A 57174-nucleotide genomic window follows, 5' to 3' on the forward strand; every position below is an offset into this window, starting at 1 on the left:
GGCGGGGAGTTGGCCTACCTTGGGTTGCACGCGGCACTGGGCTGCGCCGCCTCGGCAGCGGAGGGAGCCGGGTGCGAAGGCGGGGCCATTGGCGGGGCGGTGTCGGCATTCAGCGCCAACTCGATTGCCGCAGCGGTGACGGGTGGCCAGGGTGTTTCCGATGCAGGGCAACTGGCCATGATCACGGCCGCCACGACGCTGTTGGGCGGGGGTGTCGCAGCGGCGTTGGGGCAGAACGCAATCGGGGCGATGAATGCGGCGGCGAACGAGACGTTGAACAATGCTTGTAGCCATGATTGCGGCGATAAAACTGGACATTTACCTTCGGGCGAAAAAGACACCGCATCGATTCTGCCGAAAGAAGGGACGAGCGACGCAGGGCAGGCAGGCGCTGCAACAGGCGCGGAACCAGAGAAAACTACGGTAGGCGCAGGAGCGTTGGTATCGGCGCTTGCCGGAGCGAATCACGGTTCGGCCGCAAACGGCGCGGGCAATGCAATACAAACGTATTGGCCGACGAACGGCGGATTCCTTCTTTCCCCGACGATCGGACCGCTCGATCCTGGTTACCAATTCAGTAGGTACGGTGGCTTCTTCAACGAAGCAGGTCAGTTTCAAGACTTCGGTAACTAGGTAGCGCCAGTCGACGTTCCATTTGGGATGCGATCACTTCCTGCTGGCACAGCGAGCAGACCTCTAACAACATACGAGGTGGTGCAGCAAATACCTGGTGTTATGAGCGGTCCGGCTGCTCCAGCGTTCAATCAGTTTGGCCTGGGCATGCAGCATCAGTTGCCAATGACTATTCAGGACTATATTGAGCAGGGCTTCATTAAGATCATCAATCAGGTGATCCCGTCGAAGCCATGATCCGGTTGGTGGAAGGAGGATAAGAGGTGGTTGACGAGAAAAGGTACTTGAACATGGACTCAAGTAAGGGGTTTCCAGCAGGAGATAGCATTCGATACGAATGCCTTGCATGTGGCGATACGCTGTTGTCCATTCCACCCCACGCGGTTGCCTGCAAGTGTCGGAATGTAATCGTGGATGTTGACGCGGGTCGGGTTACGGTAAAGGACGCGACAAAGTTCAGGGCGTATATAGCTTCGTAGACGGAGCGTCAGGCACGTAGACGTGAGCGCTGCAATGTGAGAGATGTGCCATGAACCCGGCCTTCGGCCGGTTCGCTGCCTGCGAGGCCATTCAAGCGGGCGTGATAACAAGCCGCTTGTGTTGGACTTCGATCTTGAGGCGTTGGCGGGGCTTGACGCCGGCGTGCTCGAGCCAACGGCCGGAGACTTTGAACCAAGGGAAGAGGGGCGGGTCGGTGCGGTAGTGGCGGCCGGACTCCCATTGACGGTAGCGCCATGATTCCTGAATGGTGACATGTCGCTCGAGATGAGCGGGACGTGCGTTAAGATCAGCGTCAGCCATGGTTGACTCCTGTACTGAGTTGGCTATGGTCAGCGGGTCGTTTGGGTTGCAGCCCATGCGGCCCGCGCTTCGTTTACGGCGATGAAGGGGTAACGGCTCTCCTGTAGCTGTACGGTCTGAGCGACCGTGAATGACTGTAACGTGAGGAAGCGTAGCTAACCATTAGCCGATCGGCAGAGGAAACGTCAGTAAGATCCAGCGGCGCTGCGCGCCGAGGCATACGAAGGGCCGGGGGTAAATGGTCCGCTGGCGCGGCCCATTTAACATAACGCTGGGTTATCCACGGGAGGACAAGGCGCCCGGCTGTGGATAACGCAGCGTTACGTCTGGCGCCCCCGGCTCTGATGCTGGTGCTGCGCACAGGCGATTCCAGGGGTCGCGTTGTGGCCGGATAAAGAGATGCGCCCCGACCGAAGGTGGAAAACGCACGCCGAAGCACGTGCTGACGATCGAGGAGGTCAAGGGTGCGATCTTCCGGCACATAGGAGCCAATCGACTTCCGGCGTATAGGAGCCAGCAGGTTTTCGGCATATAGGAGCCAGGGAAGGAATCGAGCACTGAGGCCGGAGGATCAGGCGCGGGCGAGGGTGGCCGACTTGTTGGCCACGCTCGACGATGAGCCGGGCTCGAAATAGTGAGGCGGGGTACAACGCGCTATAGACGTTTAGCAAACTTTGCCGGAGGCTGCCATGCTAGCCATTCGTTTATCGGAAGAACTTCAATCCCGCCTGGAGGCGCTGGCCACGCGCACGGGGCGCACTAAGACGTTCTATGTGCGTGAGGCCATCGAGCAGCACGTGGAGGACTTGGAAGATATGTACCTGGCCGAGCGTGTGGCGAAGCGCATCCGATCGGGTAAGGAACAGACCTCGTCGCTAGACGAGGTGGAGGCGCGGCTTGGCTTGGCGGATTGAGATCTCGAAGACCGCGGAAAAGCAGCTCGAAAAGATGGACCGCGAAGTTGCCCGCTGCATCGCGACATGCCTTCGACGCCTGAAGACGCTGGCGATCCGCGCGCAACTGGCGCGGCTCTCAAAGGCAGCGAACTAGGCGAATTCTGGAAGCATCGAGTCGGCGATGGGCGGCTGATCTGTGAGATCCACGACAAGGGCATCACGATCCGGGTTCTGCGCTTGGGCAACCGGCGCGAGGTGTATCGCTGACGAGCTCATTGCAGGCCGTCGCGATTCCTTCTTAGCCGCGCTCCTGTGACGCTCTCCCCCCTTCTTTCCATCCTGCGCGCCGATACCATCGGCCCGTCGGCGCATATGCTCCATCGTTTTTTGACTTCCCTCGCTGACGCGTCGGTGGGCTGAAAACCGAATCTCGGCGATGACGGCCGGCAAAGCGAAGCCGTGTCTATGGTCGCGCCCCGTCGGAGCGATCGTACCGACGACTTGCGGCGCGATCAACGCACTCGCCGCGCCGAATCGCCCCATATCCGGCATCGGACAAACTTTGCCTGCAACGGCCTGCAACGGCCTGTGTCACCTTCCGGCGCAAAGGAGCCGGGCATCCGGCGCTTACACGTGCGACGCTGAGGCCAGAAGATGAGCCCGCGACAGTGGCCGGCTTGCTGGATGCGCTGGATGCCGAGCGCAACCCGAGGATGAAACGGAGGATAGGTGAGTGAACTTACGGGAGTGGTTAAAATGGCGCCATGCGTGACTGAGCTTAGGGGCCGAAAAATGGGAACGAGCTACGAGAAGGACGTGGTGGCCTGGGCCAACGAACAGGCTGCATTGTTGCGCGCGGGCAAGTTCTCGGCGCTGGACATCGAGCACATCGCGGAGGAGATCGAGGACGTGGGCAAGAGCGAACAGCGTGAGCTGGCGAGCCGCATGGCGGTGCTGTTGGCGCACTTGTTAAAGTGGCAATGCCAGCCGGAGCGGCGTGGTGCGAGTTGGCAGACGACGCTTCGGATTCAGCGAGCAGCGATTGTGCGACGGCTGAACAAGACACCGAGTCTGCAGCCCATGCTGGGCGATGCCGAGTGGATTAGCGATATGTGGGGCGATGCCCGTCAACAGGCGGCCGCCGAGATGCAGATCGGCGTGGCGTTGCTGCCAGAGTCGTGCCCGTGGTCGATGACGCAGGTGTTGGACGAGGGGTTCCTGCCGGACTGAGCGGTAGTGTCCGGGTGGGTCGTTTCATCGGTGACCTGCCGCAGTCGATGAGCCAGCCTTGGAGCTGGCTTTTTTACATCCGCGTTCAGTGAGCGGCGCATCCCTATCCAGGTAGATAGGGTTGCAAACCGGCTCTCGCTTTGGCTTTTGGCGCAGCGGTGCGGAGTTAAACGAAATTTGTCATCCACATATGACTGTCAACAATGCTTGTCACGATACCGTATGGTGGCAATCGCCCGAGCTATTCGACGCAGGTAGGGTGCAATCCGGTGTGCCGAGCATTCCCTGGGGCAATGGCGGGCCACGGCGTGTTCTGAGATAACTACACTTGCGGTGTACAAGCAAAGGTTGGGATTGAAAACATGGGGACGAACTACGAGAAGGACGTGGTGGCCTGGGCCAACGAACAGGCCGCGTTATTGCGAGCGCAAAAGTTCTCGGCGCTGGACATCGAACATATAGCGGAGGAGATCGAGAGCGTGGGCAGGAGCGAGCAGCGTGACTTCGCAAATCACCTGGCCCTGCTGGTGGCCAACCTTCTAAAGTGGCAATACCAATGTGGCCGTCGTTCGTCAGCTCGACGGCGTGTGATCGAGGAGCTGCGACGCCTCCTTAGCATACAGTTGCAGATGACGCCCACTCTGAAAAACTCGCTCACTGACCCGCACTGGGAGACAAGAGTGTGGGCGGACGCGATTGTTCAATCCGTTGAGGAAATCGGTTTGGCGTTGCCAGAGACTTGTCCATGGACGATGCAGCACGTGATCGACGAGACTTTCCTACCGGAATAAAGCGAATGCGCGGTCGCCGAAGTCCAGGGGCAGTTTCCTGTTGGCGCCTGCCACCAGGGTCTTCTCTTATCGCCGATCGGCCGATGCAATCGGCCTGCGGCGGGCGCCTGCCCGCCGCTCGCTCAATCGTCTTTGTCCCCGCTGTCCTGGGCCGTCGTCGCGGAAGCAGCTGCACCAGTCGCAGAGCCGGCCTCCGGCGCCGAAGCTTCGTCGGGCCCATCCTCATCCTTGATTTCATAACGCGCATTGTGAACCCAGCGCCGCAAGTCTTTAGCGATGGCCACGCTGGTGCGAGCTCGCGCCCACTCCTTGGCTATTACGGCCTCGCTTTGTGGATCTTTAACGCGCTACCTGCGGAGCCGGCGAGAGGCTGCTTGTCATATCTCGGCGCTGACGATCATCTCATCCGTTGCCGCCTTTGTGGCGTCACGTCGGCGAGATTAAGACTTGCCTTCCCAGTCACAATATCCTCAGCGAGTTGAAACGCTGAACGCTGGCTTTCGAGATCAGCTTCGGCCATGTCGCAGCCATCGACATACAACGAGCGCCACGATTCGTGAACCGTGCTCGCCATCATCCGCAGCGTTTCCCACGCTTCTTGTTTCGTGTAGGAAAACAGATCAGCGCTATAGACGAGCGATTCGGGCGTCGCGATGCGTTGCCCGACCCGGCCGGTTTCTAGCCGCTTTCGGTTGATGGCCATGCCTTGCCCGCCGCGGCTGTTTGGCATCGCGACAATGTCATAGGCTGGCGAAAGTCCCCAGTGGCCGTCACGAAAGAGCAGCCCGTGATTGCGCGGGTGATCGTCGATGTTGCCGACGAGCGCGTTGAACGCCATGCGACGCCATAGCTCACGTTGCTCAGCGGCGTATCGCTCGCCTTCGACGGCGCACCAGCGTCGTATTTCATCGGAAAAGGCAACGTAAGATCGCGCATCGTCTTCCCGGGTAGTAACGCTGCGCAGTCGCAGGACCGTTGCCGCACTTGCGAAAAGCGATCGCTCGACTCCGGCTGGACTGACCTTGCGGTCGAAGCGCCGGATAAGGACGATCCCGTGTGGTCCGATTCGCCGATAGTTGACGGTGGCGGCGTCGATATCGCATTTTCTGGCGAGTGTCATAGCCACGTATTCGCGGGTCGGCAAAAAGGGGCTGCCGCCACGCTCCGGCAACTTCGCGATCCACCACTCATGCGCATTCCCGACGGCTCGAGAAACGGTCAGCTTGGGTTTCTCTCCACCGAGACTCGTGCCGTCATCCGCACCGGATAGACGTTGTACGATGGGGCGGAGTGATCCAGGCAGGTCAGCTTTCCCCAGTTCGGCCAGCAGGTTTTCCTCGGGGGGAGGAGCGAAGGCCAGCTTATGTTCCAACTGCTCCTCGGAGCACACTTCGATCGCGCCGACGCCGTCGCCAGCCGACAGCTCAAGTCGGTCGATCTCATCAAGTGACTCACGCGAGTATTTGGAAAGCAGCAGATCCAGCCCAAAGCCTTCCGGTGCGGCGTCACGCAGGACGCCAAACAGTCCATTCCATTGGTCGGTCGAATAGGGTTTGCTGGACCGCGTAAAAGGCAAGTTGATGGGATCGATGGGTACCGCACCCGCAACCTTCCTGTATTCCTCTCCATAACGGAAGCGGCCCAGCCCAGGCGACCACCAAAATGTGCCGCATCGAACGGGTTCGGTTTGGCCAGGAAGCCACACCCATACCGGCCGCTCCTTTTCAGCCATGACGGTCTCCGCGAGCTCGTCGCGGAATGCGGCGCAGCCCCTCGGCCTGGACCACCGGATCGAGCTCGGGACGTAGCGAATCCTGAAGCACATTCAAGCGGTCCAGAGTCCATAGTGCCTTGAGCAACTGCGCCAACGAGACCGACGGCCGGCCCTTTTCGAGATTGACCACCGTGTTGACACTGACGCCCATCTTCGCGGCGAGATCGCCTTGCGTCCAAAAGCGTGCTCGGCGTGCCAGGGAAATGGTCTCGCCCAGCGCGCGAGCCACATTCTCGGCCTCATATGGCAGAAGTTCTGCAAGCTGGCGAGTTTTCACGATATATTCAAAGCAAAAGCTGTTTTCTTTGAGTATAAGCAAAATTCTCTGGCAGCTCAATGACGTCGGGACGACTTCGACGTTCCGTATGCGCATCACCGCAGCGGCGCTAGGGGTTAGGCGAGATTCCGCGCGTATTTGCGTTCTAATGCCGTCTCGAACAAAAGAGCCAGGAGCCAACGTCCGATGTCGGCGCAATTTCCTCAACGCCTTACCGCAAGCACCGCTGTACTCCTCACCGTCCCGCCGATGATGTGGGCGGGCAATGCCGTAGTCGGACGGATGGTGAGCGGTTTGGTGCCGCCCGTCACGCTGAATTTTCTGCGTTGGGCGCTGGCCTTCCTCATTCTTCTGCCGCTTGCGGGACGGGTACTCAGTCCGGCAAGCGGACTCTGGGCGCATTGGCGTCGATTTGCAGTGCTCGGCCTGCTGGGCGTCGGCTGTTACAACGCCTTGCAGTATCTGGCGCTGAAGAGTTCGAGTCCCCTCAACGTCACGTTGATGGCATCGAGCATCCCGGTCTGGATGCTGCTCGTCGGCTGGCTATGGTTCGGACAACGAATCAGTTATCGGCAGCTCGTCGGAATCATCTTGTCCGTCGCCGGCGTCATGCTCGTGCTGTGCCGTGGGCAGTTAGCACTACTAACGCATTTCCGGCTGGTCCCCGGCGACTTGTTGATGCTCGTCGCGGCCTTTGCCTGGGCCATCTATAGTTGGCTGCTGGCGCGCTCTCGCGAGCCCGCCCGCTGGCGCAACGACTGGTCGGCATTCCTGCTCGCACAAATCACTTTCGGCCTGTTCTGGTCCGGCATCTTCGCCGCTGGAGAATGGGCTTCGACCGACGCGCGTATTGTCTGGGGCTGGCCGCTCGCGGCCGCGCTGCTCTACGTCGGCATCGGCCCCGCAGTGCTCGCCTACTGTTGTTGGGGGCTCGGCGTGCAGCGCGTCGGCCCCAACATCGCCGGCTTCTTTGCGAATCTCGCTCCGTTGTTTGCGGCGCTGATGTCGGCCGCGTTTCTCGGGGAGCCCCCGCAGCCCTACCACGCTGTGGCTTTTTTGCTGATCGTCGGTGGCATCGTGGTCGCTTCGCGTCGATGATCTCACGCCGAGCCAAGGCTGGCGCGGGACGCAAGCAGGCAGCCGCTCCTGGCCGACCGAAGGGGCGGGCCGTGGGCCATTAAGCGGCCGTTTCCGTCGCCAATATCGCAGTACAATCGCCGGAAGTCGTCGTAATATACCAAGCTCTATAACGCTACCGGGGATAACATGCTTCGCAAGCTGTTCGTTTGCTGCACGGTACTGGCTGCCGCGCTTGGAACACAGGCACACGCCGCCGACGACGACACGGTGAAAGTGCTCTACGCCGGCTCTCTCGTCAATTTGATGGAGCGCGGCGTCGGTCCCGCCTTCGAAAGGGAGACGGGGCTGCACTTTCAGGGCTACGCGGCCGGGTCCAACAAGATCGCGAACGAAATCAAAGGCAAGCTGCGGCGCGGCGACGTGTTCATCAGCGCGAGCCCCAAGGTCAACACGAGCCTAATGGGAACGGCGAACGGCAATCACGTCACGTGGTACATCAATTTCGCGGAATCCCCGCTCATGATCGGCTACAGCCCGCAAAGCCGCTTTGCGAACGACTTCAAGACGAAGCGCTGGGACGAAGTGCTGCAAGAGCCCGGTATTCGCATCGGTCGTACGGATCCCGCACTCGATCCAAAGGGTGCGTTTACGGTGGAGATGATGAAAAAGGCCGCCGAGCTTTATCACCAGCCCGACCTCGTGGAGAAGACACTCGGTGCTCCCGAGAACCCCGCTCAGGTATTGCCTGAGGAAACGCTTGTCGGCCGCCTTCAGTCGGGGCAGCTCGATGCCGGATTCTTTTATTCAACCGAAACGTCCGACCTGAAGATAGCCGCTGTGAGCCCTGCACCCGAGCTCGGCGTCAAGGCGAGCTACACGCTGACGATTCTCGCCGATGCAGCCAATCCGACTGGCGCGGCGCGGTTCGTCAATTTTCTGTTGAGTGCGGAGGGTCGCACGCTGCTGCGGGAGCACGGCGTCGATGTCGTGAAGCCGGCCGTGACGGGCGACGCTCAGGCGATCCCGGCATCACTGCAGGCGGTCGTCGAAGCGGGGCCGTGAATCGATGAAGACAACCGTGGCGCGGCCGCTCGCCGCGCTTGCCGTCCTCCTAGCCGTCTATCTCTGCGCGCCGTTCATCGCGAGCCTGCCTGAAATCGGCCACGCCGATTGGGCGAGTGTCGATTGGCGAACGATGGGGGCGGCGGTCGGCACGTCGGTTGCCAGTGCCAGCGTCGCGGCGCTCCTCATTCTTATCGGCGGCGTGCCGCTCGGCTATTGGCTTGCACGTTCGTCGTCGCGAGCGATGTCGCTGCTCGGCTTCGTCGTTCAACTGCCGCTTGCACTGCCGCCGCTGACGAGCGGCGTACTGCTGCTTTTTCTTTTCGGCCCTTACAGCTTGATCGGGCGCGCGGCGAGCGGCCTGCTGACCGACTCGTTCGCGGGCATCGTGCTCGCCGAGACGTTCGTTGCCGCGCCGTTTCTGATCGTGGCGGCGCGATCGGCATTTGCGTCGGTGGACCCGGTGCTCGAAGACGTCGCCGCAACGCTCGGGCATCACGCGGCCAGCCGCTTCTTTCGTGTGGCGCTGCCGGCCGCGTGGCCCGGGATTCGCGCAGGGCTTGCCCTGGCATGGCTGCGCGCGTTCGGCGAATTCGGCGCGACGGTGATGGTCGCCTACCACCCGTACTCGTTGCCCGTTTATACCTATGTCGTCTTCGGCGGGCAGGGCTTGCCGGCGATGATGCCGTTGCTGTTGCCGACGCTCGCCATCGCCGTCGTGTGCGCTGCGTTGTCGGTCTATCGCCGCGGCAACCGATATGAAACAGCGGTATCGCACATCGAGAATGGCGACGAACCGTTCGTCCCGGTGCCGAATTCCATCGCAACCGCGCCGAGCCGGGATCTGCGGCTCGCCATGCACGTGAGTCGCCGGCTGGGGCCATTCAGCCTGGATATCGCGTGGGCGCCTTCAACGCGGCGGCTCGCCATCGTCGGGCCTTCCGGTTCCGGGAAATCGCTGACGTTGCGTCTCATCGCAGGCCTCGAGGACAACGAGGGCGGCACGGTCATGCTTGGCGCGGCGGATCTCTCGAAGTTGCCGCCCGAGCGGCGGCAAATCGGCTATATGCCGCAGGATTACGGGCTTTTTCCGCACATGACGGTCGGCGAGCAGTTGGCGTTTCCTGTCGACGGGGATCCGGCCGCCGCGCGTTACTGGACCGGCCATCTGGGGTTGACGGGATTGCTGGGCCGTTTTCCGCGCCAGCTGTCGCTCGGGCAGCGTCAGCGTGTTGCGCTCGCGCGAGCGCTCACGCGTCACAGCCATCTGTTGTTGTTCGACGAACCGTTTGCCGCGCTCGACACGCCGCGGCGGCGCCGTCTGCAGCGATCGCTGCGTGATCTGCAGCGCGAAATCGCGGCCGTCACGATCGTCGTCACTCATGACCCGGACGAGGCGGCGCTGCTCGCAGACGAGATTCTCGTGATCGATCAGGGTCGCGCGCTACAGGCTGGAACGATCGAAAGCGTATTCGGGCAACCGGCGAACATGCGCGTGGCGGAATTGCTCGGCTTGCGCAATATGGGCACAGGCGTGGTCTCTGAACCGGGATCGATCAGGATCAACGATCGATTGGTGTTGGAAACGGCCGACCGTTCAACCGAGGTCGGGACGCGGGTGATGTGGCGCGTTGCATCGCGGGCGATTCGGCTGTCGGCGCGGGGGCCTCTCGAGGCCGTCGTCGATTCGGTCGAACTGCGCGACGGAGAACGCTTCGCACGCCTGAATATCGGCGGCGTTCTGCTCGATGTCACGGTCGACGACACTTTGCTGCGCGAGCGCGAGGTCTGCCGATTCTTTATCGATCCGGCCGGCGTGTCGGCGTGGACGAGCGGCGCAGGGGCCCGCCACGAAGCGCTTCACGACGCCGCGCAATGCTGTCCTTAGCCTCGACGATTCCCGTTGCCGGAAGCCTCCGGCGATTGGCGTTAGACTTGTTGCTATGGAAAAGTGTCGCTACTGCGGAAGAATTCGTGACGAATGGGATTGTCACGGGGACGAGTGTCGCAAGGCGATAGCCAGGGCTTTGCGGCGGCAACGCTCGGGCTTGCCGATGATTCCAAATGTGATCCGAAACGAGATTCCGCCAGATGCAACGGCGGATCAGGTCATTAATGTGCTCTCGCGACAACGGCTGCGTGCACGCCGTGGCAATGAAGAACGCCGGGAACGCAAGGCGGTGGAAGACGGCGAGGAAGATTGACGGGCGCGTTGCTCTCCAAATGGACTCACCTTCCCACGTGAAGCGCTGGGCCAGGCCAGGCGTGCCGCTCAACGTTGTGACCGGCACTATTCGTTGTCTTATCAACTAAGCTCCGCACCAGGATCATACGGCTCCACCCGGTCATTTTCCTCGGCCATGTTGCGCGCGACGATGGCGCGAGCGGGCACTGTGTCGCTGAGGTTAAACGGTTGATGCGGTACGCCGGGTGGCACGAACAGAAAATCTCCGGCCTCGGTGACGACTGATTCCCGCAAGCCCGGACCATAGCGCGTCTCGACACGGCCTTCGAGCACGTAGATTCCCGTTTCGTAACCGACGTGGACATGCGGTTCCGCGTGCCCGCCGGGCGGCACGACAACGAGATGCATCGACAAATTCTTCGAACCCACGGTACCGGCGGAGATACCCACGAAATAAGGCAAGCGCTGAGTCGTGGCGATTTCGCGATCGGGATGCACCACCACCAGTGATGCTTGCGTGCCGGACGAGCCGTTTTCCATCGCGCACCTCCGAATGACGAACTTACTGCGTAACCTCGGTTTGGCGTTTGCGGCGCCACTCGGCATATTGCCAAGCGAAGAGTCCCGGCAAAAAGATGATCAGGTCGCGTATCCGTCGGGCGCCCGCGAGTGCCAGGCTGGTCTGCGCATCGAGGCCGAGTGCGCTGCCGATCAGCAGGAACCCGCCCTCCTGAATGCCGAGCGCGCCTGGAACAAAGAACGCGGCGCTGCTCAACGCCTGAACGAGCGACTCGAGGGCGACCGCCTTCAGAAAACTGACTTTCGCGCCGAGGAAGTAAAGGGCGAGCCAGATCTCGAGCGCCGTCGCGAGCCACTGCAGAGACTGCCAGACGAACAGGTAGCGGGTCACGATGCCTGGCTGGCGCCAGATCCTCTTGATCGATTGATCGATGCGCGCTGATTCGCCGACGAGCGTCGCCAGCTTGCCGCTCGTGACGTGATTGAAGAAGTGCGTAAGGCGTTGGAACGGCCTTGCATGTTGCACGACCGAAAACAACACAAGCACTGGCGTCAGCAATGCGAGGCCCCACGCGAAGTTCGCTGCCAGCTCGACTGAGCCTGACACGGTATGCCCGAGCAGATAGCCGATGCCGGCTATGGCGAAAATCACCTGGCTGATGAGCGTGAGTTGAATATCGACGATCAGGCTCGCCATCGCGGCAGCGGGGCGCATGCCCCATTGCCGCATCATGCGAAACGTGACGATCTCGCCGCCTATTCGCGCAACGGGCAACATGCCGTTCACGGACTCGCGAATCCATACGAGGCCCAGGACGGCCGACAGCTTCGGCTTGATTGCACCGCGCATCAGCAATTGCCAATCCTTAGCATTGGCGAGCATCGGCAAAACGTGCGCGATGCCGGCGAGCAGCAGCCCCGCGCCCGCGGCGCGCATCAACGTGAGCACGGCGTGGGCGTCCTCGCGCCAGAACAGCCAAACGGCGACGGCCAGTCCGACGACTGCTGCAATCGGGCCTAGATGTTTCATGGTGCCGTCAATATCAAACGAAGGTCGTGCAGCGCCGCCGGCCCGCTGGTGCCGAGCCCGCGCATAACTTGGTGAGCCCGGGCGATGCGGACATCAAAACACGTGCGGGCCATGGCTATTTGTCCTGGACGGGGCGCAGCAGCCCGTTGCGATCGACTTCGAAGCTGGCGCCTCGCCAGATCACGCGCGTCGAGAAGAAACTGACGATTAGGACTGCGAACGATGCGACGTCTCTGAGCGGCAGCAGCCACAAGTCGCGACCGGGTTCTCGAACCGCCGAATCCGAAAGGCATTTCAACGTGATGCGGGCGAGGAGCGCGGCGAGCACGAGCAGACATGCCCACGCGGCCCCCTCGGACAGCAGGGCGGCCAGCAGAGCGAGCGGCACGGGATGGGTCAGCACGGAGCCGAGGTGCCCGAGCGGATCGACTGCGCGAATCGTTCGGCTCCAGCGCAGCTCATGCGCGGCGAGCGCCCGCGCGCTCGGCTCCTCACACGTATGCGAGACGACGAGTGGAGGAATCGCGACTTTCTGGCCAGTTTTGCGGACAGCCTCGCCTATCGCATTGTCTTCAGCCAACAGGTGCGCGAACTGGCCGAATCCGCCGATCCGCTCCAGCGTGGTGCGCCGCGTGGCGATGGTCTGGCCGAAGCACGGGCGCGCGAGACCGAGCGCCAGCCCGGTCATCACGCTGGGCATGAAGTGATAGTTGATCCATTGCGCCGACAATCTTGGCCACAATCCGGGGCCGGGCCTGCCGCGATAGACGCAGGTCACGAGTCCGACGTTGGGCTTTTGCAGCTCCCCAATGACATGGCGAAGGTAGTCCGGAGGGGCGCTGACATCGCTATCCGCGAATACCAGCAAGTCGTGTAATGCGTGCGGCATCATGTTGAGAATGTTGCTGATCTTCCGATTCGGCCCGTGCATGCGCGTATCGGTCACCACGGTGACATGTGCGTCCGGATAGAGACGCTGAAGCGTTTCGACCGCCTTCAAAGCGGGGTCCGCGCTGTCTTGCACGCCGAACAGAAACTGTATTGGACCCGGATACTCCTGCTCGCAGAAGCTCTTCAGATTGCTCAGCAATTCCCACTCGTCGCCATGGAGCGGTTTGACGATCGTGACCGGCGGGAAACTCGTGGGCTCCGACGTGGGCTGCGCGAAGAACCGGCAAACGAGCACTGTGGCCAACAACGTGTACAAAATTCCGAACAAAGCGGCCACGCTGAAGATGAACGCGGGCAGCTGTGTCAGAAGATGTGCCGCATCGGATGTGCCGGCCCGAACCAATAGTTCGAGCGCGGCAACCACGCCGACCAAGCAGGCAAGCCACGTCAATTGCCTCATATTCCGGAGCTCTGGAGAGGGTGGAGAAACGAGGCGAGTGCGCCTCGTTCCGAGGTGGGACTTCGCAGGCAAGGCTTCGCGTATCCTACAACAGTCCGGACCTCATTTGCTCCGATAAGAGAACCTGAAAGTCAGATGAAAGAGCGATGCGACTCCTCATATTGTGTGATGACGTCGCTCAAAGCAGGTTCTTTGCAACGGTTGAGGGTGTGACAGTCGGCGGTCTCTGCCCTCCGGTGCCCAGGGGATTCGGAGGAAGCGCTAGCGCTCAGCGTCTTGTCGGTCGATTCCCGCCACACCATCGAGCTCGCGTACCGCTTCTTCGGGCAAGTCGATAGCGGCTGCCGCGAGGTTTTCGCGCAGATGCGCGAGCGACGACGTGCCGGGAATCAAGAGGATATTGGGCGCTCGGCGGAGCAACCACGCGAGCGCGACCTGCATCGGCGTCGCATCGAGCCGAGCAGCCACATCGCTGAGGATCGACGATTGCAACGGGCTGAAGCCGCCTAGCGGAAAGTACGGCACGTAGGCGATCCCGTCCTGAGCGAGTGCGTCGATGAAGTTGTCATCGGCCCGCTGCGCGAGATTGAAGTGGTTTTGCACGCAGGCGATGTCACAAAGCCGGCGAGCTTCCGCGACCTGCGCGGGCGTGACGTTGCTCAAACCGATGTGGCGGACGAGGCCTTGCCGCTGAAGCTCGGCCAGTACGGTGAGCGGGGCCTCGATCGAGCCTTCGGCGGGCTGGTGCGCATCGAACATAATCCGCAAGTTCACGACGTCGAGTACGTCGAGGCCAAGGTTGTGAAGGTTGTCGTGCACCGCTTGCGTCAGTGCGTCAGCCGAGAATGCGGGCTGCCACGACGCGTCGTCGCCGCGTCGAGCACCGATCTTCGTTACGATGACGAGATCGTCGCGATACGGGTGCAACGCCTCGCGAATCAATTGGTTCGTGACGTGAGGGCCATAGAAATCGCTAGTGTCAATGTGATTGACCCCGGATGCGACGGCTTCGCGCAGCACCGCCAGTGCCGTATTGTGATCTTTGGGCGGCCCGAACACGCCGGGCCCCGCGAGCTGCATCGCACCGTAGCCGAGGCGGTAAACGGTGCGGTCGCCGAGGACGAAAGTGCCGGATTGGCGGACGCTGGACATGGTTGCTCTCCTTTCTCGAATGATCCGCAAAGATTAAGCGCTGCGTTATCGAACGGGAATAGGCCATAATCGGCACAGGCCGTTCGGGGAAGCGAACAATGCAAGTGGACCTTGGTGATCTGAGCGCATTCGTCGCGGTAGCGCGTGCGAAGGGCTTCCGTGAGGGCGCGCGCGTCAGCGGCGCCAGCGCATCCGGGCTGAGCGAGGCGATACGCCGGCTCGAAACGCAGCTCGGCGTCCGATTGCTTCATCGCACGACACGCAGTGTCGTGCCGACGGAAGCCGGCGAGCGGCTGCTGGCACGACTCGGGCCCGCACTGACGGAAGTCGAGGCGGCGCTCGACATCGTCAACCATTTCCGTGACCGGCCCGCGGGGACGCTCAAACTCAACGTCCCGGTCAGCGCGGCGCGGCTCGTCCTGCCTTCGATCGTCCCTGCATTCCTCGACGCCTATCCCGAGATACGGCTGGAAGTGATCGCGGAGGAAAGCTTCGTCGACATCCTGGCCGCGGGCTGCGACGCAGGCATCCGCTATGAGGAGCGCCTGGAGCAGGACATGATCGCCGTGCCGATCGGGCCTCGAGAGCAACGCTTCGCAACTGCCGCGGCGCCTGCATACCTCGATCGCCGTGGCCGGCCGGCGCACCCGCGAGAATTGCTCGATCACGCCTGCCTGCGCGGACGTTTCGCGAGTGGCGCGATGCCGCTCTGGGAATTCGAGCGCGACGGGGAGATCGTACGTCTCGATCCGTCGGGGCCGCTCCTGGTCCAAATCGGCGGTGGGGCCGATCTGCTCGTCGACGCGGCGCTCGCCGGAACCGGCATCGTGCATCTCTTCGAGGCTTGGCTGCGCCCGTACTTCGAGAGCGGAGCGCTCGAACCCGTTCTCGAGCCCTGGTGGCGGCCCTTCTCGGGGCCGTACCTGTATTACCCGGGCCGGCGTCTCGTGCCCGCGCCACTGCGCGCGTTCATCGATTTCATCAAGGGGCGGTAAGGCTTCGTTCTGATCGGGCTCGAAGAAAGCAAGGCGCCTTTCGCCGTGGAATCGGCTTTCTGTTCTTCCGGGCGCAGCCTAATATTCCTCTACGCATGTCTTGTCCGAACGTAATCTATCGGGTTCGACCCAATGGGGAGAGAGCGATGGCGGATCAAGTCCCATGGCACCTTTCCGGTGACTATTTCGAGAATTGCAGTTGCAGCATCGTGTGTCCGTGCCTCGTGTCGGCGGCCGCCCCGCTGAGTTCGCGACCGACCGAGGGCTTTTGCGACGTCCCGCTGGTCTTCCATGTCGCAAGTGGCCGCTATGGGGACATCGAGCTCGATGGTCTCAATGTGCTGGTTGTCTTCCACGCACCTGGGGTCATGGCGGACGGGGAATGGTCGATGGCCACCTACGTCGATGAGCGCGCCGACGACGCACAGACCGAGGCGCTAGCTGCGATTTTCAGCGGCACCGCCGGAGGGCCTATGGCCGCGTTCGCACCGCTCGTCAGCCAGAACTTGGGGGTGAACAAGGCCCCGATCACCTTCCACATCGAGGGCAAGACGCGCTCCGCGGAAATCCCGGGCATTCTGCACATGTCCGTCGATCCACTGCCGACGATGCATCCGGGCGAGGAGATGTGGGCGAATCTCGGCCATCCGATCAGCCCCGACAAGATGGCATTGGCGGTCGGGGCCCCCGGCAATACGTTCAGCGATCACGGCATGCACTGGGACAATTCCGGCAAGAACGGTTTCTATGCGTCCATCAGTTGGTCGAACCACGCTTGATCGATGTAGGTGACGAGGCGGTCCGTCGGCTGGCCCGATGAGATCGTAAGTTCATGGGCGAGGGGACACTGGAAGCGGTGCTGCGGCGCGATCGCGTCGTCGTTGCGGGCGCTCTCGGCGTAGTCGCTGCGCTGGCGTGGGCCTATGTGCTCTGGCTCGCCGCCGATATGAGCATGGGTGGTATGAGCATGCGCGGGTACCGCATGGTACCTGCGGGCCTCGGCTGGATGGCGCCGGCCGCCGCGCCGTGGAGCGCTATCGAATTCGCCCTCGTGTTCGCGATGTGGGCGGTCATGATGGTCGGCATGATGGCGCCCTCGGCGGCGCCAATGCTGCTCATGTATGCCCGGGTGGGTCGCAACAAAAAAAGCGCAGGCAAGCCGCTCGCGGCGACCGGTTGGTTTGCCGCAGGCTATTTCCTGGCGTGGACCGGATTTTCGCTGGCCGCAACGGTTGTCCAATGGGCGTTGGAGCGGGAAGCCCTCATCGATGCTCGCATGGCGAGCGGCAATGTCGTGCTCGGATCGATCGTGCTGATCGCGGCCGGTATCTACCAGTGGACACCCATCAAGAACGCCTGTCTCGCCCAGTGCCGGACGCCGTTCGGGTTCCTGATGAGACACGGCGGCTTTCGCGGCAATGTCCTCGGCTGTTTGCAGCTGGGGCTTCTCCACGGAGCTTATTGCGTGGGCTGCTGCTGGGTCCTGATGGCGCTCTTGTTCGTAGTCGGCGTGATGAACGTACTCTGGATCGCGCTTCTGGCACTGCTCGTCCTCCTGGAAAAGCTCACCCCGTGGGGACGGTGGGTCGCACGCATTGCCGGCGCCGGTTGTATTGTCGCGGGCGCCTGGATGGCGTTTTCGTGACACTATCGGCCCTCGGGGCCGAGCGGTTCGGCGACCGTCGAACCGATGTTTCCCTCGCGATATTTTCGGCGCTGATGTCCATCGGCGTCCGGCCCGCGCGTCATTGTCATGGCGGCCCGGTGTAGTTACCGCCCCAACTCTACGACGGAGGCTCAAATGCAATACCTGTTGATGATCTATTCGGAGGAAAACCGCTGGAATGAGATGAGCGACAGCGAGCGGCAGCAAGGTGTCGCCGCGTATCAGGCGTATACGGAATCGCTGAAGAAGGCGGAGGTGCTGGTGGGTGCGAACCGGCTGCAGCACACGAATACGGCCACCACGGTGCGGCTCGTCGACGGCAAGGCGCGGGTACTCGACGGCCCGTACTCCGATTCCAAGGAGCAGCTTGCCGGCTACTACCTGATCGATGTGCCCGATCTGGACGCCGCGATCGCCTGGGCATCGCGTTGCCCTGGCGCGGCGCACGGACTCATGGAAGTGCGCCCGGTCTGGAACGCTCCCGACTATGCGCGATCCGCGGCATGAGTCTTTCCGGCGGCGGGCGCGACGCTGAGGACGCTGCGCGCTCGATCGCGGAGGCGGTCGCTCGGCGCAGCTACGGCAAGCTCGTAGCGCTTCTGGCGATGCGAACGCGCGACGTCGCCGCGGCCGAGGACGCGCTGGCCGACGCGTTCGCGGCCGCGCTGGCGAACTGGCCGGAGCGCGGCTGCCCCGCGAATCCCGAAGCATGGCTGATGACGGTGGCGCGCCGCCGAGCGATCGATGGCGTGCGCCATCGTCAGCTTGGCGATGAGGTGACGAACCAGCTCGCGATCCTCGCGGATGAAATCGACGAGCGGGAAGGCGGTGCATTGCCCGATCGGCGGCTTGCCTTGCTGTTCGCATGCACCCACCCTGCGCTCGAGGCCGCGATTCGCACGCCGCTTATGCTGCAAGTCGTACTGGGACTGGAAGCTAAGACGATTGCGTCTGCCTTTCTGATGTCTCCCTCGGCGATGAGCAAGCGGCTCGTGCGGGCGAAGACCAAAATCCGTGAAGTCGGCATTCCGTTCACCGTGCCCGAGCGCGAGGAGTTGCCGGGCCGGCTCGATGCGGTGCTGGAAGCCGTCTATGCAGCGTATGCGGAAGGATGGACCGATCCGGTCGGAGGCGATGTCGTGCGGCGCGAGCTCACTGACGAGGCGCTCTATCTTGCGCATGTGCTCGTCGAGCTACTGCCCGGGGAGCCCGAGACGCTCGGGTTGCTGGCGCTGATGCTGTATGCGCAGGCACGGCGCGACGCGCGACGCGATGTGGCCGGCAACTACGTGCCGCTGTCGGCTCAGGATCCAGCGATGTGGAACGCGCCGATGCTCGACGCAGCCGATGCACTGCTGCGGCGCGCGAGCACGTTCAACGCGATCGGCCGCTTCCAACTCGAGGCCGCGCTGCAGTCTGCCCATGTTTACCGCTGCCGGACGCGTTGCCCGAATTGGGACGAAGTGGTGCAGCTTTACGATGCGCTGCTCGCGATTGCCGCCTCTCCGGTAGTCGCGGTGAACCGTGCAATCGCGCTGGCGGAAAGGGACGGCCCCGAGGCGGCGCTGGACGCCCTCGCGCCGTATGCGGATGATCCGCGGCTCTCCGACTACCAACCATACTGGGCCGCGCGCGCCGATTTGCTGTCACGCGTGGGTGCAATGACAGAAGCCCTGGGCGCGTACGATGTCGCGATCGGGCTGGAGCGCGATCCTGCCGTGCGCCGGTTTTTGCAAGGCAAGCGCGCGGGATTGTCGCCGGCGAGCGGATAAAGGGAAGCCCTGCCGCCGCGCTGCTCGGCATCACCCTAGCCTTTGTCCATTCCCCGTATCGAAGAGATGCACGTGCTCGGCCGGCAGGCGCAACGTCACGCGCTGCCCGGGCTCGATCGACGCGCGTTGGCGCGTCGTGGCGCACCACGTGCTGCCGCCGATCTTGCCGTACACGTGGGTTTCGGCGCCGGTCGGCTCGATCACTTCCACTTCCATTACCACGCCCTCGGACGCGCGCGTTTCGATGTGCTCGGGTCGGACGCCGAGCGTAATCTTCGCGCCCGGAGCCGCGGAAACATTCGTCTGCGGTAGCGCAATCGAACCGCCATCGGCGAGCAAAAGCCGCGCTCCCTGAGCGTCGCGCTGCCATTCGCCTTCGACGAAATTCATCGACGGCGAGCCGAGAAAGCTCGCGACGAACAGGTTCGCAGGCCGGTCGTACAGTTCGAGCGGCCGGCCGATCTGTTCGATGCGCCCCGCGTTCATCACGACGATGCGGTCGGCCATCGTCATCGCCTCGATCTGATCGTGGGTGACATAGATCACCGTGTTCTTCAAGCGCTGATGCAGCGCCTTGATTTCGGTGCGCATCTGCACGCGCAGTTTCGCGTCGAGGTTCGACAGCGGTTCGTCGAACAGGAACAGCTCCGGCTCGCGCACCACCGCGCGCCCCATCGCCACGCGCTGCCGCTGGCCGCCCGACAGCGCGCGCGGCAAACGGTCCAGATAGCCGGAAAGGTTCAGCATCTTCGCGGCGGCCTCAATGCGCGGCTTGAAGCGCGTTGCCGGCTCTTTGCGGATGCGCGGACCGAACGCGATGTTCTCGAAGACGGACAGATGCGGGTAGAGCGCATAGCTCTGGAATACCATCGACACATTGCGCTGCTGCGGCGAAAGCCCATTCGCGCGCTTGCCGCCGATGGTCAGCTCGCCGCCGGAGATCTCTTCGAGCCCGGCGACCATTCGCATCAGCGTGCTCTTGCCACAACCCGACGGGCCGACCAGCACGACGAACTCGCCGTCGTCGATCGAAAGATCGATGCCGTGCACGACCTGGGTGTCGCCATAGCGTTTGAAAATGCCGCTCATCTGCACTGCTGCCATGCTGTCCTCGTTGCGGTTGGATGCGTCGTTCTCGTTACAGGATGGAAGCGAGGATCAAAACGATTCGAGCGTCAGCTCCTCGGCCATTAGCCGGTTGCCCGCCATGAGCCCGCCGTCGACCGGCAGCGCGACCCCGGTGATCACGCGCGCCATCGGCGAGGCGAGGAACATCACGGCGTCTGCGACATCGTCGGGCGTCGCGAAGTCCCCGAGCGGGTACCACTTCTTCAATGCTTCGAACACTTGCGGATTCTTGTCGACGCGCGCCTGCCAGGCCGGGGTTTTCACGGTGCCCGGGCAGACAATGTTCGCGCGGATGCCGTGGCGGCCCAGTTCCATCGCAAGCGCCTTGGTATAGCTGATCAAGCCCGCCTTCGCGGCGCTATATGCCGGGTGACCTAACGCGGTCATGCCGTTCACGGAGCCAATCAGCACGATCGCGCCGCGCCTGCGCTCGATCATCGAAGCGCGCACGGCTTCCACAGTGTGATAGGTGCCGTTCAGGTTGAGATGCACGTCGCGCTGCCAGCTTGCCGGGTCGGTGGAGGCGAGCGAGCCGCTTATCGCCCCGCCCGCATTCGCGACGAGCACGTCAACGGGGCCTGTGGCGGCAACGGCCTGCGCGACGGCCGATTTGACGGCGGCTGCCTCGCCCAGGTCCACTGCGACAGGGCTCATGCGATCGGCGCCGAGCTCACCAGCGAGTGCGCTTAGGGTTCCCGCGTCGATATCGAGCGCGAGCACGTGGTCCCCTGCCTCTACGAAACGCCTGCAAAGCGCACTGCCGATCCCGCCGCATGCGCCAGTCACCAGCACGACACGATTCATCCTGTCCTCGTCTGTTGGGCCGTTTTCAAAAGACCACCACGGAAGCCCGCCTCCGACTGGTTCGCCGCGCTGAGACAGCCATGCCGACACCCAGTCCGCACTGCACCAATTTCGCTTTGCTAACAAGATATTAGGCAAACGATAGGCGCACGGGAATGTCGCAGATCCTACGTGACAAGCGCATTTTCGTAACGTAGGATTTTTGCAAATCGAATAATCAACAACCCGGCGGCCTGTCAGGCGGCGGATTCATTCAGGAGAGTCAACATGTCGTTGCAATCCCGTGCTTCCCTCGCGCTTGGCAAATTTGCCGCGGCCCTGGCGTTTGCTGGACTCGCCGTGTCGGCCTCGGCCGACACCGTCCGGGTCACCGTCGCCCACTACAGCGATGCGACCGCGCCGTACTTCGAGAAGATGGCCCGCAACTTCGAAAAGGCCAACCCTGGCACGACGATCAAGATCGAGGACGTGAACTGGGACACGCTGCAACAAAAGCTGCAGACGGACATTTCCGGCGGTGCCAACGCGGACCTCGCGATCATCGGGACGCGTTGGCTCCTCGACTTCGTGAAGGACGACGTGGCCGAGCCGCTCGACAGCTACATGGGCCCGGACTTCAAGAACCGCTTCATCGCCCCGTTCCTGGCCCCGGGGCAGATCAACGGCAAGACCTATGGCCTGCCCATCGCGGCTTCCGCGCGTGCGCTCTACTACAACAAGGACATGCTCGCGTCGGTGGGTTATCCGGATGGTCCCAAAACGTGGAACGACGTAATCGATGCATCGAAGAAGCTGAAGGCGAAGGGCATCGCGGGCTTCGGGCTGCAAGGCAAGGAGATCGAAACGGACGTCTATTTTTACTACGCGCTGTGGACCGACGGCGGCGAGGTCGTCAACAAGGCGGACAAGGCGGCATTCAATTCGCCGGCCGGCGTCAAGGCCGCGACGATGTACAAGATGATGATCGATGAAGGGCTTACGCAGCCGGGCGTCACGGGCTATAGCCGCGAGGACGTGCAGAACCTTTTCAAGCAGGGCCGCGTCGCGATGATGATTTCGGCGCCGTTCCTCGCGAAGCAGATCAAGAAGGAAGCGCCGAACCTCAAATATGGGATCGATCCGATTCCGATGGGTACGACGCACGCGACTTACGCGGTCACCGATTCGATCATGATGTTCAAGAACTCGAAGGTGAAGCAGACCGCGTGGAAATTCCTCGACTATCTGTTCACGAAGGAACCGCGCGTCGAGTTCACGAGCACCGAGGGTTTCCTGCCGACCACGAAGGCCGAGGCCGACGATCCGGCCTTCAAGGATCCGGACACCAAGGCGTTTGTCGCGCTCCTGCCGACGGCCCGCTTCGCCCCGACCGTCACGGGCTGGGAAGACACGGCGAAGGCCGTGACGGACGCGATGCAGTCGATCTATCTCGGCAAGGCGAAACCGGCCGATGCGCTGAACGCGGCGGCCGCCAAGGCCGACAAGTCGCTCGGTCATTGACGTAACGATGTCACGGCGGGTGGCCTGGCGCGAGCCTGCGCCGCCTGTCCACGCACGCAATTTATGGCCCATCTCTCCTATGACCAAACCGGTGTCGGCCGCCCGGCAGCGTCGCGCTTCAATCAGCCATGGCTGCTGATCGTGCCGAGCCTCGTCCTCGCGCTTTTCATCATCAGCTACCCGATCTTCAACATTGTGTACCAGTCGGTGCATGATGTGTCGCGCTTCGGGGCGATACGCGGCTTCAACGGCCTGCAGAACTTCTACGACGTATTCAGCGATCCGGTCTTTATCGGCTCGGTCAGGCGCACGCTTGTGTGGACAGCGTGCGTGGTCGGTGGCACGGTGCTGCTTTCCGTACCGGTCGCGCTCGTGCTCAACCAGGATTTTTACGGGCGCGGCGTGGCGCGCACGATCGTGATGCTGCCTTGGTCCGTGTCGTTGACGATGACGGCCGTCGTCTGGCGCTGGGCGTTCAACGACGATTACGGGATGGTCAACGTCACGCTGCAACGGCTCGGGCTGATCAACGGGGCGATCCACTGGCTCGCGAGGCCCGAGATCGCTTTTCCAGTGGAGATCGGCATTGGCATTCTCGTATCGATTCCCTTCACGGTGACAATCCTCCTGGGCGGTCTCTCTTCGGTGCCGGCCGATATCTATGAAGCCGCGCGCATCGAAGGCGCGAGTGCATGGCAGCAGTTCCGCAAGCTGACGCTGCCCTTGCTGCGGCCTTTCGTGAACATGGCGATCCTGCTGAACGTGATCTACGTCTTCAATTCGTTTCCCATTATCTGGGTCATGACGCAAGGCGGACCGGATGAGGGCACACATATCCTCGTCACGTACCTCTACGAGCTCGGCTTCAGACTTGGGCGTCCCGGTCAGGCGGCGGCGGTATCGCTGATCATGCTTGTCATGCTCTTTGTCTTCACGGTGATCTACTTACGGCTGCAGCCTAAGCAGGGAGGGGAATAATGGACGCCCCCCACACTCACTTTCGTTCGCTGCCCCCTCCCACACGGGGACTTCCTCAGGGGGCCCCCGAGAGGGTGCCCCCTTCGGGGCGCGAGGGGGCGGATGCCTCCCTTAGGGCGGCCCGGCGGGAGGCATCGTGAATGCCAAGCTGAAACGCACCATATGGTGCTGGCTCGCGCTATCCCCGCTGATCGTGATCGTGCTCTTCCCGTTCGCGGTCATGCTGTGCACCGCGTTCAAGCCGGCCGATGAGATCTTCGTCTATCCGGCTCGTTGGCTGCCCGTGCATTGGCGCTGGGAGAACTTCGTCGAGATGTGGGATGCGGCCAACTTCGGCGTCGCGTTGAAGAACAGTTGCGTCATCAGTTTTCTATCGACGTCGCTCGCGCTCGCCGTCAGTGTGCCCGCCGCTTACGCACTCGCGCGCTTTCCGTTCACAGGGCGCGGCGTGTATCGGCAGTTCCTGCTCGTCACGCAAATGCTTTCGCCGATTCTGCTCGTGGTTGGCCTCTTCAGGCTCGCTGCGATGATTCCGTATGGCAACGGCAACCTCGTCGATTCGAAGCTCGGTGTAATCGTCTCCTACGCTGCATTCAATATCGCGTTCGCGGTATGGATGCTGTCGTCCTACTTTCAGACCGTGCCGCGCGATCTCGAAGAGTCGGCGTGGCTCGAAGGGTGCGGACGGACGAAGGCCGTCTTCAAGGTGTTCTTGCCGCTTGCCGTGCCTGCGATCGTCGTGACCGCGATCTTCACGTTCATCAGCGCCTGGAACGAGTTCGCGGTGGTCTATACGCTGATCCGCTCGCCCGAGAACAAGACGCTGACCGTGCAGGTGACCGACATGGTCGCCGGCAAGTACACGGTCGAATGGCATCTGGTGATGGCAGCGACGCTTTGCGCGACGCTGCCGGTTTCAGTCGTCTTCGCGTGGCTGCAGCGGTATCTCGTGAAGGGGCTGGCGCTGGGAGCGGTGAAGTAGGGTAGCGTCACATCGAGTTGCTTTAGCTGCGGTACTCCCACCGCCTCGATGGCGTGAGGCCCAGCGCCGCGCAAAACGAGTTGTTCCGGGGCGACTACTATAGGGAAACCGCCCCCGCTCGAGATAGATTCGCCATGCGCGCCAATGATGCTTTGCCTCAGCAAGCCAGCATACCCGTGTTCCAAATGAGGGGCGATGCGTACTCATTCGGTAACGACATCATTGCATTGCGCTGGGCGGTCAAGGATGCACGTCTCGCCGAGTTTTCGTTGATCGATTGCGCACGGGACCGCACGCTGCCCATCGTCGCGCCGTTCGCGCTGTTGCTCGCTGACGGAAGCCGCGTAGGCCTGGATGAGCTAAGGGTCGTTGCGCCGGTGAGCGAAGCTGCGCTTGTACCCAACCCTCACTCATCCCGATTGGCCGAACGCATCGCTGGTCGAAGCGTGAATGCGACGCTTATCGACACTGAAGGGCGTCTACGGGTGGAATGGAGCGTGGAGCAGCGCGACGGTTCGCGGTATCTGCGTGAGCGCTTAGCGGTTACGGCGCTTCTTGGGGACGAACAGATCGCTGTCGTTTCATTGCTGACGACGCGTGCTGCCGATGCGCAGGCCAGTCGCGAACTAAAGGGCACCCCTGTCATTGCGGGAAACTTCTATCTCAGCTTTGAGCTGCCGATGGCAGTAAGTCATGTGGATGGCGACAGCGTCAGCTTCACCCTGCAATGCTCGTCGCCGCTGAGAAAGGACAGAACGCTGGTCTGCTCGGCGGTGGCAGGCGTAGCGCCCGACGGTCAGTTGCGGCGCGAGTTCGCCACCTATCTCGAACGGGAGCGGGCTCGCGAGTATCGTCCCTTTCTGCACTACAACAGCTGGGGCGACATCGGTTACCTGACGCCATACACACAGGCACAAGCGCTGGAGCGCATCGAAACGATCGGCCGCAAGTTGCATAGCGCGCGCGGGGTGCGGATCGATTCGTTTCTGTTCGACGATGGCTGGGACGATCTTGGCGGCGGATGGCATTTCAGTAAGGAATTTCCGAATGGCTTCCTTCCGCTGCGCGACGCTGCGGCACGATACGGCGCTGCGCCCGGCGTATGGTTGTCCCCTTGGGGTGGCTACGGACCGCCGAAGCAAGAACGCGTGACGCGCGGCCGTGCCGCCGGGTATGAGGTCATCGATGACGGCTTTGCATTATCGGGCCCGACTTACTATCGACGCTTTCATGAAATGGTGATGGCCTTGCTGGACAAGCACGGCGTAAGCCAGTTCAAGTTCGACGGCACAGGCAACGCCGACAAGGCGTTTCCAGGTAGCCTTTTCGATAGTGATTGGCAAGCGGCGATTCACCTCATCGAGGACGTCCGCGCGGCTAAACCCGAAACCTTCATCAGTCTCACGACAGGAACGCATCCGTCGCCGTTCTGGCTACGCTATGTGGACGCTATCTGGCGCGGTGGCGAGGACGACGGTTTCGCGGGAACCGGCAATGACCGCGAACGCTGGATCACGTACCGGGACGCCCAGACCTATCACAACGTCGTCGTGCGCAGTCCGCACTTTCCGCTCAATTCGCTAATGCTGCATGGCATCGTCTATGCGCAGCGCAATCCGCGCCTCAATTCGGCGGTAGGCAATGGTTTCGCCAACGAGGTACGGTCCTACTTCGGTAGCGGCACGCAATTGCAGGAGCTGTACATTACGCCGTCGCTGCTGAGCGAGCACGATTGGGATGTACTCGCGGACGCCGCCAGATGGGCGCGCGCGAACGCAGATGTTCTGCGCGACAGCCATTGGATCGGCGGGGCGCCGGACCTACAGGGGGTATACGGTTGGGCGGGGTGGACGTCGCACAAGGCGATCGTCACGCTGCGCAATCCAGATAGCCGTGCGCGACGTTTCGCGCTCGATTTGCGACGACAACTGGAGCTGCCGGCGGCCGCGGCGGGACGATTCGTTTCGCGTCGGGTCTGGTATGCAGGGGATCTCGGAATTCCTGCGTTACTCGATGCAGATATGCCACAGGAAGTTCAGCTCGCGCCGTTTGAAGTGCTCACGCTGGAACTGTTGCCGGTCGATCGAGCGGAGCTCTGACGTGGATGAGGCGTATGCTCTGCATCGGCGCACTGCGGTTCCGCTAACACGGTGTATCCGCCAGTTGCACCGGCTTCGCCTGAATCTGGTGCAGGTCGAAAATGAGCACCTCATTATCACCTTGCGCAAGCCACGGCGCGGGGCAATATAAACGCCTTTGCGGACCGATATTCCAGTAGCGTCCGAGATTGTGCCCGTTGACCCAGACGACGCCCTTGGTCCAGTTGCTCATGTCGAGCCAGGTGTCGCCAACTGCATTCAGCCGCAAGCTTGCCTTAAAGAAAAGGCCGGGCTTCAGCGGGTTCACACACCTTTTTTCGATGTTGGCGATAAACGCTTCATCCATCGGCAACAGGCAAACTTCCCAGCCCTTGAGCAAGGAGAGCGACCCGTCTGCGTTTTTTATCGTGACCGGTCCGAGCAGGCCTTTGCGGTCGACGATCGCGGGGCCGAAATTGACACGCCCCATCCCCTCGACGAGGATTTCCAACGATACCGGGTCGCCACGGTTTGACTCGTCCTCGGGCAATGACGATGGAAGGGCAAGCGGTGCGCGGTGCATCAGGCGGAGTGGCTCAGCATAGCTCCGCGGCGTCTGCGCCCTCGACACGCCGCCCACATAGTGTTCGCCCACAAAAACGGTCGCGTAGTCATGAACACTGCTGATATCCATCACACCGCCCGCGTACTCGTGCAGGCGCGTGCGGTAAAGCACGAAGCCAAATGCCTGACCGTAGCGCTCGAAGGACTGCGGATCGACGCTCTGTTCGCGCAGCAGTGCCGGGGACAGGTTGTCCCAGATCGACGCGTAGAGCGTTGGCCACAAGGCATCGGCGGCGCCCGAGCATTCAAGCGTCGCGATCGCGTCGGGGATATCCGGTAACGGCTCAAGCAAGTAGCTGGCGATGATGTTGCGGTACTTTACGTACTTCGGCGTCGCCACGCCCTGCTCACTGATCGGCGCCGAATAGTCGTAGCTGGTGATGTCGGGTTGATAGTTGCCCGAACCGTCCACGTTCGCGCCGGCATAAAAACCAAAGCTCGTGCCGCCGTGAATGACATACAGGTTGAACGAAAGTTTCGACTGCATGAACGCGCGTAAAACGTCGGAGAGGTCATAGTCCACCCCTGCAAAGTCTGATTCGCCCCAATGGGTGAGCCACCCTGGGTACACCTCACCCGCCATCGCGGGCACCGCGGGGAATTCGCGGCGGACAGTGGCGATTTGTGCCGCGTCTCCATTGCTCAACGCAATCGCACCGCCGGTCACCGTGGTGCGATTGCGTTGGAGCTGCGCGAGACCGTCATCCGTATAGAACGGCCCCGTTACGCCGCCTTTGAGCCAGAGCTGCCTGAGCTCTTCGAGGTAAGCCGAATTGCTCGCGTACGAACCGAATTCATTCTCGATCTGGATCATCAGGATCGGTCCGCCGTGCCGGATCAGCAATGGCTTGATGCGAGGTATCAGTTCGTCGATGTAGCGAGCCACCGCCGCCATGTAGCGGGAATCGGTGGCCGAGTCGGTCCTTAACTGGATGTCCGGATCGTCCAGCAGGTATGACGGGAGGCCTCCCAGATCCCATTCTGCGCACACATACGGCCCCGGGCGCAGCAGGACCCACATCCCTTCGGATTGGCATAGCCGGATGAAGGCCTCGATATCGCGGTTACCGCTCTCGAAATCGAACACGCCTCTACGCGTCTCGTGGTAGTTCCACATGACGTACATGGCGATGCAGTTCATCGCCATTGCCTTGGCCATGCGGATCCGGTGTTGCCAATACTCGCGCGGGATGCGGGCGGGATGCATCTCGCCGCTGCGAATCTGGAGAGGCTCGCCGTCGAGCAGGAAGTGCTCGCCGTCAGGGGCGAAAGAGAAAGTGTGCTTGCGTTCGAGGTTCACGACGCACTCACATTTGGCGCCTGAGGCGCGATGTAAGCCAGGGAAGGGTAAGGCCAGTATAGTTGGAAATTTCCCGGTTAGGCGTGGGCTGAAATCTTGCACCGCGGAAGGCGCTTTCTTCGCTTTTCCTGCAGCCACAGCCATCAGACCGCGCAACGGTTCACATGGCGAAACGCCCGTGACGGATTTTGAATCGACACACCGCATCGCTATCGCTATCGCTCATGAAAGGCGTCTTTCGTTCGCTGAACAATCGCAACTACCGGATCTGGGCAGCCGGCGCGCTGGTTTCGAACGTGGGTACCTGGATGCAGCGCACGGCGCAGGACTGGCTCGTGCTAACGGGGCTCACGCATCGTAACGCGACGGCGGTCGGCATCGTCATGGCGTTGCAATACGGGCCGCAGTTGCTGTTCCTGCCGTGGACCGGATTCGCGGCCGACTATTTCGATCGGCGGAAGTTGTTGCTGGTGACGCAGGCGGCAAAGGGCGTGCTCGCCTTGATGCTCGGTCTGCTGACCGTCTTCGGAGCGGTGGTGCTCTGGCATGTCTATGTGCTCGCATTCCTGCTCGGCACGGTCAGCGCGTTCGATCAGCCGGCGCGGCAGACGTTCGTCTATGACCTCGTCGGCGATACAGACCTGTCGAACGCAATAGCGCTGAACTCGACATCGTTCAATGCGGCCCGGTTGATTGGGCCGGCCGTTGCGGGCGTCGTCGTGGCGGCGGTAGGGTCCGGCTGGGCGTTTCTCGTGAATGCGGCGTCGTTCGTCGCCGTAGTGTGGTCACTCACGCTGTTGCGGCGAGACGAGCTTCATGCGCGCGTAAGAATCGCGCGCACACGTGGCCATTTCGGGGAGGGTCTTCGCTACGTCTGGGAGCACCGCGAGCTGCGCGTCACCGCGATCATGCTCTTCCTCATCGGCACCTTCGGGCTCAATTTTCCCATCTACATTTCGACGATGTCCGCATCCGTATTCCACGTCGGCGCGGACCGGTTCGGTCTGCTGATGTCGATGATGGCGGTTGGTTCGCTGATCGGTGCGCTTTTGGCCGCGCGACGGGAACGGCCGACGTTCGGCCTGCTGCTCGCCGGCGCCGCCGTCTTTGGCGGCGGGCTGCTGATGGCCGCGCTGATGCCCGATTATGTGTTGTTCGGCTTGGCGCTGATCGTCGTCGGCGTCGCGGCCCTGACTTTTACGAATTCATCCAACAGCCTGATGCAACTGTCGGCTGAACCGAGCATGAGAGGCCGCGTGATCGCGATCCGTGCATCGATTGCGCTGGGCGGCACGCCAATTGGCGCGCCGATTGTGGGGTGGGTTGCCGATCGGCTCGGGCCGCGCTGCGGTGTCGGTGTGGGGGCGGCGGCGGGTTTAGCTGCGGCGATGGTGGCGGCACATTACTTGTGGAAGCACCGGCGATCGCAATCGAGCTTCGGCAAAAGCTGGTGAGCGGCGGCGAACGATTTTCCGCCCACGCATACCGCTCGCTATGCGGCAAATGCCGCGTCGCGAGCCGGTCTGTTTGGGGCAGGGCGATGCGGCGAACGTCGCTGGCTCGGGCGAGGCTTCGCATCGCGTTGTCCCGCTTTTTCACCAAGACAAACCCTGCCGATTATTATAGGTCTCATCGTAGCGACGTCCCCACCACGGCAGGTAGGCGTCGCCTTCGCCTCGCGCCCTGAACCAGTCCGCGTCGGGATCGATCGGGCTGAGCTTTTCCGGTGGAGCGATCACGACAGCGACTGGTTCATCGGGGTTCGTCGTGCCCGCGACCAGCACGCGTTCTCCGAAATGATTTGCGCGGCCGATCGCGAGAACGACGTTGGTGAGTGCGCTGCCGGCACCCATGTCGCCGAGCAAGCGAGGGGTATTGAACGTCTGTTTCTGGAATTCGAATTCCAGCAGCGTTTCCGTCAGCGTACGGCCAAGCGTGCCGATACGGCTCGACGCTTCGTCGGTTCCCATGCCGGCATCGTGAATGACGTAATCGATGTTGTCCGTTGAACTGTTTGCATTGCGCGCCGCGGCGGCGATTGCCGCCTTCCATGCTTGGACCGCTCGAGTGGTGCCGGCCTTCTTTTCGTAGTCGCCGACGTTGGCTGTCGCCGCTTTCCCGATCCAGGCCAGCGGCGCCCGCTCGGTCTTCATCTCCGGACCGGCCAGGATCAGCAGCACCATGTTTTCGTTGAGCTGGGCGTCGTTCGGTGGGAAGCTCGGCGCGTCCCAGTTCATTACCCAGACGCTTTTTTGGGGGTGCGTTTGCAGATAGTCGAGTGCGGCGTTCAGTGAAGTGAAGCCGGCGTTGGCGCCGCCTTGTATGATCCGGACGTCAGGCGGTGTGTTCTTGCTCCAAAGGTCGGGGAACCCCTTGCTGCCTATATTGAAGTAATCCACCATTTCATCGCGCAAGAACGCTGCGGCCTCGGTCGCGTCTAGGCGATCAGAAGGAATCGCCAATTCGACGTGTATGCCGGCGAGTTCCCGCCATTGCCTACGGTCCTCCGGGCCGACCGTGTAGAAGTACTTCGGATTCATCGCGTATCTGTCTGCAAAGAGCAGGAGAAGCTTGTCGATGTACTTGTGGTAGAAACCCTTGAATGTTTCCGAACCCTCATTGCCATAGACGAGGGCACCTATTGGCCGAAGTGTCGAGAATTTTTGTGGCTTGGTACGTACCATGTCGTCGTCCTTGTTCGGCTTCATGAGACCAAGCGTCCATAGGATTTGCCACTCTGTTGGGTAGTCACGACGCTGTAGCGGGTTCAGCCACTCGAGCCCCACCACCTGAGCTACGAACGGCTTGGGCGCGTCCGTTGGCGCGGGCTTGGTAGCAACAGTTTGAGCTGTCGCGGTATTGGAGATGAAAAGGACAAAATATGTGCTCAGCAGAAGAACACAAACGCCTACCATGAAAGGAAAATGCACCAAACGCTTCATGAGGTCCTCATCGCTTACGGATTGTGGGTCAACGTTCGTAAAGATCATCCAGGTCAACGTCGCCGCGCTCGTCAGCAACATCGCAACGATCGCTAATACGAGCCGCCGTTGCCACGTTCCAATCAACGATTTCATAGAAAGTCTCCGGCGTTGAGGAAGAGCTCGCCCTCTCGCTGGTCCTGAATCTTTGTCGGCCTAACGACCTCAGGATCGCTACAGGCCCAGTCGTGCAGATGCTGATCGTTGAATTTGCCTGTCTCGAAGTACTTCGAGTACTTTTTGACGGGATTGCTGTCGCTCAATCCATTACAGAATCGCCAGTCAGCCTCGATGCGCAGAGTCTTCCAGTCGCGCTCCGACAGGTAGCAAAGGCCAATCGCAATGTCGTAAGCGAGCGCCTTTTCCGCATGCGTCGGATTGGTAAGGATCGTCGAGTGGTTTGTTGGATTATTTTTGTTGCCGTCTTTCAGGATCTTGCCGATCTGCCCGTTGCGCCATCTCTTGTATTCGAGCGTCGCCTTGGCCAGATCGTCTTCGCCAAGTACCTTGCCGTCTCGGCTGACCCAGCCCTTCGTGGCGCCGAAGTTCTCATTTCGGCGAGCCTCCTGACGCATCAGCGCGTGGTCCTCGTAGCGTTGCGCCGCCTCGGATTCCAGCGTTCCTTGTCTTTGCAGCGCCGGGTCGCTTGAATGAAAGGTGTCATAAGGGTCATCCGCGTTCTTCTCACCCTCACTCTTTTGCGCATTGCGCGCGGCAGAAGGCGGGTCGTAGGTTTCGTTGAACCGACTCTTCAACCCATCAACGACGATCTCGGACACCCGCCCATAGCGCATCGCTTCGGGTTCGAACGGCTCATCGAGCTTCGGCGCATCAACCGGGATAGTCCATCCGCTCGGTGGATCGGCGTTTATTCGCGGCTTTACGACCAGGGTAGCAAAATAGAGAATCGGCGCCGACGCCAACGTGCCAAGCGCCGCCAGCGGATTTTCATTGGCGCGCAATGCCCGGAGGAGCCCGAACTCGGCTCTCGGCGACGGTGGATACCAAAATCCCTTGCTCCGGTTCACCGTCGCCCGCCAGTCGTCTTCCCAATAGCGATACGTAGGGCTGGCAGTCGGATCCTTTCCGACTACCCACCCCGATGCGAACACGCGCTGCGTGAAGACACCATGACCGCCGGTCCGCTCGATCTCCTCGGCGCTCATGCCACGCCAGCCGATGCCTTGCACTGTCGTCGCCGAAATCACCTGATCGTGCGGGCAGCAATAGAGCGTCACGCGGCCAAGCGTGTGGCCGTTCAGGCCGTGACTCGTGCGGTCGTCGCCGGCGCTATACGGCTTACCTTTCGCAGACGTCCGTTTGTTGCCCATGTCTTCGTCGAGTTCACGCGCATCGGGCTCCAGTGCCGCGCGCTTGCGCAAAATCTCGAAGAACGCTTTCAACGTCTCAGCCCGCGCGTTGAACGTCGCGCGGCCGCGGTTCCCATCGGCGTCGCGCACCGCGCGCTGCGCCCAGTTCTCCATGCCCAGCTTTTCGACGAGGCTGTACGGTGCATTGGCCAATACGTAGGCGTCCGCCACACAGCTTCCGGCCTTGCCCCATGGATCGGTGACATCGGACATCCTGTCCCCGAGAAAGGCGGCCGCCAGCCCGATCATATTGCCCTGGCTGTGACACACAACAGTAATCGGCACATCGGCTTGCTTCTCTCGTATCGATTTGATCAGCTTGGCGAGCCGTAGCGCCGCCATCACCATGTAGGCGCGCGGCGGCGTCTGATAGACCAGGCGCGGCGTGGAATTCAACGCCTGCACTGTGATCCAGCCGAAGATTCGATCGTCGAGCCCGGGGCTCCACAGATCGGCCAGACTCGAGCAGCCATTCGCAAACGGGCCGCCGCCCCAGTAGTTGTGCTCGTTGAGAAACAGGTTCGCGCCGTAGTCCTTGAGATCCTGCTGGTTCGCCTTGTAGCCCCAGCGGAAATGGATCACAGGCGAGAACGACGGATCCGGCTTGATATAGCTATCGGGCAGCAGGTCGGGGTTGATGTACCCGTCCGGCGTGAGACTTTCCATGTAGCGGACCGGCGACATCTGGCCCGCCTCGACGCCTCGATAGGCGAGCTGGTCGTCCAACCGCCCCAACCTCCGGTTCAGGCCTTCGCACAGTCCTTCCTCGGCGGCGGTGTACCACTCGCCCTCAGAGTTCACGCCGTGCACGAAGATGACGACGCCCGGCAATGGCATCTGTTTGACACAGATCAGTTCGTTGTCAGTGCCAAAGAGGGTGACGCCCTCCACGCGGCCGACCAGGATGCGAGGCGGGTCGGCACTCTTCTTGGCCGATGTCTCGGCCGCATTGGGATTCGGATGTGTCATGTGTTTGCGTTCCCCATCGTCAATTTGCTTGCGCGCAGCACAATTTCGATCGATGAGCGCAATTCGACTGGAACGGCAAATCCTTCGCACCCGCTTTGTATCAGCCGTCGGTTGTGCATCTCTTCTTCTCCCGCTTTGTTGTTACACCTATGTCCGTTGAATCGCCCGGATCGTGCAGATGCGGCCCACGAAGCGGACCCGGGCTGGGCGACGCGAAAACATAAGCCGCGAAAGTTGGTGGGAGACCGTAGTGCGCTGAAATTAGGACGAAGCGACACAACTGCGCGCCCTGAATGGATCGAGCGACGTCATGCGAATTGGCTAATGGCGCTGGTGTCGACCGCCTGGTTCGTATAGATTCACGGGATAACCGACCCAAGAGCCTCTCAATGATCGACTTGTCCGCCGTTATTGCCGTCTTCTTCATCTATTTAGCCGGTGTCGTCATACCTGGGCCAAATTTCGTGGCGGTGGCACATACCGCGGCTTCCAGAGGGCGCTCGGATTCCCTCGCGCTCGTCGCTGGAGTCGTAATCGTCAATCTCTTCTGGGCGAGTTGCTCGATTCTCGGTGTCGGCCTCGTCTTTGCGGTTTTTCCCTGGTTGGCGGTGATCGTCAAGCTTGCAGGGGCCGGCTACCTGCTCTGGTTCGGCTTGCGCCTGATCGTCTCCGCGCGCGCAAACAGCGAGAGTCGGATGGAGGTGCAACAGCGCACCGGCTTGTATCCCGCGTTTCTGCAAGGCGTCGCAACGAACATCACCAACCCGAAATCGATAGCATTCTTCGCTGCGGTGTTTTCTTCCGCCGCGCCCGCGCATGTCTCCGCGGCGACGTTTGCCGCCATGCTTGTAATGGTGTGCGTCACGGCGACCTCTTGGTACGGCTTCGTCGCAATCGTCATGTCGCACCCGAGGGTCGCATCGGCTCATCGACGCGCGCGTGGCGTCGTCGATCGCGTATGTGGCGCCGTCATCGTCGCGCTCGGAATAAGGCAACTGATTCGTTGACGGATGGGGTCAACGGAGCTAAAACTCACCGGTTGCCTGCCAAAGGAGATCGGTCATGCCCCGTACCGTCAAAGAAAGAAGAGCCGCCTTCCGAGCCCTGCACGAATCAGGCTGTTTCATGCTGCCGAACCCCTGGGACATCGGTAGCGCACGATACTTGCAGACGCTCGGCTTCAAAGCGATCGCCACGACCAGTTCCGGTTTCGCGTGGTCGATCGGTCATGCGGACAACACGTCGCCTCGCGAAATGGTGCTGGCGCACTTGCGCGAACTCGTCGAAGCAACTGATCTGCCGGTCAACGCGGACTTCGAGAATGGTTTCGGCGCCACGCCCGCCGAAGTTGCGCAAAGCGTCAAGCTCGCCGTCGATACTGGCGTCGCGGGATTGTCGATCGAAGATTCGACGGGAGATGCCGCATCGCCGCTGTTTCCGGTTGAAACCGCAGTCGAGCGGATCAAAGCGGCAAGACGCGCGATCGACGAGAATGGTGGCGATACGTTGCTCGTTGGACGCGCCGAGAACTTCGTGGTCGGCATATCCGATCTCGCCGATGCAATCGCGCGGCTCAAAGCGTACGCCGATGCGGGAGCCGATTGCCTTTACGCACCCGGTATCAAGACCCGTGAGCAGATCACCGCCGTGGTTTCGGCGGTCGCCCCGAAGCCGGTGAATGTATTGGTCGGCTCGACCTCGGAATTCACGTTGCACGATCTCGCTTCGCTGGGCGTGCGGCGCGTCAGTGTCGGCGGGGCACTCGCGCGCGCGGCGTGGGGCGGCTTCATGCGCGCGGCCCAGTCATTGGCCGATGGTCGATTCGACGGATTTGCCGGCGCCGCATCGGGCGCCGAGCTCAACGACGTGTTCAAGGTTGGCGGCCGGGGCGAGTAGCTGCTGGATTCGCCGCCCGATCGTTCGAACACCGGAACACCACTTCGCCGGAGCAGGCGACAAAGCCGAGAGCCGGCGCGTGACGCCATTGCTGCTCGATCCGCGATGCGATCGATCGGCGCGGGAGCGAATTTGGTCCGCCAGCACATTCCCGATAGTCTGCGGCGCGCGGCGCATGTCATCGCCGCGCAGGCGAGCCCGTGCGACGAGCTCGTCATACGCTCGCAACCGGCCGGCGTCGGCCGGCCTTGTCAGCGCAAGCGCCTCGCATTGGCCGCGACGATCCTCGGCTCGAGCATGGCTTTTATCGACGGCTCGGTCGTGAACGTCGCGCTGCCGTCCATCCAGAGCGAACTCGGCGCAAGCGTAGCGGCAATGCAGTGGGTGGTCGATGCGTACCTGCTCTTTCTCGGATCGCTGGTGCTGGTGGGCGGGGCGATGGGTGACAAGCTCGGCCGTCGCAGCGTGTTCATCGCCGGCATCGCGCTCTTCGCGCTCGCTTCGGTCGCCTGTGCGCTCGCGCCGCATGTAGGCTCGCTCATTGCAGCACGCGCAGTGCAGGGCATCGGAGCGGCGCTACTCGTCCCGAGCAGTCTCGCCATCATCGGCGCTGTGTTCAACGGCGAAGAACGCGGACGAGCGATCGGCACCTGGGCGGGAATCGGCGCGATCACGTCGGCGATCGGTCCAGTGGCGGGCGGCTGGCTCGTCGATGCGTTTTCGTGGCGCGCGATCTTCTTCATCAACGTGCCGCTTGCCATCGCGACGAGCGTTCTGGCCGTCTGGTCGGTGCCCAATAGCCGCGACCCCGATGCGTCGCAACAGTTGGACTGGCTCGGCGCGGCAACCGCGGCGGCGGGGCTCGGAGCCTTCGCCTTCGGTCTGACCGAGGCGCCGACGCATGGGCTAGGCCATCCGCTCGTGCTCGGCGCGATCGGCGCAGGTGTGCTGGTGTTGGCCGCGTTCATGGCGATCGAAGCGAACAGTCGGAATCCGATGATGCCGCTCGACGTATTCCGCTCGCGCGATTTCACCGGCGCCAACCTCGTCACGTTGCTGCTCTACTTCGGGCTCGGCGGTGCGCTCTTCTTCTTGCCGTTCACGCTGATCCGCGCGCACGGCTATACGGCAACGGAAGCGGGTGCGGCGCTATTGCCAGTGCCCGTCATCATCGGCTTGCTTTCGCGCCTGACCGGCGGCTGGACGAGCCGTTATGGTCCGCGCTGGCTGCTCACGATGGGGCCCGGCATTGCCGGGATCGGATTTGGAATGCTGGCGGTGTTGTCCGTGCGCGGCAGCTATTGGGCCAGCCTTTTCCCTGCGCTGGCGGTGCTCGGTCTCGGCATGACGATCACGGTCGCACCGTTGACGGCAACTGTGATGGGTTCGGTGCCGGGCGAACGCGCCGGCGTGGCATCCGGTATCAACAATGCCGTTGCACGCGTCGCGAGCCTGCTTGCCGTTGCCGTACTCGGCATCGTGTTCGTGTGGACGCATCATGCCACGCTGGCGGCACGGCTCGATCAGCTGCACGTGCCGCAGGACGCGCGCCGCTCCGGGCAACTGCTTGAACCGAACGCGCAATCAATGGCGCCGCCGGGTGCCGCGCATATGCCACCTGGAACGCCTCTCGCCCGCGCCGAAGCGGAAGCCATCGCCGAGGCGCTGCGCGCGGTCGCGCTGGTGTGCGCCGCATGCGCATTCGCGGGGGCGGGCCTGGCCGCAGTGACCATTCGCCCCGGCACCTATCCAAGCTCGGCCTCGTAGAGCGGTATCTACAACGGTTCGACGAGCCGGCGATCGCTTTTCGCGCAATATTCGTGGCAGGCCGTCCGCGCGGCCGCCGCCGCGGCGTGCACGAGACGTGATGCATCGGCGCGACGCGACATCGACACGACGATCGACGGGGGCGTGGGCTGGAGCGGCAATTCGACCATTTCTCCGGATTCGATCAGTGCGTCGACAAAGAGCCGCGGGATCGCCGCGACTCCGAACCCGTCGCGCACGAGCTGGACGATCACCGAGATCGACGGCGAGCCGGTAATGCGCGTCTCTCCGAGCGGCACGCCGTTCGCGCGCGCGAGCGTGGCGACGATGTCTTCGAGCGCACGATGGGGGGCGGTGCCGCGGCCGAACGTGAGGATAGGGTGCTCGAGGACGCGCTTGGCAAGACCGCTGCGTGCGACTGGCACGAGGCCCGCGCGCGCAATCCAGTGCACGGGGTAGTTCGCGAGCGCGTCGCAAACGACGCTGGCTTCGTCGCTGCCCTCGACGCGGACGATCAGATCGAGTTCTCCCCCCATGAGCCGGCGCTGCAGCACGACGCTGACGTCGACATTCAAGTCGATGTCGAGATGTGGATAGTCGATCGAGAGCCGCGTCATGTATTGAGGCAGCCAGCTATGCACGACTGTTTCGATGACGCCGAGTCGCAGCTTGCCGCGCACGGCGCTGTCGCTCGCCGCTGCCGCCTGCAGCTGGCGCGTGGCATCGACGACGGCTTTGGCGTAGCCGAGCAGGTACTCGCCATTCGGTGTCAGGCGAAACTCACGGCTTTCGCGGTCGACGAGCACTGTCCCCAGTTCGTCTTCGAGCGCCTTCACGCGCTGTGAAATCGCGGCGGGCGTTGCGTGCAGCCCGGCGGCGGTCGTGCGGAAGCTGCGCAGCTTCGCCAGAGCGACGAAGGTCTCAAGGAAGCGTGTGTTCATGGTGAAGAACGAAGCAATCGACGCGGAGACTGCACGCTACAAAATCTTCACGAGACTAGGGAAAACCCGGCGTTACGTTAAGAAATTCTATTCGTCGAACGCAAGAAAAACTAGGTGGCGTCAAATTTTCGTCTTTTCTATCCTTCGCCTATTCCTGACGACCACCTCATTCGACTGTCACAGAGATTCATTATGACCCCCTATGAATTTCGCCGCGCCGTGCGCAACGGCGCATTTCGCGGCCCGACGGCCGGCCACTGCGGCGAATTCGCGCAGGCCAACCTCGCGATCATGCCCGAAGCCTATGCGCTCGCCTTCCTGCGCTTTTGCAACGCGAACCCGAAGGCGTGTCCGTTGCTGGCGGTCGGCGATCCGGGCGCCTATGCGATCGACGCGCTCGGGCGCGATCTCGACATTCGCACCGATGTGCCCGCGTACAACGTGTACAGGGAGGGGCGCCTTGTCGAACGCGTCGAGTCGTTGAGCGAGCTCTGGCAGCCCGACTTCGTCGTATTCGCGATCGGCTGCTCATTTTCGTTCGAAGCGATGCTCGCGCGGGAAGGCATACCGCTGCGTCATGTCGAAGAGGGGCGCAACGTGCCGATGTACCGGACCACTATCCCGAACCGCCGGGCCGGCGTATTCGGCGGGGAACTCGTTGTGTCGATGCGGCCGATGCGGGGCGCGGACGCGATCCGGGCGGTGCAGATCACGAGCCGCTTTCCCGGCGTGCACGGTGCACCTATCCACATTGGGACGCCATCCGCACTCGGCATCGCGGATCTGGCACGCCCCGATTTCGGCGATCCAGTCACGATTCGCGACGGCGAACTGCCGGTGTTTTGGGCATGCGGCGTGACACCGCAAACGGCGCTGATGGCCGCTCGCTTGCCGCTCGCCATCGCGCACGCGCCAGGCCACATGCTGATGACGGACATCGAGAACACATCGCTCGCCGTTTTCTGATGCACGCCGCGGGGCGTCTGAAGACCGGCGCTTCGCTTTTACGATTACCACGGCGCGCCACGCCGTGAGCCGAGGATCCGCGCAGCCGGAGGGAAGCATGCATCCTCGACGCGACGACCGTTCGCCTGCCGCGCGGCGGTGTACTCGAGCGCTTTCGACAAGGAGCAAAAGATGGACAGCAAGACCGCGGCGGCGCAATCCGCCGACATCGAACAGGGACGCCGCAATGGCATGTTCGCGTGGTACGCCGATGCGGGGCCGCGCGAACGGCGCGCATTCTGGAGTTGCAAGGTCGGCTACATGCTCGACGGAATGGACACGCAGATGCTCTCGTTCGTGATCCCGACGCTCGTCGCGACATGGGGAATCAGTCTTGCCGACGCGGGGTTCATCGGCACGCTGACGCTGCTCACGTCGGCCGCGGGTGGCTGGCTCGCCGGCATCTTGTCCGATCGCATCGGGCGCGTGCGGACGTTGCAGATCACGGTGCTGTGGTTCGCCGCATTTACGGGCCTGTGCGGGCTTGCGCAAAACTACGAGCAGCTTCTCGCCGCGCGTGCGCTGATGGGCTTCGGTTTCGGCGGTGAATGGACAGCAGGGGCAGTGCTGATCGGTGAAGTGATCCGCGCGCGCGATCGCGGCAAGGCGGTCGGCCTCGTGCAGGCCGGGTGGGCGATTGGTTGGGGTGCCGCGGCTTTGCTGTACGCGTGGACCTTCTCCGTGCTGCCCGCGGCGACTGCGTGGCGCGCGCTCTTTCTCTTCGGGCTCGTGCCGGCCCTGCTCGTGATCGTGATTCGCCGCTATGTGAAGGAGCCGGAAGTCTATCGGCATGCGAAGGCGGCGCAGCAAAGCGAGGGCGACAAGCCGAGCCTCGGCGAGATCTTCTCGCCGCGGCTGTTCTCCACGACGCTGCGCGCGGCACTGCTCACGACGGGTGCGCAGGGCGGCTATTACGCGATCACGACGTGGCTCCCGACGTTCCTCAAGACCGAGCGCCATCTGACCGTAATGGGCACGGGCGGTTATCTCGCGACGATCATCGTCGGCTCCTACATCGGCTATCTGTCGAGCGCCTATCTGACCGATCGCCTGGGCCGCAAGCCGAACTTCATCCTGTTCGCGGCGGGCTCGATGGCGGTCGCATTCGCGTACACGTCGCTGAACCTGACCGATCACTCGATGTTCTGGCTCGGCTTTCCGCTCGGCTTCTTCGCGTCGGGAATCTTCGCAGGCATGGGCGCGTTCCTGACAGAGCTCTTTCCGACACGCGTGCGCGGCTCAGGCCAGGGGTTTTGCTACAACGTCGGCCGCGCGATCGGTGCCCTGTTCCCGTTTGTGATCGGTGCCCTCGCGAAGCAGTACGGTCTCGGCACGAGCATCGGCCTCTTCGCCGTCGCCGCCTACGGCGTGCTGATCGTCGCCGCGCTCACGTTGCCGGAGACCTGCGGCCGCGAGCTCGAGTCGGCCTGACGTCTGCTCGCATCGCCTGCTCGATTACGCGTTTTCATTTCCAGTCTTCGTTTCCGTTCCCGTTTTCGATTCGATCACCATGTCTGAACACTTCTCGCATGCCGACTTCGCGGCGCCTCGCTGGCAATTCTGGATCGACCGCGGCGGTACCTTCACCGACATCGTCGCGCGCCGTCCTGACGGTTCGCTCGCCACGCACAAGCTGCTCTCGGAAAACCCGGAACAGTACCGCGATGCGGCCGTAGCCGGCATCCGCCATCTGCTCGGCCTCGCGCCGGGCGAGCCGATCACGCCGGCCCAGGTGGAGATGGTCAAGATGGGTACGACCGTCGCGACCAACGCGCTGCTCGAACGCAAGGGCGAGCCGACCGCGCTCGTGACGACGCGCGGCTTTCGCGACGTGCTGCGCATTGCATATCAGAATCGGCCACGCCTCTTCGATCTCGATATCGCGTTGCCCGAGGCGCTCTACGAGCGCGTCGTCGAAGTCGACGAGCGCATCGGCGCGCACGGCGACGTCATTGAGCCGCTCGACCTCGAGCGCGCGGAGGCTGCGCTCGCGGCGGTCTACGACAGCGGTATCCGGGCGCTCGCGATCGTCTTGATTCACGGTTACCGATATACGCATCACGAGCGCGCGCTCGCCGAGCTTGCGCGCCGAATCGGCTTCACGCAGGTGTCCGTGTCGCACGAGGTGTCGCCGCTGATGAAGATCGTGCCTCGCGGCGATACGACCGTTGTCGATGCTTACCTGTCGCCGATACTGCGTCGCTACGTCGAACAGGTCGCGGCCGAGATGCCGGGCGTCAATCTGCAATTCATGCAGAGCAGCGGTGGGCTCACGCGTGCCGATGCGTTCCAGGGCAAGGATGCGATTCTATCGGGGCCCGCGGGCGGCATCGTCGGGATGGTCCGCGCCGCGCAAGCGGCCGGCTTCGAACAGGTGATTGGTTTCGATATGGGCGGCACGTCGACCGACGTTTCGCATTTCAACGGCGAGTTCGAGCGCGTGTTCGAGACGCAGGTGGCGGGCGTGCGGATGCGTGCGCCGATGATGAGCATCCACACGGTCGCGGCCGGCGGCGGCTCGGTGCTGACGTTCGATGGCAGCCGGCTGCGCGTCGGTCCGGAATCGGCTGGCGCAAACCCGGGACCCGCCTCATATCGACGTGGCGGCCCCCTCGCGGTGACCGACTGCAATGTAATGCTCGGCAAGATTCAGCCCGACTACTTCCCGCATGTGTTCGGCCCGCACGCCGACGCGCCGCTCGATCGCGACGTCGTGGCCGAGCGCTTCGCCACGCTTGCCGACGAGATCTTCGCCGCGACGGGACGCCGGCAAACGCCTGAGGAACTGGCCGAAGGCTTTCTCGATATTGCGATCGGAAGCATGGCGAATGCCATCAAGAAGATCTCGGTGCAACGCGGCCACGATGTGTCGCGCTATGTGCTGACGACGTTCGGCGGCGCGGGCGGGCAGCATGCGTGCGGCGTTGCCGACGCGCTCGGGATGACAAAGGTATTCGCGCATCCGCTTGCGGGCGTGCTCTCGGCTTATGGCATGGGGCTGGCCGATCAGACCGCGATGCGCGAGCGCGCCATCGAGGCCGAGCTCGACGACGCGACGCTCGTGCTCCTGAACGACACGCTCGATGCGCTCGCCGAGCAAGCGGTGGGCGTGCTCCGCGAGCAGGGCGTGCCCTCGGCGCGGATCGACACCGTGCGTCGCGCGCATTTGCGCTATCGCGGCACCGATTCGGCGATTGCCGTGCCGGCGGGCAGCCTGGATGCCATGCGTCGGTCGTTCGAGCACGCTTACCGGCAGCGCTACGCCTTTCTGATGGAAGGAAGACCGCTCGTCGTGGAGCTCGCATCGGTCGAAGCGATCGGCCGCTCCGACGCGCCGCTCGACGTCGCTCCCGTTTCCCGCCGCACGCAGGGCGTGCCAACCGCGGGTACCAACGTCCGCTTCTATTCAGGCGGCGCGTGGCACAATGCGCCGCTTTACGTGCGCGAGACGCTGTTTGCAGGCGACGTCCTCGACGGTCCCGCGATCGTCGCGGAAAAGAATGGCACGACGGTGATCGAGCCGGGCTGGCGCGGAGAGTTGACCGACGCCGGGAATCTCGTGCTCACGCGAATGGTACCGCTGCCGATACGCCGCTCGCTCGGCACCGACGCCGATCCCGTGCGACTCGAGATCTTTAACAACCTGTTCATGTCGATCGCCGAGCAGATGGGGCTGACGCTTCAGAACACGGCGTACTCCGTCAACATCAAGGAGCGGCTCGACTTCTCGTGTGCGATCTTCGATGCCGATGGCAATCTGATTGCGAACGCGCCGCATATGCCGGTGCATCTCGGCTCGATGGGCGAGAGCATCCGCACCGTGATCGAACGCAACCGAGGACGAATGCGCGATGGCGACGTGTTCATGCTCAACGATCCCTATCATGGCGGCACGCACTTGCCCGATGTGACGGTCATTACGCCGGTGTTCGCGAATGGATCGGCCGAACCGCTCTTCTATGTGGGCTCGCGCGGTCACCACGCCGACATCGGCGGGATTACGCCGGGCTCGATGCCGCCCGACTCGACCCATATCGACGAAGAAGGCGTGCTCATCGACAACTGGCAACTCGTGTCCGGCGGCGTGTTGCGCGATCACGAGACACGCGCGCTGTTCGCGTCGGGCCGTTATCCCGCGCGCAACGTCGAGCAGAACATGGCCGACTTGCGCGCGCAAATCGCGGCGAATCAGAAGGGTGTCGAAGAACTGCGCCGGATGATCGCGCAATTCGGCGACGACGTCGTGCGCGCCTATATGCGGCACGTACAAGACAACGCCGAGGAGGCCGTGCGGCGCGTGATCGGCGCGCTGCGGGACGGACAGTATCGCTATCCGCTCGACAACGGCGCAGTGATCGAAGTGATGATCCGCGTCGATGCGCGTGCCCGGTGCGCGGAGATCGACTTCCGCGGTACGTCTGCGCAGTTGCCGAACAACTTCAACGCGCCGAAGGCCGTGTGCATGGCGGCGGTGCTCTATGTGTTTCGCACGCTCGTGGGCGACGACATTCCGCTCAATGCCGGGTGCCTGAAGCCGCTGACCGTGATCGTGCCGGAAGGATCGATGCTCAATCCGGTGTATCCGGCCGCGGTGGTATCGGGGAACGTGGAGACCTCTTCGGCGATCACGAATGCGCTCTACGGTGCGCTCGGCCGTGTGGCGTCGAGCCAGGGGACGATGAACAATTTCACGTTCGGCAACGCACGGCACCAGTACTACGAAACGATCGCGGGCGGCAGTGGCGCGGGGCCCGGGTTCGAGGGTGTCGATGCCGTGCAGACGCATATGACGAATTCGCGGCTGACCGATCCCGAGGTACTCGAATGGCGCTATCCGGTGCGGCTCGAATCGCATTTCATCCGCAGCCGGTCGGGCGGCGCAGGGCGCTGGCGCGGCGGCAATGGCGCCATCCGGCGGATTCGCTTCCTCGAACCAATGACGGCGTCGATTTTGTCGAACAACCGCGTGCACGCGCCGTTCGGTGCGGCGGGGGGCGAGGCCGGCGCGCTCGGGCGCAACTACGTCGAGCGAGCCGACGGCACGATCGTGTCTGTTGCACACGTCGGCGGCGCGCAGATGGCGCCCGGTGACACATTCGTGATCGAGACACCGGGTGGTGGCGGATATGGTGCGCCGACGGCATAAGCCCGCTTGAGTGGTGCAGCAATCGTCGATGCACTTTGCGCCGCGGGGCGGGCGTGGTTGCGGGTACCGCCCGCCCCGGCACATATGAAGGCTCGGCCCGGTAGACCAGTGTCGGCGATACTCACCAAGTCGCGGTTAAAGCGAGTCGGCCGCCGGCACCGCGTATCGACGCAAGACGACTTCGCCGGGAATCGATGTCAGGGCAGGGTTGTCGTAAAGCCCTGCCATCACGACGACAACCAGATCGAGTTGCGGAACGATGAACAACCGTTGGCCTCCGTAACCTACGCCGGCGACCCACCTGAACTCCTTCCGATGAACAAGAGATCGACCGAGCCACCATTGGAAGCCATAGAAGAACAGCCCCTCGCCGTTGATGTGAGCGCTCGTGGCGTCGTCGATCCACGCCTGCGAGACGATCGTCTTCTTGTTCCATCTCCCCCGCTGGAGGACGATCTGGCCAATCTTCGCAACATCGCGGGGCCGCATGCGAAGCCCTGACACCGCGTTCGGCGCGCCGTCCGCGTACCGGACCCATTCGACGTCTTCGATACCCAGCGGGCCGAAGAGCACTTCGTTTGCGAGCAGATCGAGAGGCCGTCCCGATGCCTTCTCCAGAATGGCAGCGAGAAGAGCGGTCAATCCGCCGTTATAGAGGTAGGTCGCGCCGGGCGGCCGCACGATCGGCTGCTCGAGCACATAGCGGCACCGGTCAGTCGCGTCGGACATTCGCCGTTCGCTATTGGCAGGGTCGCTATAGGGACAAGCCTCGTCCCACGCCAAGCCAGCCGACATCGTAAGAAGATGTCGGAGGCTGATCGCGTCTTTTTCCGGTGTCCGCAGGTCCGCATACTCGGGAAAGAACGAGAAAACAGGTTCGTCCAAGTCACCGATCCAGCCATGATCGATAGCGATACCGAAGAGCAGCGAGACGATGCTCTTTGTAATCGAGCGGACGTCATGCTTGAGTTCAGAATGGTATGAAACGCGGCCGAGCGGCCTGCCCCATGCCTGATCTTCACCCGAGAAATAGTGCTCGCAGACGATCTTGCCATGCCGGACGATCAATATGGAATGGACGTTGGCCTCCGTCCAGGCTTCGAACTGCGGCGCCAGGCCCTCGAGCAGAGCCGGGTTCATCCCTTCTTCTTCGGGGGTAGATACCATCCAGTCGTTGTTATTGCTTGCGTAAGCCAGCTCTTTCATGGCGGACTTGCCCTCGCCGTATCGACATTAACCGTGAGACTGCGTGGTTTTCGACAATTCCGCAAGAGCGTGTAGACCGATTCGCCGGCGCTATTCCGTCGGCAGCGTGACCGGAAGGCGCATCCGGTACAACGAGACAGCTTGAATCGCGAGCGTGCAGACAATCGCGCCACCATAAGCGGCAAACAAGCTCAAGCGCGTCAGCGTCAGGCTCAGCAAATAGAAAAACGCGGCAAAGCCCAAAAGTCCCGCCACCATGCCGCGCATCAATTGTTGCGCGGCCGTATGGCTGATCATGCGGTGAGTAAAAACCGCGAGGATGATCGCCATGAACGGGAACGACGCGAGCACGCCGCTCGCCTCGGGACCGACGTAAGGCGCGATCAGCGTTACGCCGACGACCAGGCCCGCGATGAGCGCCATGCGCAGGGGTAAATCCCACCACGGCGGATCGAGCTTGCCCGTTGCGGCTATTTTGTTAGGGATGAGGATGAGCGCGAGTGCGATGGCCACGATGGCGACGATAAACAGGCCGGTTTCCGGTAGCGCGCCATGCTGCAAAAGGCCGGCTACGATGGAGAACATCGCACAGGCGCCTGCGAGGGCTATCGGCCACCCCACGCGTGCCAGTCTGCAATAGGCAACGCAAAACGCCGCTTGCGCGGCCGTCGCGACGAGCGAGCCTGACGTAGCTTGGACGGCAAACGCACGGCCATGCTCGAGTGCCAGAAAAACCGAGATCGGCCCCGATGTGAGCGGCAGCCCGACCAGGAGTCCGCCGATTGCCTCGCCCCAGCGGCGAACAGTAAGGGTGGCAGCCAACAACAACAGCGGCGTGACGACGAGCTTGAAGACTAGAAGATCCATGATTGGCCAAAGCGCACGGGGTATGCCGACGTCGAAGCCTAGCGCGTACCTCGTTCAAGCATCGAACATAACAACAATCGGGATAATGGCAAAGACACCACAGCAGTCCTGGTTAAAGCACCGGGGCCAGAACCGGGAGACGACAGTGTCCGAAAACGTGAGCGGCACCGAGGGCTATGCTGAAAATGCACCGCTGCTCATCGAGCAATGGCGGCGCGTTTCGTTTGCCGAACATCACAGACCCATATTGCATCTCATCCCAGCCAACCCGTCGTCCGTTGTCGACATTGGGGCGGGCATCGGGACCGACGCGGCTGCGTTTGCAGCGATGGGGCACAGCGTCGTAGCCGTCGAGCCCGTGGATCAGCTGCGCAACGCCGGCATGGAGCTGCATTCCTCGCCTCGAATCGAATGGGTCGACGATAGCTTGCCGGACCTGCCCCTCTTACGCTCCATGAAAAGGCCGTTTGAAATTGTGATGCTGACGGCGGTTTGGATGCATCTCGACGAGCAAGAGCGGCGTCGATCGATGGCGAGCGTGAGCGCGCTTTTGTCTAGCGGCGGCATGCTGATCATGTCTTTGCGGCACGGGCCGGTTCCAGCCGGAAGACGGATCTTCGAAGTTTCGGCCGAAGAGACCATCGAGCTGGCACATGCTCACGGTTTGCAACCCCTGCTCAATCTCCAAACCGAATCGGTGCAAAGCGAAAACCGGCGGATCGGAGTGACATGGACCCGAATAGCGTTTGTCAAAGGCCCGGAAGCCGGCTAAATTCCGTAATACGCCTGAAGGGAACATCAAAACCGCGTCATGTCCGAGGCTGCGTCCGCATCGCTCGTCTTCGTGCTCCTGCTCGTTTTTGCAGGCATCGGCGTCATGCTGCGTCCGTTTCTACCCGAGGAGCACAAGGCTCACGAGACCGTGCAACTCGTGACGTTGGTCATCGGAATGCTGGTGACATTTGCCTCGCTCGTCCTCGGTCTTTTGACGGCATCCGCAAAGAGCGGCTTCGATACAGTCGGAAACGATTTGCGCGATTACGCGTCCGAATTGATCCAATTGGATCAGCAGCTGCGGGACTACGGTCGAGACGCCGACGACACGCGTGCCCTCCTGCGCGCCTACACGGCCGCCGTCATCGCATCTACCTGGCCCGCGGAGCCGCGGCCACCCGGCAACTACTATCCCCTCGAGCCCGCAAGCAATCAGCTGGAAAGCGTGCATCTCGGCCAAATGCTCGATTCCGCCGGACGCGAGATCCGACGCCTCGCGCCGCACGACGAGTATCACCATCGGCTTGCCGACGATATTCTGGCTGCGTTCACTCGGCTCGGCCGGGAGCGATGGAAAGTGATTGAAGAAGCACGGGCCGCGATTTCGCTTCCCTTCTTCGTGATGCTGACTTTCTGGCTCGTTGTGATCTTCCTCAGCTTCGGGCTCGTTGCTCCTCGCAATGCGCTGGCGCTCGTGACCATACTGCTCGGCGCGCTATCGATCGCGTCGGCCGTGTATGTCATCGTCGACCTTCAGACGCCGCTTACAGGATCGCTCGTCATTTCGAGCCGTTCCATGCGGGATGCGCTTGCGCATCTGAGCCGTTAGCCGGTGTCCAAATCCCCCTGCCAGAGGCCGAAGCGTCGTGCAAGGCATCGGCATCGCCGCGAGCGCGTCGCCGAACGCGCCCTGGTTTTTATGGTGCGGAGCCGGCGGAGCCTGTGGCGCGGGCACTGCGGGAAGAGGGGCTCCTCCGCAGATACTCGCTGAGAAAGTCGACGAAGGTTCGGAGCTTCACCGAAAGCTGATTCCGCTCGAGATAAACCGCGTGGATGTTCGCATTCGGCAGCGACCAATCCTCCAGCAAAGGCATCAGTTTTCCCCGCTCGAGATGGCCCTGGATTTCCCACTGCGACCGCACGACGATGCCGCGCCCTTCGTGAGTTCGTCGAGAATGCGTGAGCCGCTCGACAAATACAGCTCGCCTTCGGGCGTGAGGCTCAGACGCCGCGTCGTGCGGTTCATCAGGCGCACGCCGAGGCGCCGCTCCAGCTGCGCGAGCCGCTTGCTGACGGCGGGCGGGGTCACGCCCATTTCGCGTGCGGCGGCGGCAAGATTGCGATGTCGCGCCGCGAGCGCGAACACATTCAGATCGGAGAAGCCGTCCATTGACATTGGCAGTGCTGTTTCTCGCGCAGGCGACGAACACGCATTTGGCGCTGGCGCAAGAAGTCACGCTATTGCTCGTCACGATGCTGACCTCCAAGGGATCGACGGGGGTGACGGGCGCGGGTTTCATCACCCTCGCCGCGAGCCTGTCGGTCGTGCCGACGGTGCCTGTCAGCGCCATGGTGCTGATCCTCGGCATCGACCGATTCATGTCGGAGTGCCCGGCGCTGACGAATATCGTAGGCAATGGCGTGGCGTCGATCATCGTATCGGCCTGGGAAGGCGGTCTCGATCGGAACAAGCTCGCCGCGGCGTTGAGCCCGGCCGATCTCGAACGAGGCCGTGTCGATTCGAGATCGGCGAGCATTCTCGAAGCGACTGCTTCGGATCGCACGGCCTCCTAGTCCAAACGGATCAACGCAGTCTGATTGCGTTCAGTCTTCGGCTTGGACGGCTGCGCGCGTCAACAGCCACTGCCTGAACGCCGCAACTTTCTCAACGCGGGATTCGTTTTTTCGGTAGGAAAGAAAGTGCGTTTCCCGTGCGAAGCGCACGAACGCGTCGCTGCGTATTTCGACAAGATCGCCGCGCGCAATCTCGCGTTCGGCGAGCCGCGTGCTTTCGAGCACGACGCCCATGCCGTCGGCCGCGGCAGAGATACCGAGCGCCGCGCGATCGAACGAAGGGCGAGGCGTTGCCGGCATCTCGAGCCCGTTAGCCGCGAACCAGTCGGACCAGGTAATGCGGCTAAGCTGTGTATCGATCAGCGTCAGCGCGCTCATGCGTCGCGCAGCGGGCATTTCATCGTCGAGCAAAGCGGGAGAGCAGAGCGGCACGATCGCTTCGCGCCCGAGCGGAATGGTTTCGACGCCGGGGCGTTCGAGTGCACTGCCATACGAAATCTCGATGTCGACTTCCTGAACGCGCGTGAGGTCGAGCGGTTCGGCGCCTGTCGACAGACGAATGGTGATATGTGGGTGAGCTCGATTGAATTCGGGCAGCTTTGGCCCCAGCCACTTGACCGCGAAGCTCGGCGCGCAGTGCACGACAAGCACCTGAGCGTTGGGCGCGAGCGTCACTTCGCTGCAAGCGGCTTCCACCGCATCGAATACCCGGCTCAGCGTTTCCAGTAGCCGCACTGCCTCGGGCGTGGGCTCGATGCGCCGGTTGCGGCGCAAGAACAACGCGCGGCCGAAATATTCCTCGAGCTCCTTCACCTGATGACTGATCGCCGAAGGCGTCAGATGCAGCTCCTGCGCGGCGAGCGCGAAGCTCTCGAGCCGGGCGGCTGCTTCGAACGCGCGCAGCAGCACGAAATTCGGCATTCGCCTCATGTTTTCCCTGATAGGTGAATGCTATTCATGCTTTCATGAACAACCATCGTTTGTCAACGCGGTTGGCTCCGGACGACCATGTGCCTACCCAATGTCCACATGTTCAAAGGAGTCGACATGTCCGAAGTGATGGAAGCCCCATCGAAAGCGATGGATCTGAAAGGCCGCGTCTCGATCTATCAGCCTGAGCAGGAAGGTCTGATCTTTCCGCAATTGCCGGCGTTCCAAAGCCATGCAGAGCACAGGCAGCACCTGAAGGAACGACTTGTCGGCGCGTGCCGCGCGTTCGCACTGCAGGGTTTCGACTACGGCTTTGCTGGTCACCTGACCGTGCGCGACCCGGAGAATCCGGGCCTTTATTGGACGAATCCGATGGCCGTGCATTTCTCGCAGGTCAAAGTTTCGAATCTGATTTGCGCGGACCACGAAGGCAATGTCGTCGAAGGCGAATACGCGATCAATCGCGCGGGTTTCGTGCTGCATGCGGCGGTTCACGAGATGCACCAGGACATCGTTGCGATGTGTCACGCGCATACCGTGTACGGCACTGCTTTCGCGTCGCTCGGCAGGAAACTCGATCCCATCAGCCAGGACGCCGCTGCGTTCTTCGAAGATCACGTCGTCATCGGCGAGGAAGCAGGGCAGGTTGCCGTCGAGGTGAAGGCGGGCCACAAGGTCGCGCATGCATTTCGGGGCGTCAAGGCGGCGATTCACCAAAATCATGGCCTGCTGACGGCAAGCCGGCACAGCATCGAATCGGCCGCGTTCTGGTTCATCGCGCTTGAACGCTGCTGCCAACAGCAACTGATGATCGAAGCCAGCGGCATCAAGCCGCGCTTCGTGACCGAAGAGCGTGCCCGCTACAGCCGCGAGCATGTCGGCAGCGAGTACATCGGATGGTTGCACTTCCAGAGCATCTGGAACGAACTCGTGAACACGCAGCCCGATATATTCGACTGAGCGCGGGCATTGCGTCACTGCGCGGCGGGCTGCGCGAGAAGCGCGCCTGCCGCAACGAATCATTACACGACGGAGACATCCTCATGAGTTCGATCAGCCAGGACGTGTATCTGCAACGTCTGGAAGCAGGCACCTATGCGAAGGTCGCATGGCGCTTGATTCCGTTTTTGTTCTTTTGCTATCTGTGCGCTTATCTCGATCGCATCAACGTCAGCTTCGCGAAGCTGCAAATGCTCCAGGATTTGGGGATGAGCGACGCGGTCTATGGACTCGGCGCGGGGATTTTCTTCGTCGGCTATCTGCTTTTCGAAGTGCCGAGCAACCTCGTTCTGCTCAAAGTCGGGGCGCGGCGATGGATCGCGCGGATCATGGTGACGTGGGGTCTGATTTCGGCGGCGATGATGTTCGTATCGACACCGACGCAGTTCTACGTCGTGCGTTTTCTGCTCGGCGTGGCGGAGGCGGGCTTCTTTCCCGCGATCCTGCTCTACCTGACCTACTGGTTTCCGGCGGGCCGGCGCAGCAAGGTCACGGCGCTGTTCATGACGGGTATCCCGATGTCTGGCGTGCTCGGCGGTCCGCTGTCCGGCTGGATCATGCATTCGATGAGCGGCACGCATGGCCTCGCGGGATGGCAGTGGTTGTTCTTGCTCGAAGGCATACCGACGATGATCGTCGGTGTCGTTGCATTCTTCTATCTGGACGACAAGGTCTCCGATGCGCGCTGGCTGACCACGGACGAGCGAGCGACGATCGAAGCGGATTTGCAGGCGGAAGCCGGTCATCACAAGCTGCACTCGTTGCGCGACGGTCTCGCGAGCCCGCGCGTGCTCTTGTTATCGGCGATCTATTTCTTCTTCACGATGGGCCTATACGGCGTGAGCTTCTGGCTGCCGTCGCTCGTGAAGGCATCGGGCGTCTCCGGCACGTTGAACATCGGCTTGCTGTCGGCGGTACCGTATGCGGCCGCGGCAATCACGATGGTAGCCGTCGGGCGAAGCTCGGACCGCCATGGCGAGCGCCGCTGGCACCTTGCCGCTCCGGGTGTCGTGGGCGCGCTGGCGCTGTGCGCGAGCGTCGTCTATGCGCACGATACGGTGATCGCGATGATCGCGCTGACGGTCGGCACGATGGGCGTCATCACCACGATCTCGCAGTTCTGGACCGTGCCGCCCGCCGTGCTTCAAGGTACGGCCGCCGCCGGCGGGATTGCGCTGGCGAATTCGGTAGGCTCGATCTCCGGCGTGGTGAGCCCGTATCTGATCGGTTGGCTGCAGACGTCGACAGGCTCGACGGGGAGTGGGGTCGTTGGCATCGCCGCCAGCATGGTGGTCGGCAGCGTGCTGACGCTGACGTTGCGCCGTGCTCATGTCAATCATCGCGTGCGGCGCGGTTGACCGGAGCTTCTACGCTGTCAGAATCTCGCCGAGCCGCGCGACGAGATTCTGGCGCGCGCGGCTCGTATGCAATTCGGTCAGTTCGGCCGCGCGCGCCGGATCGCGCGCGGCGATGGCCTCGGCGATCGCCTGATGCTCGTCCCAAATCGAATCCCGCAGCCGCGACGATTGCAGCACAGCACCCATCACGCGCCGCAAGTGCACCCAATGCAACTGCGCGCTCTCGACGATGAGCGGATTGCCTGACGCTTCATAGATGGCCTGGTGAAACGCGATGTCGGCATCGATCATTGCCTTGACGTCCTTGCCCTTCGAGACGAGCCGCCCGCGCATGATGAGCGCATTGTCGATGATCGCGCCACGCTCCGCGGCGAGCTTCGCCGCGAGCGCATCGAGCGCGCCGCGCACTTGATAGAGTTGGCTGGTCCGCTCGACGTCGAGCGGCGCCACTAGTACGCCACGCCCCGGCGCGTCTTGCACGAGTCCGTCCTTCTTCAGCAGGCGCAAGGCCTGCAACACGGGCGAGCGGGAGACCGCGAACTGCTCCGCGATCTCTTCCTGCGTCAAACGCGTGCCGGGCGCGAGCGACCCGTCGCTGATCGCGTCGGCCAACACTCGATACACCTCGTCGACGTAGTCGGGGCGCGTCTGAATTTTTTCGAACTTCAGCGTCATGATCAGGCCTCTGTACTTTGGATACAGACTACAAGTGCAATGCTAAGACGTCAAGCGTACGCGTAAACCCATATTGGCCTGCCCTCAGCGCTCGCTTAATCTCTGTATACAGAGTTCGGTATCCGTACTCAGACATCTAAGTCGCAGCGGCAATACGGATGTCTTCGTTCACACAGTCACGAGGAGCGGTCATGACAATCAAGTCGGAGCAGATGGAAAAGGGCAGCAGTGCAGGCGGCGCGGTGGTGAAAAAGCTGATCCCGTACGGCGGCTACTACACGAACAAGGTGCCGGGGCACGACGTCGAGTTGACCGAGACGGGCCCCGCCACGCCAATGGGCGAATACATGCGCCGTTTTTGGCACCCTATCTGCATGTCGATGGAGCTGACCGATACGCCGCGCTTCCTGAAGATCCTGAGCGAGGAACTGGTCGCGTTCCGCGATGGCAGCGGGCGCGTCGGCGTATTGCACGCGCATTGCGTGCATCGAGGCGCCTCGCTCGAGTATGGCGCGATCCAGGAGCGCGGCATCCAGTGCTGCTATCACGGGATGGTGTTCGATGTCGACGGAACCTGCCTTCACGCGCCATTCCCCAAGGGCGAAGAGGCGGAAGCGGAGAAATACGCATGCTCGATCCGTCAAGGCGCCTATAAGGCCGTCGAGCGTAACGGGCTCGTGTTCGCCTACATGGGGCCCCCGGACGAAGAACCGCCGTTCCCCGAGTGGGAGGGCAATTTCACGGTGCTGCCGACGGACGAACTCGTGCCCTACAGCAACTTCCAGCACTGCAACTGGCTGCAGGTTCAGGACAATGCGGCCGACAACTACCACACGGCCGCCCTGCACGCCGGCAAGAACGTGGTCGATGGCCATTACCAGGGCACGACGTTCGACGAAGTGGGCGCCGCCTCGATGGAAGTGCCGCCCGACATGCAGTTCATCCCCGTGCAGCAAGGCCGTAGTCTTGCTTGCGCGGGCGCACGTCGGGCCGACAAGGATCATCTGTTCGTTCGCGTGCAGCACCAGGTTCTGCCGAATCTGAGCCTGCACGCGTACACATCCGAAGATGGCTTGAGCAAGAAGCTGTTCAGCCGTTTCCATATGATCCGCTGGACGGTGCCCGTGGACGACGAGAACAGCAAGATGATCGGCTGGCGCGTGATGGGGCCGGGTATCGACACGCGCGGCGTCGGCAACAAGGAACTGGTCGGCTATGAAACGATCGACTTCCTCGAGGGACAGGTGGCGATGCGCAGGCCCGAGCGCTTCGGCAAGTACAAGCTCGAGGACATGCCGCCGATTCCGCCGAACCATCGAGAGCGTGCCCACTATAAGGACGCGCAGTACGCACCGGGCGATTACGAGGCAATCATCAGTCAGCGTCCGATTGCCGTCCATTCGCTCGAGCATCCCACCAAGTTCGACGCAGGGCTGTATCTGTTCCGCAAAATGTTGCGCGATGCCGTGCGCGGAACGAATCCGGCCGCGGGTCCGGCCGAGTTCGCGCAGTGGCTGCGCGATGTCGGCGCAACGCCGAACAGCTATTGCTCGGGCAATGTCTTCGAGATTCCCGAGGGAGCGACCGTCGAAGAGGAGGTCGCGCAACGCCGCCGCATTTCAAAAGCGGTGGTCGCGATTCTCACGGAGAGCGATCGCTTGAAGGGCGAAGAGCGGGCGGCGTTCGTGCGCGCAAAGATGGAGGAACTCGAGAAGTCGGCGCGCAAGTAAGGGGCGATGTGAGGCATTCATTGGGCCAACGCATTGAAGCCCCCTGAATGCCGCTCGGTCCATGTCGCGCGGGCAGCGTCCAGTTGCAAGGAGAGATCAATTGACAGCAAGTAATCAGGCCGCGACGGCGCCTTCGTCGACACTCGAGCTGTTCGTGCGGCAGATCCGTTACGAAGGTCGCAATATCCAGTCGTACGAGCTGGTCGACCCGGATGGCCGCGAATTGCCGCCGTTCACGGCCGGGGCCCATATCGACGTGCATCTGTCGAACGGGATCGTTCGGCAGTATTCGCTTTGCAATTCGCCCGGCGATCGTCGGCGTTACGTCATCGCTGTGCTGCGCGATGAAAAAGGCCGCGGCGGATCAAAGGCCGTTCATGAGCAGCTGCACGTACAGGATCGGCTGCGGGTCAGCTATCCGCGCAACAACTTCGAGCTGGCGGAGGGGGCGCGCAAGATCATCCTGCTCGCAGGTGGGATCGGCGTGACACCGTTGAAATCGATGGCGCATCAGCTCGCCGCCGCGGGCGATGTCGAGTACGAGTTTCACTATTGCGCACGCGAGGCCCAGTGCGCCGCGTTCATGGAGGAATTGAAGGCGCTGATCGAACCGCAGCGACTGCATTTTCACTTCGATGGGGGCGAGCCGTCACGAGGCCTCGACATCGGAGCTCTATTGCGCGACGAAGCGCAAGACGGCACGCACGTCTACTATTGCGGACCAGCCGGCTTCATGCGCGCGTGCGCCGAGGCATGCGGGAATTGGCCGACGGCCGCCGTCCACTGCGAGCACTTCAAGGCGCCCGAGCGCGCGAGCGCGCCTGAGAGCCGAACACCCGGCGAATTTACGGTTGAAATTGCCAGCACTGGGCAACGCCTGCCCGTTCCTGTCGACAAGAGTATCGCGGATGTGCTCAAAGCTGCGGGCATTGCCGTGCAAACGTCCTGCGAAGCTGGCTTATGCGCGACGTGCAAGGTTCGTTATTTAGCCGGAGAGGTCGAGCACCAGGATTGCATCCTCGATGGCGACGACCAGCGGAATTTCCTGACGATTTGCGTGTCGCGCGGGAAGAGCGAACTGTTGGTGCTCGATTTGTAGAGCCTCTAGCGTTAGCGCTGCTTCGCCGTCACTTCGATTTCAATCTTCATGCGCTCGTCCAACAGGCCGGCCTCGATCATCATCGCCGCCGGCCGCGCATTCCCGAGATAGCGGCGCAAAACGGGCCAGCACGCCTTGAAATCGTTGCGGTCAGGCAAAATGTAACGGACGCGCACGACATCGTCGAACGTCGCGCCTGCCTTGCTCAGCGCGTCGCCAATGTTGCGCATGCATTGTTCCGTCTGTTCCACGATGTCATCGGATATCGTCCGCGCCTGGTAGTCGAATCCGGTCGTTCCGGAAACGAAAACCCAGTCGCCCTCGACAACGGCCCTGCTGTAGCCAATGAGTTCCTCGAATTCCGATCCCGATGAAATCCGCTGTCGCTCTGTCATGAAAGCCTCCGGCTGTTGATATGCGGCCGAGTGTAGACGCTGGGGAGTTCCTCGTCCAATGCGGCGGGTTCGAGCGATTCTCATTAAGAGGGACGACGGGCTCCGATCGACGGCCCCCGAAGTGAGTGATAATCACGCCTGCGCCCGCATATTCCGGAGATTTTCCATGAGAAGCATCGACGATCCTCTGCACGACAAAGAGGTAGGCGTTGCCGATGTTACGCAGGACACGACCCGCATCGACGACGTCCGCATCGGCGCCGTCCGTCCGCTCATTTCACCCGCGCTACTGCAGGACGAACTGCCGGTATCGCCCGAAGTGCAGGCGCTCGTCGAGCGCAGCCGCGAAACCATCGGCAACATCCTGCACGGCCGTGACGATCGGCTGCTCGCCGTGGTCGGTCCCTGCTCGATTCATGACCACGACCAGGCCCTCGACTATGCTCACCGGCTCAAAGCCGCGGCCGATGCACTGAAGGACGACCTTTACATCGTCATGCGCGTCTATTTCGAGAAGCCGCGCACGACGGTCGGATGGAAGGGCTATATCAACGATCCGAGGCTCGACGGGAGCTTCCGCATCAACGAAGGGCTGCGCTGCGCGCGACAACTGCTGCTCGATATCAATGGCCTCGGGTTGCCGGCGGGTACCGAATTTCTCGAC

50 protein-coding genes and 3 pseudogenes (1 of these 53 only partly in view) are annotated in these 57174 nt (G+C 62.3%); 34 read left to right on the forward strand and 19 right to left on the reverse strand.

Annotation, left to right across the window (positions count from 1 at the left end):
• Positions 1-99 precede the first annotated feature (99 nt).
• The gene (locus B0G57_RS31430) at positions 100-633 is read left to right on the forward strand and encodes a hypothetical protein (RefSeq protein WP_199189643.1); all 534 of its coding nucleotides are present in this window, start codon (positions 100-102) and stop codon (positions 631-633) included.
• A 12-nt stretch (positions 634-645) separates the two neighbouring features.
• Positions 646-870 (forward strand): annotated as a pseudogene (locus B0G57_RS32385) (TNT domain-containing protein); the annotation flags it as partial.
• A 333-nt stretch (positions 871-1203) separates the two neighbouring features.
• On the opposite strand, the gene B0G57_RS21035 reads toward B0G57_RS32385, so the two are convergent.
• The gene (locus B0G57_RS21035) at positions 1204-1434 is read right to left on the reverse strand and encodes a SymE family type I addiction module toxin (protein WP_026229574.1); all 231 of its coding nucleotides are present in this window, start codon (positions 1432-1434) and stop codon (positions 1204-1206) included.
• Positions 1435-2123: 689 nt separating this feature from the next.
• Here B0G57_RS21035 and relB point away from each other — a divergent pair.
• The 4 genes from relB to B0G57_RS21055 all read left to right on the forward strand — a co-directional run bounded on the left by relB (position 2124) and on the right by B0G57_RS21055 (position 4351).
• On the forward strand, positions 2124-2348 hold the full coding sequence (gene relB, locus B0G57_RS21040; protein WP_018440165.1) for a type II toxin-antitoxin system RelB family antitoxin: 225 nt from the start codon (positions 2124-2126) through the stop codon (positions 2346-2348).
• 66 nt (positions 2349-2414) lie between these two features.
• Positions 2415-2597, forward strand: coding sequence for a type II toxin-antitoxin system RelE family toxin (locus B0G57_RS31840; protein WP_324603239.1), 183 nt, complete (start codon positions 2415-2417; stop codon positions 2595-2597).
• A gap of 525 nt (positions 2598-3122) precedes the next feature.
• A complete protein-coding gene (locus B0G57_RS21050; protein WP_018440162.1) occupies positions 3123-3560 on the forward strand; it encodes a DUF29 domain-containing protein in 438 nt (145 codons plus the stop codon).
• A 362-nt stretch (positions 3561-3922) separates the two neighbouring features.
• Positions 3923-4351: a DUF29 domain-containing protein gene (locus B0G57_RS21055; protein ID WP_018440161.1), complete on the forward strand. Its 429-nt coding sequence runs from the start codon at positions 3923-3925 to the stop codon at positions 4349-4351.
• Positions 4352-4748: 397 nt separating this feature from the next.
• On the opposite strand, the gene B0G57_RS21060 is transcribed toward B0G57_RS21055, so the two are convergent.
• Together B0G57_RS21060 and B0G57_RS21065 are read right to left on the reverse strand one after the other, a co-directional pair.
• The gene (locus B0G57_RS21060; RefSeq protein WP_083925572.1) at positions 4749-6083 is read right to left on the reverse strand and encodes a type II toxin-antitoxin system HipA family toxin; all 1335 of its coding nucleotides are present in this window, start codon (positions 6081-6083) and stop codon (positions 4749-4751) included.
• On the reverse strand, positions 6076-6498 hold the full coding sequence (locus B0G57_RS21065) for a helix-turn-helix domain-containing protein (protein WP_018440158.1): 423 nt from the start codon (positions 6496-6498) through the stop codon (positions 6076-6078). Before B0G57_RS21065 ends, B0G57_RS21060 begins: the two co-directional genes overlap by 8 nt.
• Before the next feature lie 90 nt (positions 6499-6588).
• Between B0G57_RS21065 and B0G57_RS21070 the strand changes: the two genes are divergently transcribed.
• From B0G57_RS21070 to B0G57_RS21085, 4 genes are all read left to right on the forward strand, one after another.
• The gene (locus B0G57_RS21070) at positions 6589-7500 is read left to right on the forward strand and encodes a DMT family transporter (protein ID WP_018440157.1); all 912 of its coding nucleotides are present in this window, start codon (positions 6589-6591) and stop codon (positions 7498-7500) included.
• A 168-nt stretch (positions 7501-7668) separates the two neighbouring features.
• A complete protein-coding gene (locus tag B0G57_RS21075; protein ID WP_018440156.1) occupies positions 7669-8544 on the forward strand; it encodes an extracellular solute-binding protein in 876 nt (291 codons plus the stop codon).
• A gap of 4 nt (positions 8545-8548) precedes the next feature.
• On the forward strand, positions 8549-10432 hold the full coding sequence (locus B0G57_RS21080) for an ABC transporter ATP-binding protein/permease (protein ID WP_018440155.1): 1884 nt from the start codon (positions 8549-8551) through the stop codon (positions 10430-10432).
• 55 nt (positions 10433-10487) lie between these two features.
• Positions 10488-10748 carry a hypothetical protein gene (locus B0G57_RS21085; RefSeq protein WP_026229573.1) on the forward strand — a complete coding sequence of 87 codons (261 nt, stop codon included), beginning with the start codon at positions 10488-10490 and terminating at the stop codon, positions 10746-10748.
• Between the two features lie 101 nt (positions 10749-10849).
• Here B0G57_RS21085 and B0G57_RS21090 read toward each other — a convergent pair whose 3' ends face one another.
• The 4 genes from B0G57_RS21090 to B0G57_RS21105 form a co-directional block, all read right to left on the reverse strand.
• Entirely contained in the window at positions 10850-11269 is a 420-nt protein-coding gene (locus B0G57_RS21090) for a cupin domain-containing protein (RefSeq protein WP_018440153.1), read from the reverse strand.
• A gap of 22 nt (positions 11270-11291) precedes the next feature.
• Positions 11292-12278, reverse strand: coding sequence for a lysylphosphatidylglycerol synthase domain-containing protein (locus B0G57_RS21095; protein WP_018440152.1), 987 nt, complete (start codon positions 12276-12278; stop codon positions 11292-11294).
• Positions 12279-12393: 115 nt separating this feature from the next.
• On the reverse strand, positions 12394-13629 hold the full coding sequence (gene hpnI, locus B0G57_RS21100) for a bacteriohopanetetrol glucosamine biosynthesis glycosyltransferase HpnI (RefSeq protein WP_083925570.1): 1236 nt from the start codon (positions 13627-13629) through the stop codon (positions 12394-12396).
• A gap of 261 nt (positions 13630-13890) precedes the next feature.
• Positions 13891-14781: an aldo/keto reductase family oxidoreductase gene (locus B0G57_RS21105; RefSeq protein WP_018440150.1), complete on the reverse strand. Its 891-nt coding sequence runs from the start codon at positions 14779-14781 to the stop codon at positions 13891-13893.
• Between the two features lie 98 nt (positions 14782-14879).
• Between B0G57_RS21105 and B0G57_RS21110 the strand changes: the two genes are divergently transcribed.
• From B0G57_RS21110 to B0G57_RS21130, 5 genes are all read left to right on the forward strand, one after another.
• Positions 14880-15776, forward strand: a complete 897-nt coding sequence (locus B0G57_RS21110) for a LysR family transcriptional regulator (protein WP_018440149.1) — start codon at positions 14880-14882, stop codon at positions 15774-15776.
• A 146-nt stretch (positions 15777-15922) separates the two neighbouring features.
• Positions 15923-16555, forward strand: a complete 633-nt coding sequence (locus tag B0G57_RS21115; RefSeq protein ID WP_018440148.1) for a DUF1326 domain-containing protein — start codon at positions 15923-15925, stop codon at positions 16553-16555.
• A gap of 53 nt (positions 16556-16608) precedes the next feature.
• A complete protein-coding gene (locus B0G57_RS21120) occupies positions 16609-17421 on the forward strand; it encodes a DUF2182 domain-containing protein (RefSeq protein ID WP_018440147.1) in 813 nt (270 codons plus the stop codon).
• 156 nt (positions 17422-17577) lie between these two features.
• Positions 17578-17949, forward strand: coding sequence for a YciI family protein (locus tag B0G57_RS21125; protein ID WP_018440145.1), 372 nt, complete (start codon positions 17578-17580; stop codon positions 17947-17949).
• Entirely contained in the window at positions 17946-19214 is a 1269-nt protein-coding gene (locus B0G57_RS21130; RefSeq protein WP_018440144.1) for an RNA polymerase sigma factor, read from the forward strand. The genes B0G57_RS21125 and B0G57_RS21130 overlap by 4 nt, the downstream gene beginning before the upstream one ends.
• A gap of 30 nt (positions 19215-19244) precedes the next feature.
• On the opposite strand, the gene B0G57_RS21135 is transcribed toward B0G57_RS21130, so the two are convergent.
• Both B0G57_RS21135 and B0G57_RS21140 read right to left on the reverse strand, forming a co-directional pair.
• Positions 19245-20318, reverse strand: a complete 1074-nt coding sequence (locus B0G57_RS21135; protein WP_018440143.1) for an ABC transporter ATP-binding protein — start codon at positions 20316-20318, stop codon at positions 19245-19247.
• A gap of 54 nt (positions 20319-20372) precedes the next feature.
• A complete protein-coding gene (locus B0G57_RS21140; RefSeq protein ID WP_018440142.1) occupies positions 20373-21146 on the reverse strand; it encodes an SDR family oxidoreductase in 774 nt (257 codons plus the stop codon).
• A 267-nt stretch (positions 21147-21413) separates the two neighbouring features.
• Between B0G57_RS21140 and B0G57_RS21145 the strand changes: the two genes are divergently transcribed.
• The 4 genes from B0G57_RS21145 to B0G57_RS21160 all read left to right on the forward strand — a co-directional run bounded on the left by B0G57_RS21145 (position 21414) and on the right by B0G57_RS21160 (position 26705).
• Positions 21414-22646, forward strand: a complete 1233-nt coding sequence (locus B0G57_RS21145) for an ABC transporter substrate-binding protein (protein ID WP_018440141.1) — start codon at positions 21414-21416, stop codon at positions 22644-22646.
• Positions 22647-22709: 63 nt separating this feature from the next.
• Positions 22710-23624 carry a carbohydrate ABC transporter permease gene (locus B0G57_RS21150; protein ID WP_018440140.1) on the forward strand — a complete coding sequence of 305 codons (915 nt, stop codon included), beginning with the start codon at positions 22710-22712 and terminating at the stop codon, positions 23622-23624.
• Positions 23625-23760: 136 nt separating this feature from the next.
• Positions 23761-24606 (forward strand): carbohydrate ABC transporter permease, encoded by an 846-nt coding sequence (locus B0G57_RS21155; protein WP_018440139.1) that lies wholly within the window; start codon positions 23761-23763, stop codon positions 24604-24606.
• Positions 24607-24740: 134 nt separating this feature from the next.
• Positions 24741-26705, forward strand: a complete 1965-nt coding sequence (locus B0G57_RS21160; protein WP_018440138.1) for a hypothetical protein — start codon at positions 24741-24743, stop codon at positions 26703-26705.
• A 43-nt stretch (positions 26706-26748) separates the two neighbouring features.
• Here B0G57_RS21160 and B0G57_RS21165 read toward each other — a convergent pair whose 3' ends face one another.
• Positions 26749-28608, reverse strand: coding sequence for a beta-galactosidase (locus B0G57_RS21165; RefSeq protein ID WP_018440137.1), 1860 nt, complete (start codon positions 28606-28608; stop codon positions 26749-26751).
• A 224-nt stretch (positions 28609-28832) separates the two neighbouring features.
• Here B0G57_RS21165 and B0G57_RS21170 point away from each other — a divergent pair, with 224 nt between their 5' ends.
• Complete coding sequence (locus tag B0G57_RS21170) at positions 28833-30062, forward strand: MFS transporter (protein WP_018440136.1); 1230 nt, start codon at positions 28833-28835, stop codon at positions 30060-30062.
• A 141-nt stretch (positions 30063-30203) separates the two neighbouring features.
• On the opposite strand, the gene B0G57_RS21175 is transcribed toward B0G57_RS21170, so the two are convergent.
• Positions 30204-31685, reverse strand: a complete 1482-nt coding sequence (locus B0G57_RS21175) for a hypothetical protein (RefSeq protein WP_018440135.1) — start codon at positions 31683-31685, stop codon at positions 30204-30206.
• The gene (locus B0G57_RS21180; protein ID WP_018440134.1) at positions 31682-33928 is read right to left on the reverse strand and encodes a T6SS effector phospholipase Tle3 domain-containing protein; all 2247 of its coding nucleotides are present in this window, start codon (positions 33926-33928) and stop codon (positions 31682-31684) included. The genes B0G57_RS21175 and B0G57_RS21180 overlap by 4 nt, the downstream gene beginning before the upstream one ends.
• A 389-nt stretch (positions 33929-34317) precedes the next feature.
• On the opposite strand from B0G57_RS21180, the gene B0G57_RS21185 reads away from it, so the two are divergent.
• The 3 genes from B0G57_RS21185 to B0G57_RS21195 all read left to right on the forward strand — a co-directional run bounded on the left by B0G57_RS21185 (position 34318) and on the right by B0G57_RS21195 (position 37591).
• Positions 34318-34935, forward strand: coding sequence for a LysE family translocator (locus tag B0G57_RS21185; protein ID WP_018440133.1), 618 nt, complete (start codon positions 34318-34320; stop codon positions 34933-34935).
• Between the two features lie 55 nt (positions 34936-34990).
• Positions 34991-35824: an isocitrate lyase/PEP mutase family protein gene (locus B0G57_RS21190; RefSeq protein WP_026229570.1), complete on the forward strand. Its 834-nt coding sequence runs from the start codon at positions 34991-34993 to the stop codon at positions 35822-35824.
• A gap of 105 nt (positions 35825-35929) precedes the next feature.
• Positions 35930-37591, forward strand: a complete 1662-nt coding sequence (locus B0G57_RS21195; RefSeq protein ID WP_018440131.1) for an MFS transporter — start codon at positions 35930-35932, stop codon at positions 37589-37591.
• An 8-nt stretch (positions 37592-37599) separates the two neighbouring features.
• Here B0G57_RS21195 and B0G57_RS21200 read toward each other — a convergent pair whose 3' ends face one another.
• Positions 37600-38532 carry a LysR family transcriptional regulator gene (locus B0G57_RS21200; RefSeq protein ID WP_018440130.1) on the reverse strand — a complete coding sequence of 311 codons (933 nt, stop codon included), beginning with the start codon at positions 38530-38532 and terminating at the stop codon, positions 37600-37602.
• Between the two features lie 192 nt (positions 38533-38724).
• Between B0G57_RS21200 and B0G57_RS21205 the strand changes: the two genes are divergently transcribed.
• The 3 genes from B0G57_RS21205 to B0G57_RS21215 all read left to right on the forward strand — a co-directional run bounded on the left by B0G57_RS21205 (position 38725) and on the right by B0G57_RS21215 (position 44683).
• Entirely contained in the window at positions 38725-39498 is a 774-nt protein-coding gene (locus tag B0G57_RS21205; protein WP_018440129.1) for a putative hydro-lyase, read from the forward strand.
• A gap of 171 nt (positions 39499-39669) precedes the next feature.
• Positions 39670-40968, forward strand: a complete 1299-nt coding sequence (locus B0G57_RS21210; RefSeq protein ID WP_018440127.1) for an MFS transporter — start codon at positions 39670-39672, stop codon at positions 40966-40968.
• A 79-nt stretch (positions 40969-41047) separates the two neighbouring features.
• Positions 41048-44683 carry a hydantoinase B/oxoprolinase family protein gene (locus B0G57_RS21215; RefSeq protein WP_018440126.1) on the forward strand — a complete coding sequence of 1212 codons (3636 nt, stop codon included), beginning with the start codon at positions 41048-41050 and terminating at the stop codon, positions 44681-44683.
• A 135-nt stretch (positions 44684-44818) separates the two neighbouring features.
• Here the strand turns inward: B0G57_RS21215 and B0G57_RS21220 are convergent, their stop codons facing one another.
• Positions 44819-45889: a serine hydrolase domain-containing protein gene (locus tag B0G57_RS21220; RefSeq protein ID WP_018440125.1), complete on the reverse strand. Its 1071-nt coding sequence runs from the start codon at positions 45887-45889 to the stop codon at positions 44819-44821.
• Between the two features lie 90 nt (positions 45890-45979).
• The gene (locus B0G57_RS21225; RefSeq protein ID WP_018440124.1) at positions 45980-46756 is read right to left on the reverse strand and encodes a hypothetical protein; all 777 of its coding nucleotides are present in this window, start codon (positions 46754-46756) and stop codon (positions 45980-45982) included.
• A 145-nt stretch (positions 46757-46901) separates the two neighbouring features.
• Between B0G57_RS21225 and B0G57_RS21230 the strand changes: the two genes are divergently transcribed.
• Together B0G57_RS21230 and B0G57_RS21235 are read left to right on the forward strand one after the other, a co-directional pair.
• Positions 46902-47528, forward strand: a complete 627-nt coding sequence (locus tag B0G57_RS21230; RefSeq protein WP_018440123.1) for a class I SAM-dependent methyltransferase — start codon at positions 46902-46904, stop codon at positions 47526-47528.
• A gap of 39 nt (positions 47529-47567) precedes the next feature.
• Positions 47568-48359, forward strand: coding sequence for a bestrophin-like domain (locus B0G57_RS21235; RefSeq protein ID WP_018440122.1), 792 nt, complete (start codon positions 47568-47570; stop codon positions 48357-48359).
• 88 nt (positions 48360-48447) lie between these two features.
• Here the strand turns inward: B0G57_RS21235 and B0G57_RS32170 are convergent.
• A pseudogene (locus B0G57_RS32170) lies at positions 48448-48920 on the reverse strand (LysR family transcriptional regulator).
• On the opposite strand from B0G57_RS32170, the pseudogene B0G57_RS21245 reads away from it, so the two are divergent.
• Positions 48920-49324: pseudogene (locus B0G57_RS21245) on the forward strand (cation:dicarboxylate symporter family transporter); the annotation flags it as partial. The pseudogenes B0G57_RS32170 and B0G57_RS21245 sit on opposite strands and share 1 nt — an antisense overlap.
• A gap of 30 nt (positions 49325-49354) precedes the next feature.
• On the opposite strand, the gene B0G57_RS21250 reads toward B0G57_RS21245, so the two are convergent.
• On the reverse strand, positions 49355-50254 hold the full coding sequence (locus tag B0G57_RS21250) for a LysR substrate-binding domain-containing protein (RefSeq protein WP_035468471.1): 900 nt from the start codon (positions 50252-50254) through the stop codon (positions 49355-49357).
• Between the two features lie 117 nt (positions 50255-50371).
• Here B0G57_RS21250 and B0G57_RS21255 point away from each other — a divergent pair, with 117 nt between their 5' ends.
• Together B0G57_RS21255 and B0G57_RS21260 are read left to right on the forward strand one after the other, a co-directional pair.
• On the forward strand, positions 50372-51214 hold the full coding sequence (locus tag B0G57_RS21255) for a class II aldolase/adducin family protein (RefSeq protein ID WP_018440119.1): 843 nt from the start codon (positions 50372-50374) through the stop codon (positions 51212-51214).
• A gap of 83 nt (positions 51215-51297) precedes the next feature.
• Positions 51298-52611: an MFS transporter gene (locus B0G57_RS21260; protein WP_018440118.1), complete on the forward strand. Its 1314-nt coding sequence runs from the start codon at positions 51298-51300 to the stop codon at positions 52609-52611.
• A 9-nt stretch (positions 52612-52620) separates the two neighbouring features.
• On the opposite strand, the gene B0G57_RS21265 is transcribed toward B0G57_RS21260, so the two are convergent.
• On the reverse strand, positions 52621-53286 hold the full coding sequence (locus B0G57_RS21265) for a GntR family transcriptional regulator (RefSeq protein ID WP_018440117.1): 666 nt from the start codon (positions 53284-53286) through the stop codon (positions 52621-52623).
• Between the two features lie 191 nt (positions 53287-53477).
• Between B0G57_RS21265 and B0G57_RS21270 the strand changes: the two genes are divergently transcribed.
• Complete coding sequence (locus tag B0G57_RS21270) at positions 53478-55016, forward strand: Rieske 2Fe-2S domain-containing protein (RefSeq protein WP_018440116.1); 1539 nt, start codon at positions 53478-53480, stop codon at positions 55014-55016.
• A 100-nt stretch (positions 55017-55116) separates the two neighbouring features.
• Entirely contained in the window at positions 55117-56115 is a 999-nt protein-coding gene (locus B0G57_RS21275; protein ID WP_018440115.1) for a PDR/VanB family oxidoreductase, read from the forward strand.
• Positions 56116-56126: 11 nt separating this feature from the next.
• On the opposite strand, the gene B0G57_RS21280 is transcribed toward B0G57_RS21275, so the two are convergent.
• Positions 56127-56510, reverse strand: a complete 384-nt coding sequence (locus B0G57_RS21280) for a RidA family protein (RefSeq protein ID WP_018440114.1) — start codon at positions 56508-56510, stop codon at positions 56127-56129.
• 166 nt (positions 56511-56676) lie between these two features.
• Here B0G57_RS21280 and B0G57_RS21285 point away from each other — a divergent pair, with 166 nt between their 5' ends.
• Positions 56677-57174, forward strand: partial view of a 3-deoxy-7-phosphoheptulonate synthase gene (locus tag B0G57_RS21285; RefSeq protein WP_018440113.1) — the beginning only. It continues 651 nt past the right edge of the window; only the first 498 of its 1149 coding nucleotides appear in the window; the start codon lies at positions 56677-56679; the stop codon falls past the right edge of the window.

Origin of the sequence: Trinickia symbiotica, from assembly GCF_002934455.1 — a bacterium.
Lineage (GTDB): Bacteria > Pseudomonadota > Gammaproteobacteria > Burkholderiales > Burkholderiaceae > Trinickia > Trinickia symbiotica.

Excerpts from the sequence above, each read along its gene's own strand:
- B0G57_RS21035 (WP_026229574.1), bottom strand. The coding sequence starts at position 1,434 with ATGGCTGACGCTGATCTTAACGCACGTCCCGCTCATCTCGAGCGACAT.
- relB (WP_018440165.1), top strand. The coding sequence starts at position 2,124 with ATGCTAGCCATTCGTTTATCGGAAGAACTTCAATCCCGCCTGGAGGCG.
- B0G57_RS31840 (WP_324603239.1), top strand. The coding sequence starts at position 2,415 with ATGCCTTCGACGCCTGAAGACGCTGGCGATCCGCGCGCAACTGGCGCG.
- B0G57_RS21050 (WP_018440162.1), top strand. The coding sequence starts at position 3,123 with ATGGGAACGAGCTACGAGAAGGACGTGGTGGCCTGGGCCAACGAACAG.
- B0G57_RS21055 (WP_018440161.1), top strand. The coding sequence starts at position 3,923 with ATGGGGACGAACTACGAGAAGGACGTGGTGGCCTGGGCCAACGAACAG.
- B0G57_RS21060 (WP_083925572.1), bottom strand. The coding sequence starts at position 6,083 with ATGGCTGAAAAGGAGCGGCCGGTATGGGTGTGGCTTCCTGGCCAAACC.
- B0G57_RS21065 (WP_018440158.1), bottom strand. The coding sequence starts at position 6,498 with ATGCGCATACGGAACGTCGAAGTCGTCCCGACGTCATTGAGCTGCCAG.
- B0G57_RS21070 (WP_018440157.1), top strand. The coding sequence starts at position 6,589 with ATGTCGGCGCAATTTCCTCAACGCCTTACCGCAAGCACCGCTGTACTC.
- B0G57_RS21075 (WP_018440156.1), top strand. The coding sequence starts at position 7,669 with ATGCTTCGCAAGCTGTTCGTTTGCTGCACGGTACTGGCTGCCGCGCTT.
- B0G57_RS21080 (WP_018440155.1), top strand. The coding sequence starts at position 8,549 with ATGAAGACAACCGTGGCGCGGCCGCTCGCCGCGCTTGCCGTCCTCCTA.
- B0G57_RS21085 (WP_026229573.1), top strand. The coding sequence starts at position 10,488 with ATGGAAAAGTGTCGCTACTGCGGAAGAATTCGTGACGAATGGGATTGT.
- B0G57_RS21090 (WP_018440153.1), bottom strand. The coding sequence starts at position 11,269 with ATGGAAAACGGCTCGTCCGGCACGCAAGCATCACTGGTGGTGGTGCAT.
- B0G57_RS21095 (WP_018440152.1), bottom strand. The coding sequence starts at position 12,278 with ATGAAACATCTAGGCCCGATTGCAGCAGTCGTCGGACTGGCCGTCGCC.
- hpnI (WP_083925570.1), bottom strand. The coding sequence starts at position 13,629 with ATGAGGCAATTGACGTGGCTTGCCTGCTTGGTCGGCGTGGTTGCCGCG.
- B0G57_RS21105 (WP_018440150.1), bottom strand. The coding sequence starts at position 14,781 with ATGTCCAGCGTCCGCCAATCCGGCACTTTCGTCCTCGGCGACCGCACC.
- B0G57_RS21110 (WP_018440149.1), top strand. The coding sequence starts at position 14,880 with ATGCAAGTGGACCTTGGTGATCTGAGCGCATTCGTCGCGGTAGCGCGT.
- B0G57_RS21115 (WP_018440148.1), top strand. The coding sequence starts at position 15,923 with ATGGCGGATCAAGTCCCATGGCACCTTTCCGGTGACTATTTCGAGAAT.
- B0G57_RS21120 (WP_018440147.1), top strand. The coding sequence starts at position 16,609 with ATGGGCGAGGGGACACTGGAAGCGGTGCTGCGGCGCGATCGCGTCGTC.
- B0G57_RS21125 (WP_018440145.1), top strand. The coding sequence starts at position 17,578 with ATGCAATACCTGTTGATGATCTATTCGGAGGAAAACCGCTGGAATGAG.
- B0G57_RS21130 (WP_018440144.1), top strand. The coding sequence starts at position 17,946 with ATGAGTCTTTCCGGCGGCGGGCGCGACGCTGAGGACGCTGCGCGCTCG.
- B0G57_RS21135 (WP_018440143.1), bottom strand. The coding sequence starts at position 20,318 with ATGGCAGCAGTGCAGATGAGCGGCATTTTCAAACGCTATGGCGACACC.
- B0G57_RS21140 (WP_018440142.1), bottom strand. The coding sequence starts at position 21,146 with ATGAATCGTGTCGTGCTGGTGACTGGCGCATGCGGCGGGATCGGCAGT.
- B0G57_RS21145 (WP_018440141.1), top strand. The coding sequence starts at position 21,414 with ATGTCGTTGCAATCCCGTGCTTCCCTCGCGCTTGGCAAATTTGCCGCG.
- B0G57_RS21150 (WP_018440140.1), top strand. The coding sequence starts at position 22,710 with ATGGCCCATCTCTCCTATGACCAAACCGGTGTCGGCCGCCCGGCAGCG.
- B0G57_RS21160 (WP_018440138.1), top strand. The coding sequence starts at position 24,741 with ATGCGCGCCAATGATGCTTTGCCTCAGCAAGCCAGCATACCCGTGTTC.
- B0G57_RS21170 (WP_018440136.1), top strand. The coding sequence starts at position 28,833 with ATGAAAGGCGTCTTTCGTTCGCTGAACAATCGCAACTACCGGATCTGG.
- B0G57_RS21175 (WP_018440135.1), bottom strand. The coding sequence starts at position 31,685 with ATGAAATCGTTGATTGGAACGTGGCAACGGCGGCTCGTATTAGCGATC.
- B0G57_RS21180 (WP_018440134.1), bottom strand. The coding sequence starts at position 33,928 with ATGACACATCCGAATCCCAATGCGGCCGAGACATCGGCCAAGAAGAGT.
- B0G57_RS21185 (WP_018440133.1), top strand. The coding sequence starts at position 34,318 with ATGATCGACTTGTCCGCCGTTATTGCCGTCTTCTTCATCTATTTAGCC.
- B0G57_RS21190 (WP_026229570.1), top strand. The coding sequence starts at position 34,991 with ATGCCCCGTACCGTCAAAGAAAGAAGAGCCGCCTTCCGAGCCCTGCAC.
- B0G57_RS21195 (WP_018440131.1), top strand. The coding sequence starts at position 35,930 with ATGCGATCGATCGGCGCGGGAGCGAATTTGGTCCGCCAGCACATTCCC.
- B0G57_RS21200 (WP_018440130.1), bottom strand. The coding sequence starts at position 38,532 with ATGAACACACGCTTCCTTGAGACCTTCGTCGCTCTGGCGAAGCTGCGC.
- B0G57_RS21205 (WP_018440129.1), top strand. The coding sequence starts at position 38,725 with ATGACCCCCTATGAATTTCGCCGCGCCGTGCGCAACGGCGCATTTCGC.
- B0G57_RS21210 (WP_018440127.1), top strand. The coding sequence starts at position 39,670 with ATGGACAGCAAGACCGCGGCGGCGCAATCCGCCGACATCGAACAGGGA.
- B0G57_RS21215 (WP_018440126.1), top strand. The coding sequence starts at position 41,048 with ATGTCTGAACACTTCTCGCATGCCGACTTCGCGGCGCCTCGCTGGCAA.
- B0G57_RS21220 (WP_018440125.1), bottom strand. The coding sequence starts at position 45,889 with ATGAAAGAGCTGGCTTACGCAAGCAATAACAACGACTGGATGGTATCT.
- B0G57_RS21225 (WP_018440124.1), bottom strand. The coding sequence starts at position 46,756 with ATGGATCTTCTAGTCTTCAAGCTCGTCGTCACGCCGCTGTTGTTGTTG.
- B0G57_RS21235 (WP_018440122.1), top strand. The coding sequence starts at position 47,568 with ATGTCCGAGGCTGCGTCCGCATCGCTCGTCTTCGTGCTCCTGCTCGTT.
- B0G57_RS21250 (WP_035468471.1), bottom strand. The coding sequence starts at position 50,254 with ATGAGGCGAATGCCGAATTTCGTGCTGCTGCGCGCGTTCGAAGCAGCC.
- B0G57_RS21255 (WP_018440119.1), top strand. The coding sequence starts at position 50,372 with ATGTCCGAAGTGATGGAAGCCCCATCGAAAGCGATGGATCTGAAAGGC.
- B0G57_RS21260 (WP_018440118.1), top strand. The coding sequence starts at position 51,298 with ATGAGTTCGATCAGCCAGGACGTGTATCTGCAACGTCTGGAAGCAGGC.
- B0G57_RS21265 (WP_018440117.1), bottom strand. The coding sequence starts at position 53,286 with ATGACGCTGAAGTTCGAAAAAATTCAGACGCGCCCCGACTACGTCGAC.
- B0G57_RS21270 (WP_018440116.1), top strand. The coding sequence starts at position 53,478 with ATGACAATCAAGTCGGAGCAGATGGAAAAGGGCAGCAGTGCAGGCGGC.
- B0G57_RS21280 (WP_018440114.1), bottom strand. The coding sequence starts at position 56,510 with ATGACAGAGCGACAGCGGATTTCATCGGGATCGGAATTCGAGGAACTC.